The organism is Xanthomarina sp., from assembly GCF_035306605.1.
Lineage (GTDB): Bacteria > Bacteroidota > Bacteroidia > Flavobacteriales > Flavobacteriaceae > Xanthomarina.
Genome location: NZ_DATGNR010000035.1, coordinates 115,344 through 167,345, shown reverse-complemented (window position 1 = coordinate 167,345; position 52,002 = coordinate 115,344). Strand labels below are relative to the sequence as shown.

42 protein-coding genes and 1 tRNA gene (1 of these 43 cut by a window edge) are annotated in these 52,002 nt (G+C 32.8%); 11 read left to right on the top strand and 32 right to left on the bottom strand.

Annotated features, from left to right (window positions below):
• The 19 genes from VKY41_RS05860 to VKY41_RS05770 form a co-directional block, all read right to left on the bottom strand.
• On the bottom strand, positions 1 to 1,107 hold a 1,107-nt coding region (locus VKY41_RS05860), incomplete at its 3' end, for a hypothetical protein (protein WP_500813503.1).
• A gap of 336 nt (positions 1,108 to 1,443) precedes the next feature.
• Entirely contained in the window at positions 1,444 to 2,673 is a 1,230-nt protein-coding gene (locus tag VKY41_RS05855) for a murein hydrolase activator EnvC family protein (RefSeq protein ID WP_500813502.1), read from the bottom strand.
• Positions 2,673 to 3,452, bottom strand: coding sequence for a lipoprotein insertase outer membrane protein LolB1 (gene lolB1 / locus VKY41_RS05850; RefSeq protein ID WP_500813501.1), 780 nt, complete (start codon positions 3,450 to 3,452; stop codon positions 2,673 to 2,675). Before lolB1 ends, VKY41_RS05855 begins: the two co-directional genes overlap by 1 nt.
• On the bottom strand, positions 3,452 to 4,813 hold the full coding sequence (locus VKY41_RS05845) for a tetratricopeptide repeat protein (RefSeq protein WP_500813500.1): 1,362 nt from the start codon (positions 4,811 to 4,813) through the stop codon (positions 3,452 to 3,454). Before VKY41_RS05845 ends, lolB1 begins: the two co-directional genes overlap by 1 nt.
• A gap of 95 nt (positions 4,814 to 4,908) precedes the next feature.
• A complete protein-coding gene (locus VKY41_RS05840; protein ID WP_500813499.1) occupies positions 4,909 to 5,928 on the bottom strand; it encodes a sugar nucleotidyltransferase in 1,020 nt (339 codons plus the stop codon).
• Positions 5,929 to 6,019: 91 nt separating this feature from the next.
• Entirely contained in the window at positions 6,020 to 6,454 is a 435-nt protein-coding gene (gene dut, locus VKY41_RS05835; protein ID WP_500813498.1) for a dUTP diphosphatase, read from the bottom strand.
• A gap of 56 nt (positions 6,455 to 6,510) precedes the next feature.
• Positions 6,511 to 7,974 carry an oligosaccharide flippase family protein gene (locus tag VKY41_RS05830; protein WP_500813497.1) on the bottom strand — a complete coding sequence of 488 codons (1,464 nt, stop codon included), beginning with the start codon at positions 7,972 to 7,974 and terminating at the stop codon, positions 6,511 to 6,513.
• Positions 7,975 to 8,176: 202 nt separating this feature from the next.
• Positions 8,177 to 9,037, bottom strand: a complete 861-nt coding sequence (gene atpG / locus VKY41_RS05825; protein WP_500813496.1) for an ATP synthase F1 subunit gamma — start codon at positions 9,035 to 9,037, stop codon at positions 8,177 to 8,179.
• 109 nt (positions 9,038 to 9,146) lie between these two features.
• Positions 9,147 to 10,727 carry a F0F1 ATP synthase subunit alpha gene (atpA, locus tag VKY41_RS05820; RefSeq protein WP_500813495.1) on the bottom strand — a complete coding sequence of 527 codons (1,581 nt, stop codon included), beginning with the start codon at positions 10,725 to 10,727 and terminating at the stop codon, positions 9,147 to 9,149.
• 26 nt (positions 10,728 to 10,753) lie between these two features.
• Complete coding sequence (gene atpH, locus VKY41_RS05815; protein ID WP_500813494.1) at positions 10,754 to 11,290, bottom strand: ATP synthase F1 subunit delta; 537 nt, start codon at positions 11,288 to 11,290, stop codon at positions 10,754 to 10,756.
• 66 nt (positions 11,291 to 11,356) lie between these two features.
• A complete protein-coding gene (locus VKY41_RS05810; RefSeq protein ID WP_500813493.1) occupies positions 11,357 to 11,851 on the bottom strand; it encodes a F0F1 ATP synthase subunit B in 495 nt (164 codons plus the stop codon).
• A 168-nt stretch (positions 11,852 to 12,019) separates the two neighbouring features.
• Positions 12,020 to 12,226, bottom strand: a complete 207-nt coding sequence (gene atpE, locus VKY41_RS05805) for an ATP synthase F0 subunit C (RefSeq protein WP_027126213.1) — start codon at positions 12,224 to 12,226, stop codon at positions 12,020 to 12,022.
• A 19-nt stretch (positions 12,227 to 12,245) separates the two neighbouring features.
• Positions 12,246 to 13,331, bottom strand: coding sequence for a F0F1 ATP synthase subunit A (gene atpB / locus VKY41_RS05800; protein ID WP_500813492.1), 1,086 nt, complete (start codon positions 13,329 to 13,331; stop codon positions 12,246 to 12,248).
• Between the two features lie 112 nt (positions 13,332 to 13,443).
• Complete coding sequence (locus tag VKY41_RS05795) at positions 13,444 to 13,842, bottom strand: hypothetical protein (RefSeq protein ID WP_500813491.1); 399 nt, start codon at positions 13,840 to 13,842, stop codon at positions 13,444 to 13,446.
• Positions 13,843 to 14,088 (bottom strand): AtpZ/AtpI family protein, encoded by a 246-nt coding sequence (locus VKY41_RS05790; RefSeq protein ID WP_500813490.1) that lies wholly within the window; start codon positions 14,086 to 14,088, stop codon positions 13,843 to 13,845.
• Positions 14,042 to 14,470 (bottom strand): bactofilin family protein, encoded by a 429-nt coding sequence (locus VKY41_RS05785; RefSeq protein WP_500813489.1) that lies wholly within the window; start codon positions 14,468 to 14,470, stop codon positions 14,042 to 14,044. Before VKY41_RS05785 ends, VKY41_RS05790 begins: the two co-directional genes overlap by 47 nt.
• Positions 14,471 to 14,488: 18 nt before the next feature.
• A complete protein-coding gene (porW, locus tag VKY41_RS05780) occupies positions 14,489 to 17,056 on the bottom strand; it encodes a type IX secretion system periplasmic lipoprotein PorW/SprE (protein ID WP_500813488.1) in 2,568 nt (855 codons plus the stop codon).
• A 167-nt stretch (positions 17,057 to 17,223) separates the two neighbouring features.
• Positions 17,224 to 17,946 (bottom strand): ABC transporter ATP-binding protein, encoded by a 723-nt coding sequence (locus tag VKY41_RS05775; RefSeq protein WP_500813487.1) that lies wholly within the window; start codon positions 17,944 to 17,946, stop codon positions 17,224 to 17,226.
• An 11-nt stretch (positions 17,947 to 17,957) separates the two neighbouring features.
• A complete protein-coding gene (locus VKY41_RS05770; RefSeq protein ID WP_500813486.1) occupies positions 17,958 to 19,439 on the bottom strand; it encodes a DUF5687 family protein in 1,482 nt (493 codons plus the stop codon).
• A gap of 198 nt (positions 19,440 to 19,637) precedes the next feature.
• Here VKY41_RS05770 and VKY41_RS05765 point away from each other — a divergent pair, with 198 nt between their 5' ends.
• Positions 19,638 to 20,690 (top strand): 2Fe-2S iron-sulfur cluster-binding protein, encoded by a 1,053-nt coding sequence (locus VKY41_RS05765; protein ID WP_500813485.1) that lies wholly within the window; start codon positions 19,638 to 19,640, stop codon positions 20,688 to 20,690.
• A 134-nt stretch (positions 20,691 to 20,824) separates the two neighbouring features.
• Here VKY41_RS05765 and tamL read toward each other — a convergent pair whose 3' ends face one another.
• Both tamL and VKY41_RS05755 read right to left on the bottom strand, forming a co-directional pair.
• Complete coding sequence (tamL, locus tag VKY41_RS05760; protein WP_500813484.1) at positions 20,825 to 23,104, bottom strand: translocation and assembly module lipoprotein TamL; 2,280 nt, start codon at positions 23,102 to 23,104, stop codon at positions 20,825 to 20,827.
• Positions 23,105 to 23,122: 18 nt separating this feature from the next.
• Positions 23,123 to 28,237 carry a translocation/assembly module TamB domain-containing protein gene (locus VKY41_RS05755; protein WP_500813483.1) on the bottom strand — a complete coding sequence of 1,705 codons (5,115 nt, stop codon included), beginning with the start codon at positions 28,235 to 28,237 and terminating at the stop codon, positions 23,123 to 23,125.
• A gap of 193 nt (positions 28,238 to 28,430) precedes the next feature.
• Between VKY41_RS05755 and VKY41_RS05750 the strand changes: the two genes are divergently transcribed.
• Positions 28,431 to 28,580 (top strand): hypothetical protein, encoded by a 150-nt coding sequence (locus VKY41_RS05750; RefSeq protein ID WP_500813482.1) that lies wholly within the window; start codon positions 28,431 to 28,433, stop codon positions 28,578 to 28,580.
• Positions 28,581 to 28,600: 20 nt separating this feature from the next.
• On the opposite strand, the gene VKY41_RS05745 is transcribed toward VKY41_RS05750, so the two are convergent.
• The 6 genes from VKY41_RS05745 to mce all read right to left on the bottom strand — a co-directional run bounded on the left by VKY41_RS05745 (position 28,601) and on the right by mce (position 34,647).
• Positions 28,601 to 28,936: a 7(1) septoil knot domain-containing protein gene (locus tag VKY41_RS05745; RefSeq protein WP_500813481.1), complete on the bottom strand. Its 336-nt coding sequence runs from the start codon at positions 28,934 to 28,936 to the stop codon at positions 28,601 to 28,603.
• 379 nt (positions 28,937 to 29,315) lie between these two features.
• The gene (locus VKY41_RS05740) at positions 29,316 to 31,103 is read right to left on the bottom strand and encodes a ribonucleoside-diphosphate reductase subunit alpha (RefSeq protein ID WP_500813480.1); all 1,788 of its coding nucleotides are present in this window, start codon (positions 31,101 to 31,103) and stop codon (positions 29,316 to 29,318) included.
• 1 nt (position 31,104) lies between these two features.
• Entirely contained in the window at positions 31,105 to 32,379 is a 1,275-nt protein-coding gene (locus VKY41_RS05735; protein WP_500813479.1) for a ribonucleotide-diphosphate reductase subunit beta, read from the bottom strand.
• Positions 32,380 to 32,716: 337 nt separating this feature from the next.
• Positions 32,717 to 33,949, bottom strand: a complete 1,233-nt coding sequence (locus VKY41_RS05730; protein ID WP_500813478.1) for a DUF3127 domain-containing protein — start codon at positions 33,947 to 33,949, stop codon at positions 32,717 to 32,719.
• A 132-nt stretch (positions 33,950 to 34,081) separates the two neighbouring features.
• Positions 34,082 to 34,155: transfer RNA gene (locus VKY41_RS05725), tRNA-Ile, on the bottom strand.
• Between the two features lie 87 nt (positions 34,156 to 34,242).
• Positions 34,243 to 34,647 (bottom strand): methylmalonyl-CoA epimerase, encoded by a 405-nt coding sequence (mce, locus tag VKY41_RS05720; RefSeq protein ID WP_500813477.1) that lies wholly within the window; start codon positions 34,645 to 34,647, stop codon positions 34,243 to 34,245.
• A 189-nt stretch (positions 34,648 to 34,836) separates the two neighbouring features.
• Between mce and rbfA the strand changes: the two genes are divergently transcribed.
• Both rbfA and VKY41_RS05710 read left to right on the top strand, forming a co-directional pair.
• Complete coding sequence (gene rbfA, locus VKY41_RS05715; RefSeq protein ID WP_500813476.1) at positions 34,837 to 35,232, top strand: 30S ribosome-binding factor RbfA; 396 nt, start codon at positions 34,837 to 34,839, stop codon at positions 35,230 to 35,232.
• Entirely contained in the window at positions 35,233 to 36,438 is a 1,206-nt protein-coding gene (locus VKY41_RS05710) for an ABC transporter permease (RefSeq protein WP_500813475.1), read from the top strand.
• On the opposite strand, the gene dusB is transcribed toward VKY41_RS05710, so the two are convergent.
• Positions 36,435 to 37,427: a tRNA dihydrouridine synthase DusB gene (dusB, locus tag VKY41_RS05705; protein WP_500813474.1), complete on the bottom strand. Its 993-nt coding sequence runs from the start codon at positions 37,425 to 37,427 to the stop codon at positions 36,435 to 36,437. The two genes, VKY41_RS05710 and dusB, sit on opposite strands and share 4 nt — an antisense overlap.
• Positions 37,428 to 37,473: 46 nt before the next feature.
• Complete coding sequence (locus VKY41_RS05700; RefSeq protein WP_500813473.1) at positions 37,474 to 38,697, bottom strand: M28 family peptidase; 1,224 nt, start codon at positions 38,695 to 38,697, stop codon at positions 37,474 to 37,476.
• Between the two features lie 61 nt (positions 38,698 to 38,758).
• Between VKY41_RS05700 and VKY41_RS05695 the strand changes: the two genes are divergently transcribed.
• On the top strand, positions 38,759 to 39,868 hold the full coding sequence (locus tag VKY41_RS05695) for a hypothetical protein (RefSeq protein ID WP_500813472.1): 1,110 nt from the start codon (positions 38,759 to 38,761) through the stop codon (positions 39,866 to 39,868).
• 52 nt (positions 39,869 to 39,920) lie between these two features.
• Here the strand turns inward: VKY41_RS05695 and VKY41_RS05690 are convergent, their stop codons facing one another.
• Positions 39,921 to 42,344, bottom strand: a complete 2,424-nt coding sequence (locus VKY41_RS05690; RefSeq protein WP_500813471.1) for a TonB-dependent receptor domain-containing protein — start codon at positions 42,342 to 42,344, stop codon at positions 39,921 to 39,923.
• A gap of 153 nt (positions 42,345 to 42,497) precedes the next feature.
• Here VKY41_RS05690 and lepA point away from each other — a divergent pair, with 153 nt between their 5' ends.
• Complete coding sequence (gene lepA / locus VKY41_RS05685; protein ID WP_500813470.1) at positions 42,498 to 44,294, top strand: translation elongation factor 4; 1,797 nt, start codon at positions 42,498 to 42,500, stop codon at positions 44,292 to 44,294.
• Between the two features lie 157 nt (positions 44,295 to 44,451).
• On the opposite strand, the gene VKY41_RS05680 is transcribed toward lepA, so the two are convergent.
• On the bottom strand, positions 44,452 to 46,329 hold the full coding sequence (locus VKY41_RS05680; protein WP_500813469.1) for a cation:proton antiporter: 1,878 nt from the start codon (positions 46,327 to 46,329) through the stop codon (positions 44,452 to 44,454).
• 222 nt (positions 46,330 to 46,551) lie between these two features.
• Positions 46,552 to 46,863, bottom strand: coding sequence for a DUF202 domain-containing protein (locus tag VKY41_RS05675; RefSeq protein ID WP_500813468.1), 312 nt, complete (start codon positions 46,861 to 46,863; stop codon positions 46,552 to 46,554).
• Between the two features lie 183 nt (positions 46,864 to 47,046).
• Between VKY41_RS05675 and VKY41_RS05670 the strand changes: the two genes are divergently transcribed.
• The 5 genes from VKY41_RS05670 to VKY41_RS05650 form a co-directional block, all read left to right on the top strand.
• Complete coding sequence (locus tag VKY41_RS05670; RefSeq protein WP_500813467.1) at positions 47,047 to 47,907, top strand: MBL fold metallo-hydrolase; 861 nt, start codon at positions 47,047 to 47,049, stop codon at positions 47,905 to 47,907.
• 14 nt (positions 47,908 to 47,921) lie between these two features.
• Entirely contained in the window at positions 47,922 to 49,532 is a 1,611-nt protein-coding gene (locus VKY41_RS05665) for a S8 family peptidase (protein WP_500813466.1), read from the top strand.
• A gap of 60 nt (positions 49,533 to 49,592) precedes the next feature.
• Entirely contained in the window at positions 49,593 to 51,419 is a 1,827-nt protein-coding gene (locus VKY41_RS05660) for a M1 family metallopeptidase (protein ID WP_500813465.1), read from the top strand.
• A gap of 132 nt (positions 51,420 to 51,551) precedes the next feature.
• On the top strand, positions 51,552 to 51,929 hold the full coding sequence (rnpA, locus tag VKY41_RS05655) for a ribonuclease P protein component (protein ID WP_500813464.1): 378 nt from the start codon (positions 51,552 to 51,554) through the stop codon (positions 51,927 to 51,929).
• 7 nt (positions 51,930 to 51,936) lie between these two features.
• Positions 51,937 to 52,002, top strand: partial view of a S41 family peptidase gene (locus tag VKY41_RS05650; protein WP_500813463.1) — the 5' end (the start) only. It continues 1,572 nt past the right edge of the window; 66 of the gene's 1,638 nt are visible here — the first part of the coding sequence; its start codon is at positions 51,937 to 51,939; the stop codon falls past the right edge of the window.

The following is a 52,002-nucleotide window of genomic DNA, read 5'->3' as shown; positions in this document are numbered from 1 at the left end:
AAATGTTAAATTAAAATTTGGATCATTAACAAAAGCTCCTACTGTATTTTTAAATAATGTATTGTTATCAGCAGTAAGTTTATCATATACACATTTTAACTGTACATTATTCACAAACGTAGAATCTAATATAACTCTATTTGGAAAATCTGCTTCTCCGCCTTCCAATATCGCTTCAATAGCCTCCATGGCAAAACTTTGGGCTTCTGTGCTGCAATTGTTACTATCCACATAACTACTAACATCCCTCATTCGAAAAAAATTATCTGGATTATTTATCCAATTACTTACAACCAAATTAGCATTTTCTACAGAGTTCAAGCCCAAACATTCTATTAAGTTTTGCTCATATGGAATATTATATGTTGGTGAAGTAGCATCGTTAGTATTGTTGTTTGTATCATTTGGCACGCCACCTCCTGGATTATTCTCACCACCTGGGACATCACTATTGTCTAGGTTATCTGGATCTGTGTTACTCCCTCCAGAACAAACACTTGCGAACATTATTTCGTATCCTGGACAAGGCGATCCATTATCGTACCCTTCTAGATGGTTATTGTGTGAACAATAAGTTATAATTAATGATGTGCAGTTTCCTTGATCCATACTTGCTAGAGTTTCGTCTATGAAAGCCTGGCTATCTATGGTTTCTATACTTGCTTTATTTGTTAAGTCTACAAATTGTCCATTTAACAAAGCCTCTTTTTTACTTTCTGATAGGTTATAGGACACCAAGGACATTTTGTAGGTGCCATCGGCTTGTAAAGAAAACAAGATGTTTTCCAAGGCTACGGTTGGGTTGTCCCTTATTACCGGAAAGGTATAAGAGTGGTAACTACCATTGGCGTTTTCCATATAGGTGGCAACATCTGTATCTATATAAAAATCATAAGCACTGGAATGTACCAATCTGTTTTGTGAGCTTGAGCCTTTTGTACCTGTTTGTTCCTTAATTTTAGTTATGGAATTTACCAAACGGTTGTTTTGTTGCACTGCCTGATAATCTATTTTGGTAATACTATACTTGGTTTTTGAAGTTTTCGGGGTGCGTTCCTGTTTTATAAAGGAATCGTCTTCTTTCTGACAACTATGTACACCAAACAATAAAACTAAGATTAAAATTTTAGATAAAAAGTGCCTTAGCTTTTGGAATTTGGAATTGGGGTCATAATAAATAATTTTTAAGTTAATATTCCATAAACCTAAAAGTTTTATTTAAAATATCTTGTACGTGGTACTACGTATTTTTCCTACTTTTCGATGAAATACACAGTTCGTGTTACGGTTTTTCCGTAAATCTTTGGGTTTCTATGGAATTTATAGATAATAAATAATAAGATTCTTCACTTCGTTTGGAAATCGAAGTTTCGACGAAGTCAATAACATAACACATTTCCTTATAAGATTCTGACACAAGTTCGGGATGACAAGCGTTGCTTGTTACATCTTGTAAATCCAATCAGCTGGATTTTGAGTGGTGCTTTCTTTAAAAATACTAAAGTTTAAAATGGTTTCTTTGTTGGAGGGGTTTGTAAATACTTGTCCAATTTCTTGTTTGGTAGTGACATTATCGCCCTTTTTAACATACACTTTCGATAGGTTTTTATAAACTGTTACATAGTTACCATGTTGTATTAATACCGATAGGTTTCCATGTTTTATGGCTTGCACAGCTAGTACTTTTCCGTTAAAAACTGTACGTATTGGAGCGCCTTCTTCTGTGGCTATTCTTACCCCATTACTTTGTATCATAACCGTTTTTACAACTGGATGTGGTTGTTTTCCATATCGAAGTTGGACCACACCTTTTTCTACTGGCCAAGGAAGTTTTCCTTTGCTGGAAACAAAATTTCCAGCCAATATTTTGTCTTCTGGGGTTAGAGCAAAACCACTAGATGCTGTAGTTGTTTTTCCAGCACTTTTATTAGAACTGGCTATTGCTTCTCGAATAATTTTTTCAATTTCTCGATCAATTTTATTTGCCTCATTCTGCTTTTGCCTTATTTGAGCTGTATAATTATTTAGGTTTTTATTAATGGACGCCATTAGGCTTTCCTGTTGTTTCAATTCGCTTTCAAGCTCTCTTTTTGCTATCCTGTTTTCGTCAATAAGCTTTTGTTTATCGGCTTTTTGTTTTAATAAGGCTTTATTTGTTTCTTGTAATTCGGCGGTTTTAACCTTAATAGATTCCCCCTGTTCTTTTTGGTATTCTGCATATTGGTTGATGTACTGCACACGTTTATATGCTTGCTGAAAGTTGCTTGAAGATAACAGGAACATAATTCTGCTTTGTTCACTTTTACTTTTATAAGAAGTAACAATCATTTTTGCATAATTGTCCTTCAATATTTTTAACTCGTTCCTTAAATCAGTAATTTTATTCTGATTGGTGTTTATTTCTCTTGTAAGTAAATTAGCTTGTTGGTTGGTAACCTTTATCAAATTTCGACGCACACTTACCTTGTAGCTTAAATCTTCAATAAGGGAGGTTTGAGATTTCTTTTCAGATTTATTTTTGAATAACAAATCGTTAATTTGCTTGATTTCTCTTGCAAGTTCTTGACGACGCTGTTCTAACTCTTGTTGTTTTTTACTTTGAGAAAACCCGAGCGTACTGGTTAAAATAAAAACCAGTATAAAGATGTATTTAAAAGTGTTATTCTGTCTCATTATTTTAAGACTATTTCTTCGAATCCTGAAGGAATACTAAAAGGATATCGTAAATCTTGGTTCAAAGATACAGATTTGAATTCCATTTCTATAACAGTTTCTTTATCGGTTTCCAATACAATTATTTTGATGTTTTCTGGTATAATTTCTTTATCTACTTCTTGATATTTTAGATAATCAATTTGAAGGAAACGCTTCTCTAAAGACTGTGCTAGTTGTTGAGAATCCAGTTTAAAATGAATTGGGCTAATTAAATAAAATAACTCAAAAAGGGCCATTTGTTCCTTAGGCTGAAATAGGTACTTTTCATTACTAACAGACATGCTATAGTCTGTTCTATTTAGTTCGTATAACGGGTTTCCAAGAAACAAATTTTGAACCTTTTCAAAGTCTAAGTCGGTTCCAAGAATATCACTTAAAAACTGAAAATCTCCATCAAAATACGTGTTATCTAGTTTGTTATAATAACTTACTTTTTCTGGGGTTATTTTTACTCTAACTATGTTAAACGAAGAGCTTAACCATATAATTTGATCCTTCAACATTCTAAAAGAAACTGTATGCGATTGGGAATCGTTTCCTTGAGAATATCCAATTTTAACCTTAGCCTGTAGCGTTTTAAAATCGGGATTGGTTTTAGAGTTTTCTTTGACAACTTCTTTTGTGGATAGACTTAAATTTGCCGTTCCATCCGAAATTACTTTGGTTGACTTACACGCTGTAAAAAGCATAATTGCAAATCCTAAAACAAGAGGCTTTATATTATTCACTGGATTCATTAATTTGTAGATTCTAATTGTTTTGCTTTTTCACTAAACAATTTGGCTTTGCTTGTATTGTTTAATGCGTTATGGGAAAGACTAAGTTGTTTGTAAAAATCTCCTTCCATTTTGGTATCGTCAATAACATAATCAAGACCTGTTTCCAATGCTTCTATTGCTTGTTTATACTTGCCTAATTTATTTTTAGCCACACCATTTAGAAGGTATAATAAGGGCTGAGATGGGTATTTTAATAATGCGTTTTCACTTTTAGTTACTGCTGCTTCAAAATGCTCCAAATCAATTTCCAACAATAAGACGTTTTTTAATACCGAATAATTTTCTGAATCTATTTTTAAAGCTTCATTGTAATATTCCAAAGCTTTTGTTTTATCTCCTTTTGTTAAATAGTATTGTGCTAATTCTATATAACTTTTATCGTTGGTATCGTCTAACGCAAAGCTAGTTGCTTCTACTAAATCTTGTTCGTATTCTGGGTTTTCTCCAACAAATTTCACAAAATCTGATAAAACCATCATTTTAGCATCTGGATTTATTTGCGGACTTTTAATTACAATTTTCATAGATACTAAGGCTTGTTCTGTATTGTTTTCTTCCAAATAAAACTTATAAAGTGCTAGATGAACTAATTGAGAATTAGGTTTATTTTCTAAAAGCTTTTTTGCCGTTTCAAATGCCTTTTCCTTATTGTTATTTTCGCTGTACCTGTAGATTAAGGATAGATAATTTGATTCTTCGTCTGGATTATTATCTACACGGGTTTCTAGATTTTCAATTTGGTCTTTTTTTCTACCGGTAGCTGAATAAATCTGATTTCGCATCAAGTCTCTTGTTGGCGTAATTCCTTGCTCATTATCCAATTCGTCCAACACTTTAAGCGCATCGTTGTATTTTTTGGATTTAAAGTACAACATGGCCAAATCTTCTTTATAATCGGGATGATATTGAACAAGCTGTTTAACTGTTTTTATGGCTTTAGTTAAATCGTTTTGCTCCTTGTAAATACTATAAAGTTCATCTAAATACCACTCGTTATCAGGTTGTAATTTTACGGCTTTATTTAAGGCCTCTTCTGCAGCACCAAAGTTTTTTAACTTGAAGTAGTTTTTACCTAATTCGTAATAAAAAACGGATTCGTTTTTATCAATATCAATACATTTCAAAAGTGCAATAACTGCCCGATCGTAATTTTCAATCCCCTTTTGCTTTAAGGCCTCAAAAAACAACTCTTGTTTTTTATCTTCAACATCACCTAAATCGTCGTCTGGCGTTTTATTAAAATCTACCTGGGCATAAGTCATCCTTGGAATGAAAATCATTCCGAAGAAAACAATTAAGATGTAGATTTTATGAATCATATAATTAAATGTATTGTTTTACATAGCACTAAACCTATGAAAACTTTAGTAAATGAATATCCTCGTTACGGGTCTTTAGGCTAACAACTTCAAGTTTACTCTAACACAGAATAATCTCCAATGCTAACTTTTGTGAAATTACCATCATAATTTACGTGGTTTCCAATCATTGCTTCGTCTAAATTAGCGTTTTTAATAGTCGTATGGTTTTGTATTAAACTATTTTTAACGGTTGAAGCCTCTATTGTACAATTATTTCCTATTGAAACATGCGGACCAACTATGGCATTGTTTAACACTACATTTTTACCAATAAAACACGGTTCAATAATCGTAGAATTATTGTTTGTTACACATGAAGCAATAAGTTGCTCGTCACCATCAGACTGTAAGAAACCTAGCATTCTAGTGTTAGTTTCTATGGTTACAGGTTTGTTTCCACAATCCATCCACTCGTCAACTTGTCCAGTTTTAAAAACCTTCCCTTTTGCCATCATTCCTTTAATTCCGTCGTTAATTTGATATTCGCCACCATTTATGATGTTATTATCTAAAACGTGTTGCAATTCTTCCTTTAAAACAGCTACATCCTTGAAATAATATATTCCAATAACAGCCAAATCACTTACAAAAGTTTCTGGTTTTTCAACTAGCTCTACTATTTCGTTGTTGCTATTTAATTTAACTACTCCAAAAGCTTCAGGTTTTTCCACTTGTTTCACCCAAATAACCGCATCTGCCTCGGAATCTAAGTTAAAGTCTGCTCGAATTAAAGTATCGGCATAAGCAATTACAGCTGGGCCAGAAAGAGAATCCTTTGCGCACATAATAGCATGACCTGTGCCTAAAGGCTGATCTTGGCGATAAATAGTGGCTTTTGCATTTAAACTTTTAGCTAAGTCTTCTAAACTTGAAACTACTTCCTGTCCAAACCATGCTGGATCGCCAAGAACGAAGGCTATTTCTTCTATTGGTTGATTTAATACTTTTACGATATCCTTTACCAACCTATGTACAATAGGTTGTCCAGCTACTGGAATTAAAGGTTTTGGAACTGTTAAACTATGTGGTCTTAAACGTGATCCACGTCCAGCCATTGGTACAATTATTTTCATCGATAAATTTATTTTGGTTTCCACCTAAGTGGAAATATGATTGATTATTATTTTATATTGGTTTACACGATCCTCTGCCTAACATTTTTAATTATTTCACTCCAGTAGATCCAAATCCACCTTCACCTCTTGAGGTTTCAGATAGTTCTTCAACTTCTATCCATTCTGCACGCTCGTGTTTTGCAATAACCAATTGCGCTACGCGCTCACCATTTTCTATGGTGAAGTTTTCATTTGAAAGATTAACAAGAATCACACCAATCTCTCCTCTATAATCGGCATCAATGGTTCCCGGTGAATTTAAAACTGTAACACCTTTTTTAGCAGCTAAACCACTTCTTGGTCGTACTTGCGCTTCAAAACCTATTGGTAATTCAATAAATAAGCCTGTTTTAACAATAGTTCTTTCCAAAGGCTTAAGTGTTATCGATTCAGATAAATTTGCTCTTAAATCCATGCCTGCTGACGCTATCGTTTCATAGTTTGGTAATGCATGACCAGATTTATTGATTATTTTAATTTTCATTGAAATTTATGTTTTTAAAACCTCTCAAGCTTGTGTAACTTGGGCTGTCTTTTAATCTAAGATTTTTTTAAAAGTTTTTTCAAATCGTTTTTTTCAAATTGAAACACCAAAGCTAAAAATACAATTAAAGCTGAAATTCCAACCATATAATTTCCTCTAAATCCGTAGAAAGTTATTCCTGAAAGTCCGATTGATAGCATTAAATACAACGATATCTTTTTAAGATTATAAGGAATTGGATAATATTTCCTACCGTAATAATAAGACACCAACATCATACATGCATAAGCAGATAAGGTAGCAATGGCTGATCCTACATAGCTTATAATGGGAATAAGCCAAAAGTTAAGCGCTAAAGTTAGTAGTGCTCCAAACACGGAAATATAAGCACCGAACTTAGTTCTATCGGTTACCTTGTACCAAACCGATAAATTGTGATAAATACCCAAACATAAATTTGCCAATAAAATAATTGGAACAATTACCATAGCTTGCCAATAGGCTTCATCACCAATAAGTATCAGTTTTAAAATATCTGCAAAAACTACAACTCCTAAAAGGATAACACATCCAAAAATAACGAAGTATTCAAGAATTCTAGCATAGTTCTTTTTGGGGTTTTCCGTATTGGCATGACTGAAAAAGAAAGGCTCTACCCCTAGCTTAAAAGCTGTAACGAAAAGCGTCATAAACATTCCTAATTTATAACAAGCAGAATACATTCCTATCTCGGTTTTTGCGATGTTTTCAGGCAAAAGTTTATCAAGTAGAATTCTATCGAAAGTTTCGTTAACGGAAAATGCAACTCCAGCAATTAATACAGGAAAAGCATAGCGCATCATCTGTTTCCAAAGGTTCGCATTAAAGGTGTATTTAATTTTGAAGTAGAAAGGAGACATTAATAATAAAGTGACTCCACTAGCTACTAAATTAGCTATGAAAATATAGTTAATTTCAAAATTGGGCTTATAAACTGAAGCCAACATTGAAGATTCTGTTGATAAATCCTTTAACCATAACAGTAAAAACAAATTTAAACTCAAGTTAATGGCCACATTAAGAATTTTAATGATGGCATATTTTACAGGTTGAGCATTAGCTCTTAACCAGGCAAAAGGAATAATTACCAAGGCATCCAACAATAAAATCCAAATAACTAAATTGATATATTCGGCTTTGATATCAATGAAACTAGCAATCTGATTTTGGAAAACCAAAGCGAAAACAAAAAACAGAATTGAAGTGGCAATTAAAGAAATTGAAGAGGTCCCGATTACGGTAGATTTATCATCTTCTTTATGGAAAAACCTAAAAAAAGCTGTTTCCATACCGTAGGCCAAAATTACGTTGAACAAAACAAAATAAGAGTAGATTAAAGACACATCGCCATAATCTGCAACCGATTTTAGGACGCTTTCATCCGTATGCAAACGCACTAATAAAAAACTTAACATTCGTGGTAGCACAGTGGCTAAACCATAAATAAAAGTTTGTTTAAAGAGAGATTTTAAGGTGCTCAAAAGTTAGGTTTTGGTCTGCTAAATATACAGTTTTATACAACGTTACACAACGAATTACATAGGAGCCATTTTAATATATACTCGGATAAAGTAATTAAATAAAAAAGCGTACAAAAAAACCTCACTTTATAGGTGAGGTTTTTGTTATTTTTAAACCCTTCGGATTAGCTTAAGGTTTGAATTTATTTGGTTAAAGCTTCAACTAATTGTTAAGCGCTTCTGCACCACCAACTATCTCTAAAATTTCATTGGTAATAGCCGCTTGACGAGCTTTGTTGTAAGTTAATTTTAACTGATCTCTTAACTCTGTAGCGTTATCTGTTGCTTTATGCATAGCTGTCATACGTGCGCCGTGTTCTGAAGCAAATGAATCTCTAATTCCTTTGTACAATTGAGTTTTTAAAGACTTAGGAATTAATTGTTCAACGATTTCAACTTTTGAAGGTTCAAAAATGTAATCTAAGCTTACTTCCTCATCCTTTTCAATAGGAACAATTGGTAAAAATTGTTCAGTCATAACTTCTTGAGTAGCCGCATTTTTAAACTTGTTGTATACAATAACAATCTTATCGTATTCTTTAGCAACAAATTTATCCATAAGGGATTGCGCTATTTCAGCAACATTTTCGAAAGTTAAATTATCAAAAACATCACTTTCATTAGCAATTACTCTATTAGTCTTTTTAAAAGCATCGTAAGCTTTTTTACCAACAGCTAAATAAGAAACTTCTTGATTAGCATAAGTTTCTTTAGTTAGTTTGCTTACTTCTTTAATAATGTTAGAGTTAAACGCTCCACAAAGACCTCTATTAGAAGTAATAGCTACAATAAGTACGTTTTTTACTTCTCTTTGCTCTGAAAATTTGCTTCCAGTTTCTGCATCTAAGGTAGCACTTAAACTTTGTAAAAGCTCTGTTAACTTATCTGCATAAGGACGCATGGCAGTAATAGCATCTTGTGCCTTCTTTAATTTTGCAGCAGATACCATTTTCATGGCACTAGTAATCTGCATCGTTGAAGATACTGATGATATTCTGTTACGTATTTCTTTTAAATTAGCCATTCTTTACTTTATAAAGACTCTTTGAACTATCTCCGAGTGACATTAATTTTATATTTTGAATTTGGAGTTATAAGAGCAAAAGCTCTTATAACTCTAAACTCTGAAATTATTAAGCTTTGTATTTCCCTGATAAATCTTTAGCTACAGCTGCAAGTGTATCTGTAATCTCATCAGTTAATTTACCAGCTTTTAAACTAGCTAATACATCGCTATGTTTTGCATTTAAGAAATCGATAAAATCTCTTTCAAACTCTTTTACTTTTGTAACTGGCACATCTCTCAATAAGTTTTTAGAACCTGCGTAGATAATTGCTACTTGGTCTTCCACTTTAAATGGATCGTTTTGTGCTTGTTTTAAAATTTCAACGTTACGTTTTCCTTTTTCAATTACGTTTAAAGTAACCGCATCTAAATCTGATCCAAATTTCGCGAATGCTTCTAATTCACGGTATTGAGCTTGATCTAGTTTTAAAGTACCAGATACTTTCTTCATTGATTTAATCTGTGCGTTACCACCAACACGTGATACCGAAATACCTACGTTAATTGCTGGACGTACACCAGAGTTAAATAAATCTCCATCTAAGAAGATTTGTCCGTCTGTAATAGAAATTACGTTAGTTGGAATATATGCTGATACGTCACCTGCTTGCGTTTCAATAATTGGTAAAGCTGTTAAAGAACCACCACCTTTTACCATTGGTTTTAATGAATCTGGTAGGTCGTTCATTTCTCTAGCAATCTCATCGTTATTGATAATTTTTGCAGAACGCTCTAATAATCTAGAGTGTAAGTAGAAAACGTCTCCAGGATACGCCTCACGTCCTGGTGGACGACGTAATAATAAAGATACCTCACGGTAAGCTACTGCTTGTTTTGATAAATCATCAAATACAATTAAAGCTGGTCTACCAGTATCTCTAAAATACTCTCCAATAGATGCTCCTGTAAAAGGTGCGTATACTTGCATTGCAGCAGGATCTGATGCATTCGCAGCTACTATTGTAGTATAAGCTAAAGCTCCTCTTTCTTCTAAAGTTTTAGCAATTAATGCTACTGTTGAGGCTTTTTGTCCAACAGCTACATATATACAGTATACAGGATTTCCTGCATCGTAAAATTCTTTTTGATTTAAAATGGCATCAATACAAACAGCTGTTTTTCCTGTTTGTCTATCTCCAATTACCAACTCACGTTGCCCTCTACCAACTGGAATCATCGCATCAATAGCTTTAATACCTGTTTGTAATGGCTCAGTTACTGGCTCTCTGAAGACAACCCCAGGAGCTTTACGCTCTAAAGGCATTTCGTAAGTTTCACCAGAAATAGGTCCTTTACCATCGATAGGATTTCCTAAAGTATCAACAACACGCCCAACGATTCCTTCACCTACTTTAATAGATGCGATACGTTCAGTACGCTTTACAGTTGATCCTTCTCTTACTCCTACTGAAGTTCCTAATAATACAATACCAACATTATCTTCCTCAAGATTCAGTACAATACCTTCTAAGCCTCCTTCAAATTCTACCAACTCACCATATTGTGCATTGGCCAATCCGTAAGCACGTACAATACCATCACCTACAGTTAATACTGTTCCAACTTCGTCTAATGAAGCTCCTGCTTCAAAACCTGAAAGTTGTTGTTTTAAGATTGCTGATATTTCAGCTGGTTTTACTTCTGCCATCTTATTATATATTTAGATAAAATATCTTAGTTTAATGTAAATTCTCTTTTTAACTTATTTAATTTATTCGCAATACTTGCGTTGTATTGAATATCTCCAACACGTAAAATAAAGCCTCCTAAAATGCTTTCGTCTACATTGCTTTTAATTTCAACATCTTTTCCTGTAAGCTCTTTAACTTTAGCCAACACCTTCGCTCTTAATTCGTCAGTTAAAGGTACAGCTGTAGTAACTTGAGCTATTTGAGTTCCTGTTAATTTATCATATAAAAGGTTATACTGTACAGCAACTTGCTCTAATAGTGTTAATCTTTTATTCGTGATTAGTGTGTCAATTAAATTTCTTGTCATTTCATTAGCATCTTTAAAGACCTCTAATAAAATAGATTTTTTAACTGAAGAACTCACTACAGGATTTTGAAGCATATTGTTTAAGTCATTGCTTTCTGCAATAGTTTTAGCCATTAGCTTCATATCAGTATTTACAACCTCAGCTGTATTTCTATCAGATGCTAAACTTAAAACTGCTTTTGCGTAACGTATTGCTGCTCTTGCTCCTGCCATAGCTTATTATAAATCTTTTCGATTGCAATTTTACTCGCTTAAAAAGACTTGTTTTATAATTAATAATTAGTTCAATTTTGCTTCTACTAACATAGACTCAACTAATTCTAGTTGCTTGTCTTTGCTAGATAATTCTGCACGTACTACTTTCTCTGCTATCTCAATTGATAAATCAGCTACATGATTTCTAAGTTCAGCCATGGCTGCTTTCTTTTCATTCTCAATAGCTGCTTGAGCTTGCTCAATTATTTTATTAGCTTGACTTTCTGCTTCAGTTTTAGCATCATCAATTAATTTCGCTTTAATGTCACGTGCTTCTTTAAGTAAAGCTTCACGTTCTGCTCTTGCTTCTTTTAAAATACGCTCGTTATCTGCATGAAGATTTTCCATTTCTCTACGTGCATTTTCAGCAGATGCCAATGCTGTTTTAATTCCGTCTTCTCTTTCGCTAACAGCTCCAAGAATTGGCTTCCATGCAAACTTTTTCAAGACGATAAGCAAAAACAAAAATGTAATTACTGTCCAAAAAACTAATCCTAAACCCGGTGTAATTAAATCCATTTCTTAATTTTTTTTAGTTTTTATTCCCACAAGATGGGTATGCTTTTATGAGACTAAGCTCAATTTAAATTTTAGTTTTATGTATAACTTTTAAGGAACTTCCTTAAGGTTTACAAAATTTAAAATACAGAGGTAACCAACCGTTACCTCTGTATTTAATAATCCTAATTAAACGATTAACGATGCAACAACACCAAAAAGTGCTACTGCCTCTACGAAAGCTGCTAAAATAAGCGCTGAAGTTTGAAGTTTTCCTTGGATTTCCGGTTGACGAGCCATAGCGTTCATAGCTGACTCACCGATTTTTCCAATTCCCATTCCAGCTCCAATTACTGCGATACCAGCTCCGATTGCTGCAATTCCTGTAATAGTCATAATATAAAATTTAAATTAATTAATGATTGTCTTCTGCGGTTGCCGTTCCAATATATAGGGCTGACAACACTGTAAATATATACGCTTGAATTGCAGTAACTACAATTTCTATTATTAAAATGAATAATGAGAATCCTACTGACACTGGTGCAATAACAACACTCTCAAAAATAAAGATCAAGGACAATAATGATAATATAATAATGTGTCCTGCCGTAATGTTTGCGAATAAACGAATGGTTAACGATATTGGCTTAACAAACATCCCTACAATTTCTATAGGCATTAAGAATATTTTCATAGGAACTGGCACTCCAGGCATCCATAAAATATGCTTCCAATAATCCTTGTTTCCACTTATTGTGGTAATTATAAAAGTAAATGCAGCTAATGACACCGTAAAGGCAATATTTCCACTTACGTTAGCTCCATTTAAAAATGGTATTAAACCAAAAATATTATTTATCCATATAAAGAAGAATACCGTTAATAAATATGGCATGAACTTCTTGTATTTATCATCACCAATCATTGGTCTTGCAATATCGTCGCGTACAAAAATAACTAACGGCTCAATAAATCCTGCAATTCCAGTTGGAATTCTATCGGATGATTTTTTATAAACTCTAGCTGATGAAATAAAAATAAGCAACAAAACAATTACTGAAACCCACATCATAAACACATTTCGTGTTATAGAGAAATCTAAAGGTAAGCTAGCGTTTGTTGGATGATGCTCTTCATCGAAAGCCACAACTTCCGAACCCGCATCTAGTTGATAGATTTTCTCGTGAAACTTCACAAATCTTAACCCATCCTTTTCCACGATTTGTGTTCCAGAATCATCATGTTGAAACTCACTAGACATGAAGGTTACTAAACCTTGATCTGTCCAAAGAATTATAGGTAATGCAATAGTAACGGGTTTCCCATTCCAATCAAATAAATGATGCTCATGCGCATCTTTTACGTGATGCATGATCATTTCTTTGGCATTGAACTTTTCACTGTTCTCTTCCTCTGTAGTTTCTTGCCCGTATCCAACAAATGAAATTGCTAAAAATAAGGCAGAAAAAAATACGCTTTTAAAGGTGTTTAATGTCATTTTATCTTGATTGAAAATACCTTGCTTTAAATTCCGTGCAAATGTACGTACATTATATTAATTGACAAACACTTTTTTTATGATTATTTAAAGTATTGATAATTAATGGCTTTTAAGGTTTTTTTTGAAGAAAACTAGTTACAGAATACACTTCAAAAAACAAGTATAAAAAATAAGGGATGAAAAAGTTGAATACATCAGGTTGCTTTTTCTCCATTTCTGATAGGATTACAGGTAATAAAAAAACAATAGCCAAGATCATTTTTAAGAGTGTAAACCCCATAAATAAGGTGAAAATTTCCGTTTTTCCTCTAGAGTATTGATAATTTATTACAGAATAAACCAACGTAGTTACAGCAAAGTGAAACACATAAACTTGCCATATAGGAATCATATAGGTCATAGTACCAAAATGTGATAGTAGGTAGCTATGCAAACCTAGTAGGACAAGTGTAATTGCTACATTTTGGGCTAAAAACGAAAGTTGTCTAGAAATAAAAACTGGATTCATTTAATTATCTTCTTTTGAGATTGCAATAATACGTCTTATTACAAAAAAAATGGAAAAAATTACAAACACCAACGAAAAAATAATAGTGTAAAGGCTGTGTTTATTTGGAAAAAACTCATCTAACTTAACACCAATAAAAGCTCCAATTCCAATTATAACAAACATTTGAAATGCAATGCTTGAATAACGAGCATAGGTGTTAAGAGATTTTCTCCTGTCCTTGTTTTGTTCCTCTTTGTTGCCCACTATTTGAATGGTTTTCGTTAATAGTGCCTTTCATGACACAGGTTACATTAAATGTTGCTCCTGGCTCCACTTCTAATTTTCCTAAAATCACTTCGCCTTCTACATGAGCAGAAGATTTTAAAGTTAGAGTTCCTGACAAAGATAACTTTCCTGAAAACTTCCCCTCAAAATGTGCATCGGTTCCATCTAGCGTTCCAATAACTGCTCCAGATTTACCAACAACAACTTTTCCCGGTGTTTTTATACTTCCTTCGATTGTACCATCAATCCTTAAATCGCCTTCGCTAATTAAATCGCCAGTAATTTTAGTGCCACTAGAAATAATATTCTGACTTGATACTAGTTCAGGGTTTTGTCTATTTCTTTTATTGTCGGAAAACATAATTTGTATTATTTGGGGTTATTGTAATTTTATGTATTCATCGAAATTCTTATGAATTTGAATGATTCTGTAATTAGATGAAGATACTGCGAAAAAATCCTGTTTAATTTTATCTTTTTTTCTTTCTTCCAAGGAAAGCGCATATCCAGTAGCACCTTCTTTACTTTTTAATCCATGAACAACAACAAAGCTTGTTGTTGCATCATATTTATCAACAGAAAGAGATAGAGTATACACATTCACCTTTTCTATTTCATCTTGTAACTTCTTTTTAAAAGTTGCCAATTCCTCTTTTGAAGGATTATTAAAATAATAAACAACTTTAAAGTTGATATCTGTGTCGTTTTCTTTAAATTCTTTACTAGCTAATTTTGGCAAGACACTATCTATCATGTTTTGCGCTTTTACTCCTTCTGGTGAATTTGCATAATTTAAAGCTACAAAATTTAAAGCTTCACTATACGCTTCAAAACCTTGAAACCTACCAATAGCTGTAGCTTTTAACAACTCGAACTTTGGAACCATTGGATCGCCTTCAAATAGTGTAATATATTCTTCCGCTTCTGTAATTACCTCACTATAGTTTTGGTTTTCTAACTTGCTATATAAGGTTTTATAAATGTTTTCTGGACTGTTCTCATCTGTTAAGGCTGCTGTTTCTGGATTTTTCAGAATAGCAGCATATCTGGAATCTGGATAATTGGCTATAATATCACTTTTAGCAATATTTGCTTCGTCATTTTCACCCATAAGTTCAAATAACTTATAGAGATTGTATTTTGAAGGTAAAACCAACTTTTCCTCTGGCTCCATTTTTAATAAATCCTGAAAGGTGGTTTTAGAAAGCTTGTATTCCTTAAATTTTTCTTTATAAATAACCCCTAATTGATAGTATGCAAAATCTCTTTGTTTGGCTATACTGTCAATTTCCTTATGGTCGGTAGGGATTTTAGAAATGTAAAATTCTGGATCGAATAATTCCGTATCTCGAGCAATTACTTCATTTGCGTCTTTTGCTCTAATATCTAGATTAGATTTACTTCTTGAAGACCACCTCCAGTTATCTTCCAAAGCTCTATCTCCCCATCGTTTTTGAAAATCGTTTTTACCATAAGCAACGGTAGTAGGATTATAAAAATAAAAACTAGAACCTGGAGGTGTATTTGGCCCTCCCTTTAAAGTCGCCATGCTTGACTCTTTACCTTTAAGTTCAGCAGATGCAAAATCTTGGTTTCTACTTTCGGCCTCTCGTCTTAATTCTTCTTTCTCGGCTTCTTCTTCAGCTTTAATTTTAAGTTTTTCTGTATAATCTGTAAAATACGCTAACTTTTCATCGGAAGTTAATTGCGTAAGTTTTATAATACTATCGTTAACATAGGCAATTTCTCCGTAGTAGATAACATCAACTAAATTATCACGTTTTCTTTTAATGATTCTGTATGGTTTAGAATTGTTTACCATATTAGTCATAGTACTATCGTAATAGGCGCCAGCAGTTTTATACTCGGAATAATCAAAATAGTAATCGCCTAAAATTTCGTAGTTCGTGGCCTTTAATTTTTGATCTCTAGAGTTGGTTCTTAAGGACTTATTATAATATGCAATAGCTAAGGAATCTTGTTCTTCGTTGGCATAGAAATCAGCTATTTGATGATATATTTTATCTAAAAAAGGTCTGTTTTCTCGGTTTTCTTCAATTTTTGTTAATTTTTCTAAAACCAAGGTTTTGTCTCCTTCTACATGATCGAAATTATTTACTTTTTCTAATTCCGCAGCAATTAGATAAATACGCGGGGTTTTTCGGTTTAACTTAATCACTTGATCAAAAGCAATATTTGCGCTGTCTTTATAACCTAATCTATTATACAACTGTCCTTGTATATAACGGTATCGTCCTCGTTCGTCGTTATTTTTAGTATTAAAACTAGCGGTATTTAGTTGTGTAACGGCACTATCCAGTACTTCAATATTAATATAGGCTTGAGCTAAAGTAGAAGTAGCATCGGCTAGGTCTTGCCCTTCTATACTTTCTTGATCTAATAAACGCTTAAGATTTTCTATAGCAATCTCATTATTTTCTAGTCTGAGATTGGTTTTTTCTCTCCAAATCTTTGCTTGATTAATTTTATCGCTAGCTGGATATTTATATAAGATATAGTTAAATGCTTCTAAGGCAGGCACAAATCGCTGGTCGAAGTATCTGGCTTTACCCAAAAGCAAATAGGCTTCATCTATTTGAGGGTTTTTCTCTTTGCCATTAATATTCATTCCATGCATTTGAATGGCTTTTACAGCTTTTTCTTCTGCTCTTATAAAACGATCGTTTGAACTTTGTCCAGGAAGGGTCACTTCTTCTGAAACCTGCATGCGCTCAATTGGTAAAATGTCCCAATAATCATCGTCGTAAGATTCGTTAAGAGCTTGTTTTCCTTCTTCTAAAGCCAAATAACCATTATATAAAATGTTGTCTTTTGCTGCTAGCGCATGGAAATTCCTACTTAAAAACGTGTCCTTTTTTCGAGAACAACTCGTTATAAAAAGTATGGCACAAAATAGGAATGATATGATTCTAAAAGATGTTCGCAACGTTTGTTTTATTAGGTTAAACTATTAACTTAAATTAGCTGTAAATATTATGTATAGCCGTAAAAATAAGGCATCTTTTTGAATTATTTGTAAAGAAATATCCCAAATATAACTTCTGCAGAATGGCAAAGTCCGCAAGTTGTTTGTGATTTGGGCTTTCTTAGTCTTTAAATGGACTCGTCCATCAGGGTTTCGTTACCAGCAAAATGGCTCTCTAATTCTTTTAAAGTAGCAGCACTTGTAGCTAAATCCTTAATAACTTCTCCTTTTTCCAAAACAACAATTCGTTCGCAAACATCTGTTACATGCAATAAATCGTGACTGGATATTAAAATGGTTACCCCTTGGGTTTCTGCTAGATTTTTAAGAATATTTTTTAGTCTGATTTGAGTAGTTGGATCTAAATTAGCAAAAGGCTCGTCTAAAATAATTATTTCAGGATTACCAATTAAAGCAGCTACAATTCCAACTTTTTTCTGGTTTCCTTTACTTAAATCTCTTAAATATTTTTTCTGATTTAAAATTTCGCCATGGAAAAAATCATGAAATTTAGATACTACTGCATCTACATCGGCTTTGTTTTGTCCTCGAAGTTCGCCAATAAAATAAAAATATTCTTCAGGTGTTAAATAGCCTATTAAGAAACTTTCATCTATAAAAGCTGCGGTGTAAGATTTCCAATCTTCACTAGAATTAACTAAAATATCCTTGCTTTTTATAAATCCAGAACTAGGCCTAATAAGGTCTAATAACAGACTAAAAAAGGTTGTTTTTCCTGCGCCATTATTTCCTACTAAACCAAAACTTTGACCTTTAGGAATGTTAAGGTTTTCAATATTTAAAACGGATTTACTTCCGTATTTTTTTGTAAGGTTTGATACGTTAATCATGTAAATGTTTATTAATTATCCTGATTAAATGCTTGAATCATTTTATATTTTGAAGCCAGATATTTTTCGGTAATATAAGCCATGAGCTTTTTATGAAATACAATACCTATCAACCCGAATGCACTTAAAATTAAACAAGCAATTTCGAAATTAAGATAGTAGTACGACGCTCCAAAAATAATTACCGGCAGAATCATTAATGGAATACCAATTAGCCATTGAACTGCTCCTGTACCTTGATAGTTAAAAGCAGCTCGTTGATTTAAATCAATTTTCTTTCGATTATATGAGCCTCCAAGTAATATAACATAGGTATTAACACCAATATTATATATGGCTGCGGCTGTATGTGCCAATAAAATTTTCCAACCGAAATACACATAAGGAATACTTAAAATAAACATTATACCAACGCTTAAGATCATTAAAGTATGTTTGGACTGCAAGTACTGTTTGTATTTAATATTTTGGCTCATTAGCATTTTGTAATAACCACTATCCCAGGCAGGAATAAATTGTCCAAAATTGATTAGAAAAATACCCGTAACAAAAATGCCTATAAAAGCAAAAAACCACGGCTTGTCTTGATAACTTGGATTTGGATAAAACAACAAGCCATACAACAAACCTATAACCAATATAAAAACAGAAGATCTTGGACGTTTATTTCTCCAAATAAGTTTTAAATCTAATTGCATAAACGTTGCCACATCACCAAATTTCCTAGTCCATTCTAAATTGGAAGCTTTAACTTCTTGAGTTTTGGTTTTTAAGGAACTATCTAAATATAATTTATTAATTAAAATCTTAAAGTTCACAAAGTATAAAGCCATTAGAACTACGAAGAAAGCAACTACAAATACAGGGTTTTCGTAAACAGAATTAACTGCAATTGACACCAAATTTGTAAAAGAAATTAAATTGAAATAATTAATAGCTAATAAGCCCCCGGCAAAAGCCAAAATTGGTAAAAATGAAAGGTCTTTCTCGGAAGCAAAACTTTCAATAATAAAGTTGAAAAAGTTAATAATTAAGGTAATTAAGAAGATAGCAAGGGCCCAAAATACTACTGAAACCAATGCATATCCATTAATAACTAGCATCACTCCAAAAGGAACAACAGCAAATAGCGGGAGAAAATTAAAAAACGATAAAACAGATTTTCCTAAAACATAGTGTACTACTTTGCTTCTCTTTACGGGTAAAATCAGTAACGGTTTAACGCTCATAACCGGTAGTTTTTGAAAGAAAAAGCGCATAACCAAATCCGTCAAAAACCAATAAAACAAATAGCTATTTACAATTACTAAAGGATCCTTATCTGGAAACTGTTCTTTTAAAATTGGATATAGAGCAATTCCTAAAATTAAAAAGGAAACCACAAAATACAAAGCCACAAAAACCAATAAAATATTTATTGCTATGCTTTTTTGCCAATAAGCCGATCTAAAGTACTGCTTCCATTCTAGATTTATAAAATGTTTTATTTTCATGGATCTAATTTCATTGGATTGAATCTCACAGGAAACAAACTAATAATTAAGTGTTTATACAAAAAACCCTGATTCTTTATAAAATTGGATTTTCAATTAAATAATAACCTTTATTTTAATTAGTAATAATAATCTACATTTTGTTACAATCAAACTAAAATCATAACTGTATTTCTTATTTTTGTGAAAAATTTAAATATGTCACATTTTCATAAACTTTCAATAAAGGATATTCATAGAGTTACCGATAAATCTGTTGTTTTAAGTTTCGATGTTCCTGAACATTTAAAAGACAGCTATGCTTTTAAAGCAGGACAATATATTACCCTAAAAACAACTATTAATAATCACGAAATCCGAAGAGATTACTCTATATGTTCTTCACCAAAAAGTGGACAATTAAAAGTTGCTGTGAAAGAAGTTTCAGATGGCACTTTTTCATCATTTGCAAATAACACATTAAAAGTTGGAGACACTTTAGAAGTAGCTCCTCCAAACGGTCGTTTTATATTTACACCTAACGATTCAAAAACAAAAAACATTGCTGCCTTCGCTGCTGGAAGCGGAATCACCCCTGTTTTAAGCATTATTAAATGTGCTTTAGAAGAGGAGGTTAATAGCAAAATTATTCTTGTTTATGGGAATAAAAACCTAGAAGAAACCATGTTCTTACAAGAACTTTTAGACCTAAAACATGAATATAAAGAGCGTTTTTCTATTCAATTTGTTTTTAGTCAAGCAGATGAAGAAGATGCTATTTTTGGCCGAATTGAAAAGAGCACTGTTAATTTTGTAATGAAAAACACTCATAAAAATGTGGTAGTAGATGCCTTTTACTTATGCGGTCCGGAAGCCATGATTCATACAGTAAAAGACGTGTTAACTGAACACAACATTCCAAAAGAAAATGTGTTTTATGAACTTTTTAAAGCGGCTAAACCGGCAGACGTAAACGACGGAGTAGCCAGCGGAAACACAAAAATTACCGTGGTTTTAGACGATGAAGAAACTACTTTTGAAATGTCTCAAAAACAGTCTGTTTTGGAAGCTGTATTAGATGAAGATTTGGACGCTCCTTACTCTTGTCAAGGTGGTATTTGCAGTAGTTGTTTAGCCCGAGTTACCGAAGGTGAAGTTATGATGAGACAAAACAATATTTTAACCGATGGTGAAGTAGCTGATGGCTTAATTTTAACCTGTCAAGCACACCCAACAACTCCAACGCTTAAAGTAGATTACGACGATATTTAATTAAGCTGTGGGTTTAGTTGCCCTGTTAAAAATTTTCAAAAACTAAATTCCAATTAACTAATACACGAATTAAGAATATCCTTTTAGAATTATTCTAGTTGCAGTATTTAGGTTGGAATTTAGTTTTATGGAATTTAAAATGGATATCCTATTGCAAAATTCAAGACAGTAGCATCCACGTCAAAATTATATCGATCTGCTTTTGGTAAGGATGGATTATGAAACGGTGCTGCCAAATCAAAACGAATTACAAAACTTTGAATATCTACTCTTAATCCTACTCCAGCGCCCATTCCTAACTCGTTTATAAAATTGCTTGTAAACTTATCTTTTCCATTATAAGTTGGGTTTTCTACCGAATTCCAAATGTTTCCTACATCGGCAAAAATAGCTCCTTTTAAAAAGGACACGATTGGAAATCTATATTCTATGTTGGCCTCCAACCTAATGTTTCCTGTTTTATCGAAATAATCACTGCTATTTGTTCCATCAATTTCTGCATTATAGGTACCTGGACCTAAAGAGCGAATATTAAAAGCACGTACACTGTATGGGCCACCAGAATAATACTGTTTTACAAAAGGAATTACACTAGAATTTCCGTGAGCTAAACCATATCCTGCAAAAAGTCTAGCTGCTAAAACTTTTTCTTTCGGAAAATTTAAATGATAATGCAAATCGACATCAGCTTTGGCGTATTGCGCATACTCCAATCCTAATACTGTTTTTGGTTTATCGGGACCTTGATCTTTAGCAAAAAGACTTATAGTATTCCCCGCCATATCAAAAGTGAAATTAAAATAAATCTGATGTTTCTTTCGTGAGTCTACCATTTCATTATAAGTAAATGAATAATTAAGACCTGAAATAAATTGTTGCTCAAAACTTCTCCTTAAAAATGGGTCTTCATCAAGAATTTTATCAAATTTTTCGGTTGTGTTAATCAACTCTGTATAATTAATTGAAAGCGGATTAATCTCGTGAGTTACAAACCGGTTAGCATCCCATGAATAACCAAACAAGGCTGTTCCTGAAAGTAACGCGTATAAATCGGTTCTGTTTAAATAATCTAACCCCAAGGAGATTTTTGTTTTAGGTATAGAATATTTAAAGAAATTATTATCAATTTTAATAGGGAATAAAACTCTTGGGAAAATAAGTTCGTTAGCCAAGCCTAATTCCAAACTACTATTACCCGTATTATTATCGCCACCTAATTGTTTTTCGTAACCTATTTTTGGACTAATATTTAAAATTTCGCCACCTCCAAACAGGTTCCTGTTGCTCATGGTTAGCTCTAAAGCAGGTCCAGCAAAATTATTAGATTTAGTTACTAATTGAAGTTCGGCTCGAAGCGAACGCTTGTTAAGTGGTGAAAGGAAAATATCAGCTTCTAAATACCCCAAACTATCGGATGTCATAGTATCTATTTCCTTGTATTGAATATTTACATACTTATAAGACCCAATAGTGGAAAGACGTCTAGCGGTGTTTCTTGAGTCTTCAGGATTATAGTATTGCCCTTCTTTTATAACTATAAACGGATCTAAATATTTAGGTTTGAAAAACTCTTCTTTCTGAATATAATTCCTCTCTTTGTAACGAGTTGAATTTATATGTGAAGAATCAGAAACTTCATAATTAGGGTAAATATTGATTTTTGAAATCTCATAAGGAATCAAGCTTTTTTTAGGGACTTCGTTTTTTAATTTCAGAAATAAATCGAATTTTCTATTAGTGTATCTGTTGGTATCTGCTTCAAAAATTAAAAAATTGTTATTGAAATTATAATACCCTCTTTTTTTTAACTCTCTATCTATCCGGATTCGTTCTAATTTCATATTACTTAAATCGAAACGCATATCCTCCTTAAATGGCGATTCAGAAACTATTTTTCTCATATTGTTTTCAATACTTGCTGGCAAAGAGTCTAATTGATAGCTAGTCATTCTATAAGGTCCTGGTACTTTTACCTTGTATTTTACTGAAGCTTTCTTTTCAGTTTCTTCAAAGGCGGAAGAAGCACTACTATAGAAAAAACCTCTATTTTCAAGTCGGTTTAATAATAAGTCTTCTACTTCATAAGCTTCTACATCGGATTGATAAATAGGTTTTTCGCCAAATTGTTTATACAGCCAACGGTTTATAAATCCTGGTTTTTCCTTTTGGTTTTTATAGTAATAATACAATCCTAAATGTGCTCCTAAAAAGGTAGAGTTTGGCTCTGGATGCATCACCGATTCTAACTCTGCTTTTAAAGCAGATTCATTTTTAATAAGAGAATCAGATTCTATAGTTAGCTTAGAACCGGTAAATAAACGTTCGTTTTCAGGAATATACTTAGCTATACTACATGAGTATAAACTCCCTATTAGGAATAAATAAATACTGATGTGTTTTAAATTGAAATTCAAATTATCCTGTTGGTTTTATTACTGTTTCTTTTCTTCAATGCTTTTTTGAGTGCTCTCTTCTTTCTCTTTTAATTTTTCCTTTGCCAACTTTTTTGCAGCCTCTTTTTCAGCTTTTAATTTTTTCTCTTCTTCGGTTTGCGCTTTAAACAAAGCGTTCCAAAGTTCGCTATATTTATTAAATTCCTGAGTGAAAATTAAGGCAATACCACTTACAACGGTTTGGCCATCGATTACGTTTTCAAATTCATTTCTACTAAAACCTTTTAATCTATATCGTCCACTTTCTGTTAATAAATATTCCACGCTTACATTTCCAATTATTGGAGTTTCTTCACCGGAGGAGCTGCTTCCTTCAATATCAACTTCGCTTCCTACTCGAACAATAACACGATCGTTGAATAGTTTTTTCTGAGCCGCTATATCCAATTGGGTTCGTTGTTGCGGGGTGTTTCCTTGGTAATCGGTGAAACTATTTAGGCCAAAATCAAGTTCAAAACCAGATGTTCCTAATAACTTATCGCTAAACATATTAAGTTGATCGGAAACAGCATCATTCAAGTTGTCTCTCGCTATTGACGCAACACCTCCTTCACTTCCATCACTTCCTGAATCTGGATAAAACCTGTTTAAAACCAAGAGTGAGAACACCTGTCTATTTAATTCATCTTCTTGATTATTTAATTGTTGAATCCTCCCATAAACTTGTCCTCCAATTGCGCCTTGGTCATCCTCTGGCATATCTAAACTAAAAGCTATTTTAGGCTCTAAAAGTTCTCCATCGATATTTAAAAAGACATAAAATGGTAACACTTGACGGAATTTCCCTTTTACGGCTGGATCGCTTCCTGAATACATTGGCGCCATTAAAGACGAGGTGGAAGCATCCACTTGATAGACTGCTTTTACATCCAATTTAGCATCGAAAGGGTCGCCAGACCAAGTAACCTTGCTTCCAGGAATTAAATTAAATTTACGGTTAACAATCTTGTAAAGATTTAATTCGTAATGACCTGAAGATACTTCGTATACACCAGAAAGTCTTAAAACTCCATTAGGATTCATGGTTACGTTAAAGTCACCTTCACCAGACACTTTAAAATTATCACCAGTTTCTTCATCTATAATAATGGTTACTGTGGCTTCCTTCCCAATTTTTAAAAGAGCTTTAAAATCAATTCCTGTTAAGGTGGCGGTGCGTTCTTTTGTTCTGGTTAAAATTGCATCTGGGTTATCTCTATTTACAAAAATGACAACGCCCTCACGTTCTTCCATATTTACTGTGGCCGATGGTAAAACATAGGTAATGTTGGTATCTGAATTAACCCTCATATCCATATCAACTTTCGGAATTTGCATGTCGCCAGTAATTTTTGCTTTCCCATTAAAACTCGCTTTTCCGTAAAGAAAATCGTTATCATCTTTGGTGGCGTTTAACACTTGAAAATTATTAGCAACAAGCTGTAAATCGAAGGTTGGATTGATAAAAGATTCTGTTCCAATTTTTCCCGACATCACAAAAGTATTTTTGTTCTCGTCGCGAACGGTAAAATCTTTCATAGAAACCCCAGAATTGTCAATATTTAAGATTTCATTGTTTAAAGTAAAGGCTGAATTAAATTTGGCTATTTTAAAATTGGCATCGTTGAACTGCAATTTCCCATTATATTCAGGTTTTTTTGTTGTTCCCGTTAATTTGAAGTTCCCAGAAAAACTCCCTGATGTTTCCGTTATTTCACCTTCAGAAAACCCAGCTAAAGCCTGCATATTAAATTTGTTGATATTCAAATCAAGATCGAGATTAGCTCCTGTTAGACTTGCAACATAATCGCCTTTTAAATCTAAATCTACTTCTCCACCTTTCAACATGGCATTAAAGTCGTAACTTTCTCCTCCTAAAGATTTAGCGTTAACATCTAAGGTTCCTAAATCGACATCCATAACGTGGAATTGAGAAATATCTAAATTGGCTAAAATTCCCGTTTCGGCAAAAGGTTCTTCTAAAATGAAATCGCCATTAAGATTCCCAGAAGCCAAGGTTTTATCTGGGTTTAAGTAGCTTAAAAACTCATTGAGTTTAAAATTTTTAAAATCTATAGCAATGTGATTTTTTGACACGTCTGGTAACTTATCAGTAATTTCAATAGACTGATTGCCTTTGCTAAAACGAAAATCGTTAAACACCAATTCCTTATCATAAATAAGTACTTCGTTGGTTTTTGGAACACTCCATGAGGTTTTATTTAGAATCAAGTTTTCTGGTAACACGTGAAATCGAAGTTCTTCACTGGTTCCACTTACCTGACTTAAAATTTGAATTATTTTATCATTTTTATGATAGGCTACAAGACTTAATGCTAATTCATTATCGATTTGATTGCCCTCTATTATGGTTTTTTGAATATGAAAAGGAGCTGCCTTAATTTGATTAAAACCTAAATTAAAATTAAATTTTTCCTGATCAGTATCCATTGAAAATGCCAAACTATCCACAGTTATATCGCTATAGTTTATATGAGGTGCATTTACTCTAGCGGTTAGTTTTCGTTCTCTTTCGTTAAAATCTACAGCAATATTTACTGTGTCAAGATCTTTAAGATTTACTAGGAAAACATCTTTTAAAATAGCTCCTTCGCTTATGTTTCCTCGTAATTTCAAATTCACTCCTTTCATGGTGCTATCCATTACTTTTTCATCGCGATAAAAATAACCTAACACATGTTGTTTTAATGAGGTAGACCAAGTTTGCGGATTGGTATTGGATTGCAAAACCAAATCGATCATTTTATTGTTTACCGAAACTGAAGTTGTATCAGGTTTTATATAAGCCATAGCTTTTACTGTTCCCAGTAAATAGGACTTGTTGTCGGACACAAAAATGCCGTCGTCTACCTGAGCAGTGGCTTCAAAATTGGTGGAATTTCCTTTAAAATGGGCAGCCACTTTCATGCGTGTTTTTATATCACGTTGATTAAGGCCTAGAGCTTTTAAATCGGCGCCAATAATATTTAAATTGATGTTAGCTTCTGATGAAATTGAATCCAAGATAACTTGGGAGTCTAACGTCATATTTAAATTATTGTCCTTATAGTTAGAACTTATTGTTCCCGACCCATTTTTTATGTCTCCAACTAGTTTTAAATCGCTTATATCATAATTATTGTATTTAAAACTAGAAACAGTAGCATCAAGTGTTGCGTCTAAATTATTGATATTATCTCCTTTTCCGTGAGCTTTTAATTTGATATTTAAATTGCCTAATTGTTCGTTTTTCAGAAGTTCGCTCAATTTATACTCTTCAATTTCAAGATCTGCATCGAACTCTATCGTTTTGCCGTTCTTAAATTGCCCTTCAACCTTTGCTAGACCTTGAGACGTAGTTAAAGTGGCCGTAGCTATAATATCGTTAAGACTCACTTTTGCTGTTCCTTTTAATTCTAAATCGTTAGGTAGGTTTATTCCAAGATTTTCTTCTTCTACAAATTGAATAATATCTGAACGTTTTGTAACAGCTGAAAAAGCAGGAATATTAAAAGCTAAAGCGTCTGTTTGTGTGATATTTTGAATGCTTCCGTTGGCTGAAAATTTCGTATTATTCCACGTAACGGTCATTTTTGATAAATTAATATCCGATAAATAACCCTTAGCATTTATGTTACCATAAATTAACTTTTTACTTAGGGTATTTAAGTAGTCATTTTCTTTTAAGCTTGGCTGAAATAAAAATAAATCTTTAAGCGACACCTTAAATGAAGGCATGTGAATAGCTACTTCCGATTGGTTAGGCGCTTTAATTAATCTAGCTAAACTAGGATAGTCTAGTTGTAAATTCCCTTGAAGGAAATTGTTATTCAACGCTGTTTTTAAGTTTGAAAGTTTAAGTTGCTTGTCCGTGGCATTTATTTGGAATTGTAAACTTTTTAAGTTGATTCCTGAAATTTCTTTAAAAGAAGCTTCGATTAACTCTAGTTCAGCTATTTTATCTTTTAGCGCGATATTTTCCGCATTAAAATTAATGTTTGTTAATTGGATAGCGTTAGCATTAAAAACTCCGTTTTTACCTTTTTCATTATTCACAAAATAGCTGAAATTATTATTTATTAGATCTATTTCTCCAATAAGGAATTGAATACTTGGCCATTCAAAAGCTTCAATATCGTGTTCTATATCATCGGAAACTTCCTCGACTTTTTCAGTAACTGCATTCTTTTCGGTTTCGGTTCTTAGCACAATATTCGAATTTTTAAGACTGAATTCATTCACCTCAAAAACCTGGTTAGCTAGGTCGATATTCGGGATTTCGGAAAAAAACTCTTGAATATCTAAAGTGGCTGCTATCCTATCTGCTTCGCTATTATAATCGGCATAAACATTGGCAAGCGTTAATTCTTTAACGGTTAATTTAGGTAAGGTTGTACCTTCAGAGCCTGGAGTATCAGGAACTAGAGTTTGTGAAAATACAATTCGACTGTCAGTTAATTTTAATTCCGAAGCTATGAAAGTCATGGTTTCTAAATCGGTTTTTTCAAAGTCTGCTTGAAGTTTTCCGATTTTAAACCGACTATCAATACCTGTTACCACATCATTATAAACTATATCAAAATCTTGAAAACGCAAATTACCCAGAAGGATATTTAATGGTGCCGCTGTAGCGTCCACCTCAACTTCTGATTTGTCTTGCGAATCAAAGGCATCAATAATAAACTGAAAATTAAAGCCTTGAATGGTATCTTTTCTAGTAATATTGGCACGAACACCTTGCCAATTCAAAGCATCAACCCCAACCCCATTTCCTTGAATCATGGACCAAAGTGGTACATTTGCTTGCAGTTTTCGTGAATAAATAAGTGTATCTCCTTTCTGGTCTTCTAGATACAATCTATTTAATTGGATGTCGCCATCAAAGGTGATAAACAGTTTATCTAATTCAACTTTGGTCTTGGTTTTATTGGAGAGAAAAGAAACGGCTTTTGTAACAATAATATCCTGTCCCCAAGGGCTTCTAATAAAAAGAATAAGCAAAAATAAGAGTAAGAGAAAGCCTAAAATAATCCTTCCGACTATTTTTAAGAATCTAAACCGCTTCTTTTTATTAAGAATCGGTTGTTGTGCGCTACTATTTTCAATCTCTTTCAAACGATACTTTTGAAGTGCAAATTTATTCTTTTTACAAATGTTAATCTGCTTAAATATGTATATTTAAAGCTCATAATAAGAGTTGATAGCCTGAAATTTAACTAAATTTGAGCTTTCTAGCGTTATATTTAATACTTAGATGAAAAATTTAAGCTTATTAACCAAAATTCGTGACGTATTAAAATAAAACTATATGCCAAAACCTAAGGGTCAGAAAAACACTAAAAACAAGGCCAAACATACCAAACTTCTTAATAGAAAAATTAATAAGAAAAAAGCTGAAGAAGAACTTAGAAAAGAGCGACTAAAAGCTATTATTAAAAAGGCTAAGGAGGAGAAATAATTTCTATTTAAAATAATAAATCAATACATTAAGTGCTGTTTCGATTTATCACGCCATCCCGCTTGATTTTGGTAGTCAACAAAAAATATTTTTAAATCGGCTTGGTTCTGATAATCTACGTAAAAAACTTTTTTATCGGCTTGATTAGCATATTTTGTAAAAAACCATTTACCATTATTTTTACCGGCTTGATTAGCATAATTTACTTTATAAACCTTTAAATCTGCCTGATTTTCATAATCCACAACAAACACCTTTACATCGGCTTGATTAGCATATTGCACTGAAAATACTTTTTGTGCAGAACAGCTTAATCCAAAGCAAAAAACTAAAAATAGGCTTAAAAGAAGTTTCATAAAGGAGGTATTAAAATTCAATTTTTAAATATACATAATTTGATTTTGGTTTATTTCAATTTTCTAAAAGTAAAACAAGATAAACGTCTTTGAATCATTTCTATTTCAATTAGTAATATGTTGATTCTAGTATATATCCAATTTAAAACTTACTATAAATTTTAAATTAAAGAGAGAGGAGTCCCTTACTGAAGCGGTCTTTTATTTTAATTCTATTTTTTAAATTATGGATTAATACATTATGTATAAATTAACGTATTACTACTCTAAAAACATGATTCTTTGCTTTTAAAAATCATGGGCTTATTCAAAAATTAGAGCAATAAAAAACCCGTTTATAAAAACGGGTTTTAATTATTATAAAAGCTATTTTAAGCAACTAAGCTTCACAACTTGTACATTCTTTTTTCTGTCTGAACTTTTGAGCAGCATTCATACTGTGTTGGTAATACAGCGATTTTAGACCTAATTTCCATGCCGTAACATGAATTTTATTAATCTCTTTAACTGGCATATCTGGGTGTACAATTATGTTTACCGATTGTCCTTGATCAATATGATTCTGACGATTTGCTGCTTGATAAATAATGTCCATTTGATCGATTTCAGAGTAAGTTTTAAACACGTCTTTCTCTAAATCTGTAAGGAAATCTAGATGTTGCACAGAGCCATCAAAATCTCTAATACTATACCATACTTCTTGGGTGTTTTTACCTTTTTCTTCTAATAATGCTTCTAAGTATGTGTTTTTTATTGTTGTTTTAATTTTGGCAATGTCCTTCACATAAATGTTAGACCATATCGGCTCAATTCCTTGCGACACTTGACCTAAAATGAAAGCTGAAGAAGTTGTAGGTGCAATAGCATTTAATGTAGCATTACGTCTTCCATATCCTTTAAGTACTTTTGGCTCACCAAATTTCTCAGCTAATTGGCTTGAAGCAGCATAGGATTTTTCCTTAATAAGTTTAAAAATTTCACTATTTAAATTATAAGCTTCTTGGCTATTAAATGGTAACATTTTAGATTGTAAGAAAGAATGCCAACCCAAAACACCTAAACCTAGTGCTCTATTTTCTTTTGCAAAATTATACGCACGTTCCATAAATAGGAAGGTTTGACGATCTTCCCTTTCTTCAGAATCTCTATAAACTTCTAATTTTTCAATAAACTCAGTAATTACGGCATCTAGGAAATAAACCATAGTTTCAACCGCATCGGTATCTTTCCATTTATCGTAATGCAATAGGTTTACAGAAGATAATACACAAACAAAAGACCATTCGTCATTTGATGGCAACATAATTTCTGTACATAAATTACTAGCATAAATAGTGTGATTTTCTTTACGATACACATCGGCAGCTGCATTGTTTGCATTGTCTTTAAAGAAGATATACGGATACCCCATTTCACCTCTTCGTTGTAATACTTTTGCCCAAATAGTTCTCTTTTCAACGTCACCATCAACCATTTCTTGCATCCATTGATTAGTAACGGTTACTCCATGAGTTAATTCTTGAATTGGATTTCCTTCGGTTCCAATTTCTAAGAATTCCATAATATCTGGATGTTCTACTGGTAAATATGGTGAAAAGCGTCCTCGTCTAACAGAACCCTGACTCACAACATCTACCATAGATTCAAAAAGTTGCATGATATGCACGGCTCCAGAAGCTTGACCATTGTTTTTTACCTCAGCACCACGATGACGAATTTTACCAAAGTATCCAGATGTTCCTCCACCTAGTTTTGACATCATTCCAACCTCGGATTGCGTGTATAATATATTCCCCATATCATCAGCCACATGGGATCCAAAACAACTAATAGGAAGACCTCTTTCCTTTCCAAAGTTAGACCATACTGGTGATGCTAATGAATAAAAGCCTTCGGACATATAACCATAAAATTTATCCGAAAATCCTGGTATTTTAAGGATTTTTTCTGCGTGATCTGCAATTTCACGAATGCGTTGCTCGGCTGACATTCCTTCCGCCAAATAACCAAGTGCTAAAAAGTTTCGGCTATGTTCTGTTAGCCATTCAAAACCTTTGCTTGCTTGTTCTTTATTGTTTTTAAGCGCTTCTTTTCTTGATTTTAAAAGTAGGTCGTTGTCGTTTGAGGTTTTGGCTTCTGAATCTAAGGTAAGTTTACTGTTATTCATTTTAAAAAAGGTCATCACTGGTTATACTTTGTGTTCTTTTACTATAATTGATTGAGCGTTTTACGAAAAAATCTCCGTGTTTGGTGCCTATAATTTCATCATCAAACCATTCGGTTTCTGCTAGAAGGCTTTCATCTATATCAAATACTTTATCAATTCCAATGCTTTCCAATGAATTGTTAAAGCGCGATTTTATGAACTCATTTATTAGGTTTTTAGGTAAAAATTCTAGTTCGCCATCTTCAAAAATCCAGTCTATAATTTTGCTTTCGGCCTCAAAGGCATCACGACACATGTCTTGGATCATAACTTGATATTCAGCATCAAACCAATCTGGATTTTCCGATTTAATAATTTTAATTAGGTCAATTCCAAAATCGCCATGAATTTGCTCTTCTTTAGAAGTTGCCTCTACAACATTGGATATTCCTTTAAGCATGTTTTTATGCTTATTGAAGGCCATAATAATAAGGAACTGAGAAAATAGAGACACGTGTTCTATAAATAGTGAAAAAAGTAAAACCGATTCGGCATATTCCTTATTATCTTCACTTTTTGCATTTTTTAAAGCAGTTTCTAAATACTGCACGCGTTTCATGATTACTGGCTTCTTTTTTAGGTTTTTAAACTCTTCATTTAACCCTAAAATTTCTAACAAATGCGAGTAGGCATCATGATGACGCACTTCACTCTCGGCAAAAGTTGCTCCAACCGAACCTATTTCTGGTTTAGGCATTCTATGATAAATATCGCCCCAGAAGTTTTTTACAGCCACTTCAATTTGAGAAATAGCTAACATGGTATTTTTTATAGCATTACGCTCAGAATCTGAAAGTAAGGTTTTAAAATCTTGAACATCGCTAGTAAAGTTAAATTCGGTATGAATCCAGTACGAATGTCTAATTGCCGGAACGTATTCGTATAAATCTGGATACTCGTAAGGCTTTAAATTAATTCGTTTTTCAAAAATATTGCTTTTACGTTTTTTTGATTGTTCATTTCTATATAAAATATAAGCTTTAGCAACATCAAAAAAACCACTTTCCATAAGTTTGGTCTCTACAAAATCTTGTACTTCTTCTACTGTGGGCACGTAGTCAGCATCTAGTTTTTTTCGCTCCAATAATGAGGTAAAAACTTTATTCGAAATGCTCTCAGCATCTGCTAATTGTCCGTGTTGAACGGCGGTCATTGCTTTTAAAATAGCATTGGTAATCTTGTTTAAATCAAAGGATTCCGTTACGAAATCTCTTTTTAAAACAGAAATAATTTTCATGTTGCTTTATTGATTGAGGGATTAGAAAATTTGCGAACATAAAGGTCTGCTTTTATTCTCACTATTTACACAAAAACTCATTTAGGTTTTCCACATGGTTATCAACATTTATATTTTTTGAAATAAAAATCATAACAAATTGACGGTTATATATGAAGCAAAAAAGTTGAAGCATTTCGTTTATGAAAACACTTTTTTATAAAAGTAAGATGGAATGAAAATCGGCTAGGAACCGTTTTCCTTAGTTATTTAAAATTTTGTTGATTGATTTGATTGATAATTAAAAGGTTAGCTAAAAATGGAAGGTATTCTTATTAATATATAAAGGTGTTTTTTATTAAAAAGGCCGCAACAACATGTATTTATAATACAAATCCACCTCCTCGGTGTTTTCTTTTGGGGCTGGTTTGGGCTGTAGTTTTTCTAAACTCCAACCAAAAAGACCGTGCACATGCTCCTTAACACCTTCTGTTTTCTCCCATTCTCCACCTGTAAGTCTTGCTCTTACCTTAACAAAGTCACCTAGATTTAAGTTTTCTAAGTGCTTTACTCTTGCTTCTGAAAAAGTAACCTTGTATTTACTACAACAAAAATCATCAATGGATAATACAATACTTTGCTTTTTAAAGGATCTACGAGTTTTTGATTTTTCAAAAACCTCTAATTCACTTATAACCTTAACTACTCCGTCAAACTCAATTGCCTGGCTATCTTCAATAATTTTCATAAAGCCAAGAGTGTATTTAAAATCTTGTGGGTTTAATTTTAAATCATTTATTTCAAAACGGTAATGGGTAAGCTCTCTGTTATCGTAAAACACAGAAGAAAACAATTTATATTCACCTTTATTTTTATGCTGATAATCGAACCAAGTTTTAAGTTTTGACACGCTATCCTTAACTTTATTATAGTCTTCTAATTGCTTCTTAAAATAAATTTCCTTTTTATAAAGTATAGATAAGATATTTAAAGTTCCGTATAAATTTTCAAACTCCTTATTCACTAATAATTCTACTGAATTCAGTTTAGGTGAGTTTATATTACCTTCAATTACTTCAACCGTGTTGTTATATAAAATTTTATATTTTTCTAACCAGGTCTCTATTTCCTTCATGTTGCAAATATCTTTAGAACTTAATTCTTTGTATTCGCGTAATGGCTCAGAAGCATCTTGATGATTTTTGTATTCAGTAGTGTCTTCTAGTTTTATAGAAAAGTAATAAAATTTGTTTAAGTCCGGTGATGTTTCATAATTAACAACATCGCAGGACTTATAAAAGTTGTAGTAATTATGTTCATCTTCATCGTAGGCCAAGGTAAAGAAGTCCTTCGTATTATTCCCTACAAAACAAAACACTTTCCTTTTGTTATTACATCCACAGGCTCCAACTCCTTTATGAACATCAAGCTGTGTATTACCACTTGCTTTTAGTTCTTTAAATATTTCATTTAGCTTCTCGATAAAACTAACATTAGCAAATTTTCTGAATGCATTTTTTACTAAAATATTTTCTAGTGACTTGGCATCTATTGCTGAAACGGAATTGATAAAAAGATGTTTGTTATTCATGTAGTATCTGTAACGTATTTTTAACCTAAAGTATAATTGAGAAAATTACTTCTAAATTGAATAAAATTTATCAATACATAAGTTAAATCCATAAAAAAAGCCTCACATTTCTGTAAGGCTTGTTTTTACTTGTGGTCCCACCTGGGCTCGAACCAGGGACTTTCTGATTATGAGTCAGATACTCTAACCAGCTGAGTTATAGGACCTATTAGCATTAAAGCTAACTCGACATTTCTCCTTTTTTACAAAGAGAGTGCAATATTACTACATATTTTTGTACTCTCAAAGTATTTTTATTCCTTTATCTCTTGACAAAGCTCAATTAATACACCATTTGTTGATTTTGGGTGTAAAAATACCACTAATTTGTTATCCGCTCCTTTTTTTGGGGTTTCGTTTAAAACAACAAATCCTTCCTTCTTTAATCTAGTAATTTCAGCTTCTATATCAGACACATCAAAAGCTATGTGATGAATGCCTTCTCCCTTCTTTTCAATAAATTTGGCTATTGGGCTATCCGGTTTAGTGGCTTCTAGTAATTCAATTTTATTTTCACCTACTTGAAAAAAAGAAGTATTAACACCTTCGCTTGCTACTTCTTCAATTTTATAATGTGATTTTCCAAACAACTTCGAAAACAATTCGTTGGATTCTTCTAAATTTTTAACGGCAATACCAATATGCTCAATCTTATTCATTTTAATAATTTTTGTAATTACCATTTAAAATACCTGGTATAAGTTACGAATTTTAGCTGCAAAAGTAATATAATCTTTAATTATGGTTATTTTTGCACCGTAGAAATCCCTAATGGGTTTTTATAATAAATGTCAAAATTCATAATTTAGAGAAATTAGAATTTAAATGACTTTTAAAAAATTAATAATATGGAAGAGAGTCAAAGACAAAAAAAGATAGGATCGGTTTTACAACGCGATTTAGTAGAAGTACTTCAAGGAGCTGCCACACAAGGTGGAATGCATGGAATTCTTATTTCCGTTTCTAAAGTAAAAGTAACGGTAGATTTATCCGTTGCAAAAGTATATTTAAGTATTTTTCCAAGCGCTAAGGGAAAGGAACTTATTGAAGGTATTAAATCTAATGCGCCTTTAATTAAGCACGAATTGGCACAACGTACCAAACACCAATTAAGACGCATGCCTGCACTTCAGTTTTATTTAGACGATTCTCTAGAGTATATAGAAAAAATAGATAAGTCATTAAAAGGCGAGGATAACCCATTAAATAATCCTGACCTTTTAGATAAACGCAAAAAATCGTAATTGAATTTTTCGTTATACATAGCCAAACGTTATTTGCTTTCTAAAAGCTCTAACAATGCTATTAATTTTATTACCATTATTGCTGCCATTGGGGTAATTCTTGGTTCAGCATCTCTGTTTATAGTACTTTCTGGCTTTGCAGGCTTAAAAGATTTTACTCTACAATTTACTTCTATTATTGATCCCGATTTAAAGGCCGAAGCTTCGGTTGGTAAATCTTTTTTAATTTCTGAAGAAGAGTTTACTAAGTTAAATGAGCTAGAAAGTGTGGCTTCTTATTCAAAAATAATAGAGGAACGAGTATTTATTTCTTTTGAAGATAAAAGCTATCCAAACGGATACATTAAAGGTGTTGACGAGAATTTTGAAGTTGTAAATGCTGTTGATTCCGTGATTGTTTTAGGAAGTTGGCTCACTCAAAGAACAAATCAGATTGTTTCTGGTTGGGGCATTGCAAACACCTTATCTTTTGGTGTTTTAAATTATGGTAAACGCATCAATCTGTATGTTCCTAAACCTGGAAAAGGACAAATTACCTCGGCAAACCAAGCATTCAACACGTTCGATGCTGTAAATGTTGGCGTGTTTGATGTGAATGAAAATTTAAACGATAAATACATTTATGCGCCTATTGAAATGGCTAGACTACTCCTTAATTATAAGGAAAATGAAGTGACGGCCATTGAGTTTAAACTAAATGAAAATGCTACTGAAGCTCATGCTAGAAAAGAAATTTCATCGGTTTTAGGCGATAAAATACTTTTGAAAAACAGCGCACAATTAAACGACGCCCTTTACAAAATGCTTAATACCGAAAATTTAGCTGTGTATTTAATCTTCACACTTGTTTTGATTATTGCACTTTTTAATGTGATTGGCTCCATTATTATGATGATATTGGACAAAAAAAGCACTTTAAAAACGTTATTCAGCTTAGGAGCTACTATTTCAAATATTAGGAATATCTTTTTCCTACAAGGTAGCTTAATGAGTATTGTTGGTGGTATAATTGGCCTAATATTAGGCTGCTTGGTTGTTTGGTTACAAAAAACCTTTTCATTGATTATGATTACCCAAAGTCTACCCTATCCAGTAACCTTAAAAGCTGAAAATATACTTATCGTTTTTGTAACCATTTCCATTTTAGGTGTTCTTGCCTCAAAAATAGCTTCGGTTAGAATTTCTAAAAATCTGGTGGAAAATTAAACCATCACATAATCTGAAAAGGCGTCTAAAACTTCATCAAAAGCTTCAAATACGTCTTTAGATTCATCGCTTGTAACCATTTTTGTTCGATATTCCTTAAAATTAGGAATTCCTTTAAAGTAATTTGTATAATGCCTTCTAGTTTCAAAAACTCCAAGTTTTTCTCCTTTCCAATCTATAGCCATTTGTAAATGACGTCTAGCAGCTTCTACACGTTCTTCTAAAGTAACAGGACCCAAATGTTCACCTGTATTAAAAAAGTGTTTTACTTGTTTAAAAAACCACGGATTACCAATGGTGGCACGTCCAATCATACAACCATCCAAACCATATACATCACGCATTTCCATAGCGCGTTCTGGGGTATCTACGTCGCCATTTCCAAAAACCGGAATATGCATACGTGGATTGTTTTTTACTTCAGCAATTGGCCTCCAATCGGCATTTCCTTTATACATTTGAGCACGCGTTCTTCCGTGAATGGCAATAGCTTTACAACCTACATCCTGAAGTCTTTCAGCCACCTCAACAATTCTAATAGAATCGTGATCCCAACCCAATCGGGTTTTTACGGTAATTGGAATATTTGTACGTTTTACCATTTCGGCAGTTAGCTGCTCCATTAAACAAACATCTTTTAAAATCCCTGCTCCTGCTCCTTTACTAACCACTTTTTTAACAGGACAGCCGAAATTAATATCGATGATATCTGGATTCGACTTTTCAACAATATCAATGGTTTGCAACATGCTTTCTAAATTGGCTCCAAAAATTTGAATTCCAACTGGACGTTCCTTTTCATAAATATCTAATTTCATGATACTTTTAGCAGCATCACGTATCAAGCCTTCACTAGAAATAAATTCTGTATATACCACGTCCGCACCTTGTTCCTTGCACAACGCACGAAAAGGAGGGTCGCTAACATCTTCCATTGGAGCTAAAAGTAATGGGAAATTTGGAAGTTCTATGTTGCCTATTTTTACCACTTGAGTTTGTTTTTTTTAGATTAAATTGTTTTCTAGTCTTAAGTTTTTAAAACTGAACGTCAGCTTCTATCGTTTCATTATTTCTTTTTACAACAACTTTCGTAGAATCGCCGGCTGAAAAAACGGATAAGGCTCTCATATAGCTCATCATGTCCACAACAGCACTATCTCCAAGTCTAATTAATATGTCACCTTTTTGCAATCCTGCCTTTTGTGCTGGTTTATCTTCACTTATACCATCTACTCGCATTCCTTCTCCATCGTATAAATAATCTGGAACTACGCCTAAACCAACTTTAAAACGTGGCGTTTCTTCACTTTCATTTTTAGTTTTAGTAAAAGGCAGTTTCTCACTACCATCCAAGTTGGAAATAACATCAAAAATATAATTTGAAATGGCATCCATGCCTTCATAATTAAGTTTTTCAGAGTCATCTCCTGGTTTGTGATAATCGTCATGCTGTCCAGTAAAAAAATGCAACACAGGAATATCTTGTAAGTAAAAAGACGTATGATCTGATGGTCCTACTCCAGATTCATTTTCTACAAGTTTAAACCCCGGATTTGTTGTTGATAAAGTTTGTTTCCATACTGGAGAGGTGCCAACTCCATAAACAGCCAAAGTTTTATCTTCTTTTAAGCGTCCAACCATATCCATGTTAATCATGTAATTGACTTTGCTTAAATCCATAGTAGCATTTTTAGTAAAATAATTTGAACCTAACAAGCCCATTTCTTCACCTGAAAACGCCATAAATAAATAATTATTTGAGGTGTTTGTTTGTTTTAATCTTGCAGCTAAATCTAGCATAATGGCCACTCCACTAGCATTATCGTCTGCACCATTATGGATTTCCTTTTCTCCTCTATGCAAAGAGCCATCACTTCCATATCCTAAATGGTCGTAATGCGCACCAATTATTATGGTATTTTCTGCTTGGTTATCTAAATAGCCTAAAACGTTTGTACCGGTAACAGTTGAATCTTCTGGGTTTAAGGAATAAGCAACTTCACTATGTGGATCTGTTTTAGGTTTAAAATTAAAACTTTGATAGAATCCATTTGTTCCTTTTGGTTGAAGACCTAATTCTTTAAAACGCTCAGAAATATAAGCCGCAGCCAACAGCTCTCCTTTAGATCCGGTTTCCCGTCCTTCGAGCTTATCATCAGCTATGTAAGTAACATCTTCTTTTATTTTATTTTCATATTTAAATTCTTGATTACAACCAAAAAGTGAAATAAAAAAAACTATTAGAGCTAACCGCTTCATCTTATTAATGTTATTTTTGACAAAATTATGGAATAATTGCCATTTATTTATACTTTAATCTATGTCTATGTATTTAAGATTTTTTTATAGCTTATTATTTTTAAGCCTGATTGTGTGCTGTAAAAACGACAAAAAACAAGCTACCGATGTTAAATCTGGAGCCACCAAGTGGGTTGACACCTTAATTTATTCGGATGAAGTTCATTTCAAATCCTTAAAACAAATTACGTTTGGTGGGGATAATGCTGAAGCTTATTGGAGTTTTGACGATAAGCAATTAGTGTTTCAATCTAACTACCAAAAATGGAATGTAAGTTGCGACCAAATGTTTTTGATGGATGCAGACGAAACGTTTAAAGACAAAATGCCCCCGATGGTTAGTACAGGAAAAGGAAGAACAACTTGCGCGTATTTTATGCCAGATAACAAGCATATTATTTACGCTTCCACTCATTTAGGAAGCAATGATTGTCCAGAAGTTCCTGAAAGTAAAAGCGGAAAATATATTTGGCCTATTTATAGTTCCTACGATATTTTTGTAGCCGATTTAGAAGGAAATATTGTAAAACAACTTACTGATGAGCCTGGATATGATGCTGAAGCAACGGTTTCTCCACAAGGTGATAAAATTGTTTTTACTTCAGATAGAAGTGGAGACATTGAATTATACACTATGAATATAGATGGAAGCGATGTTAAGCAAATTACCTTTGAACTAGGTTATGATGGAGGTGCTTTCTTTTCTCCTGATGGAACAAAAATCGTTTTCAGATCTTCAAGACCTAAAACAGAGGAAGAAATTAAAGAATATAAGGATTTATTAGCCGAAGGTTTGGTTCAACCAACTAAAATGGAGCTGTATATCTGTAATGCAGATGGTAGCGATTTGCGTCAATTAACAAACTTAGGAAATGCCAATTGGAGCCCATTTTTTCATCCTTCTGGAGAAAAAATATTATTCTCTTCTAATTTTGAATCTGAACGTGGTTTTCCGTTCAATTTATATATGATAGATATAGATGGTAATAACCTAAAACGAATTACACATAGTGACACTTTTGATGCCTTTCCTGTATTTTCAAACGATGGTAAAAATCTGATTTTCTCTTCAAATAGAAATAATGGTGGCGGACGCGATACGAACTTATTTATAGCTGAATGGCAAGATTAATTATTTCAGGTTAAAACACCTAAACACGAATTTATTTTGAAATATCAACCTATTAATTGCGCTCTTTAATACGCTCGCGCTCTTTTATGTTTAATTGCCGTTCGTTGGTTTCTAAAATGGTATTACCAAATTTATATCTAAATCCAAGTTTAATATATCTGTTATCTAAATTTGTGTTGTAGTTATTGCGTTGATTTAAATATTTTGTAGAAGTATTAAAATCGCCTAAATTAAATAAATCGGCCGCACTTAAACTTATAGATCCTTTTTTATTAAAAATTGATTTCGAAATAGATAATTCAGACTCCAGTCTCCACTCTATATCCATTAAAGCCTGTAAATAAGAGGACATGTAGATTAAAGTGAAGTTCGCTGTTAAACTTTGATCTTTCAATAATGAGAAATCATTGCTTAAAACACTATAGTTAGACCATTTGTCCTTTTTTATAAAACCATTGGAAGTATTGGTTTCCTCCTGCGTGTTGTAAAATGACGTTACCGCATACACAAACCAAGAATCTGTAACATTAAAATAAGTAACAGCATCAAAACCATATTCAATATTTTTATCCATATTAACTGGAGCATAAATAATTTGGTTGGTTAAGTTGTCCTGTAGGGCTAGCTCCACTATATTGTCCTTTTTATTGATGTAATAAGCCTCTAAAGTTAAAAATGAAGTCACCGACGACCCAACCACATAATGGTCTTTATAAGTCGGCATTAATTTGGGGTTCCCCACTACAACAATGTTATCGTTCAAATAAAAAGTAAACGGATTTAAATCTTGATAACTTGGTCGTTCTATACTTCTTTTGTAATTAGTATAAAAACTAAGCACATCTCCTACCTGATATTTAATGCTTGCTGCTGGAAACCAATCTAAATAATTTTGTTTATCTTTTTGATTGGTAGTTAATGAAATTCCTTCTGTATTGGTTTGCTCTAGTCGTAAACCTGCGTTAACAATCCACTTTTCCCATGATTTATCAAAATTTGCATAAGCAGCAAAAATACTTTCGTTATAATCAAAAGCACTAGAGTTGGCAGAATTTAAAACCTCTTGGTTCAAGGTGAAATCATAATCATAGCGTGTTATGTCGCTTTTAGTGGTAATATTGGAATACTTAGTACCTGTATTGAAATTAGAACTTTCATTAATAGGAAGTCTATAATCTAATTGAGCTGTGAAAATTTGAGTTTTTTGATTGGCATCCGTATTAAAAGCCGTTGGGCCTAAAAAATTATAGTTTTGATCGAAATACTTACTTGACGACTCTTGAAACCTGTTGTAATCGTAAATGGTAAAATGGGTGTTAAAATCCAAGCTACTAGTTGCAAATTGATGCACATAATCTACATCAAATCCTAGGTTATACTTATCGTCGTTTGATACATTATCAGATTCTATTTTAGACTCAAACACATTGTTTGCATCAAAAATATTCGTGTTGTTTCTAATTTTATACTTAAAATATGGCGTCCACAACATGTTTGAAGAAACCGAAATAGTATTAGTTTCATTTAAATGGAAATCAACATTGAAGTTTAAATTATGTGCTTTAGACCAAGTGTTTATATTAATTGAGGATTTCCAAACATTATCAATTTGATTGTTGGAATCGTAATAAAAAACTCCATCGTTGTTGTTTCTATTTATTTTTTCGTCGGTATAGCTGTAATTAGCAGATAAATTTACTTTATCGGTTTTAAAATAATTACTCACCCCTAAATTATACCTAGGAAAAACTCCTTGAGTATAATTACCAAAAACACTTCCTCGGTATCCCGTTACCAAGTTTTTGCCCATAATAATATTTAAAACAACTCCACTTTCAGCATCGTAATTGGCCGATGGATTAGTAATTACTTCAACAGACTTAATGGCATCAGCAGGTGAACCTTCTAAAAGCTGAAGTAATTCTTCCGTTGATAATTGAACCTTTCTATTATTAATATATACCGTTGGTGATGAACCCTTCACAGAAATCTGTCCATCTAAAACCAAAACTCCAGGCGTGCTTTTTATAACCTGCAATAAACTTCCTTCAGAAAGTGCTGTGTTTTCAACGGTGAAAACTAATTTATCGGCTTCCTTTTTAATGGTAGGTTTGTTTACTACAATATTAATTTCATCTAAATACTGGTTACTTTCAGTTAAAACAAGGGTTCCAAGATTAATATCTTCCTCAGAAACCATTAAAGGTTTTATTATTTCTTTATAACCTATAAAGCTGATTTTAAGTAGATATTGATTTTTATTGACATTTTTTAATTCAAAAAAACCATCCAAATTAGAAGAAGTTCCTTTAACCGCAGTAGAATCGTTGGCCTTTAATAACACAACATTTGCAAAATAAATGGGTGCACTAACTGTGTCCTCCACTATTCCTGAGATAGTAATATCTTGGGAAAAGCCTGGAAAAGATAAAAATACCAATAGAATTAGGTATATATAGTATTTATAAAAATTCATAAGGTTACTTAGGGTGACAATATAAAAATTGTTTTTCAATAATTTTTACGGGTTTCCCTTAAATAAATATTTTCTAATTAGTTACCCTTTAATAATTAAAGCAGAGTTAAAACAATTATATTTGCAAATTAGATATTTGAGAGAATATACTTTATGAAAAACATAAGAAACTTTTGTATTATAGCGCATATTGACCACGGTAAGAGTACTTTGGCAGATAGATTATTGGACTACACTGGTACCGTAACGGAACGCGAAAAGAAAGAACAACTGCTTGACAGTATGGATTTGGAGCGTGAACGTGGTATTACCATTAAATCGCATGCCATACAAATGGAATATATTTATAAAGGTGAAAGTTACATCCTTAACCTAATTGATACTCCTGGTCACGTAGATTTTAGTTATGAAGTATCTAGATCTATTGCTGCATGTGAAGGTGCTTTACTTATTGTAGATGCTGCGCAAAGTATTCAAGCACAAACCATATCGAATCTGTATTTAGCTTTGGAAAATGATTTGGAAATTATTCCTATTCTAAACAAAGTAGATTTACCTAGTGCCAATCCTGAAGAAGTAACCGACGATATTGTAGAGTTACTTGGTTGTAAACCTGAAGACGTTATTCACGCAAGTGGAAAAACCGGTTTAGGAATTGATAATATTTTAGAAGCTATTATTGAAAAAATTCCAGCTCCAACAGGAAATGTAGACGAACCACTTCAAGCCTTAATTTTTGACTCTGTTTACAACCCTTTTAGAGGTGTTGAAACTTATTTTAGAGTAATAAATGGAAGTATAAAAAAAGGACAAAACATTAAATTTATAGCTACAGGTAAAAATTATTTTGCTGATGAAATTGGAACACTTCGATTAAAACAGTTTCCAAGGAATGAAATTAAAGCTGGAGATGTAGGCTATGTAATTACCGGAATAAAAGAAGCTAAGGAAGTAAAGGTTGGTGACACACTTACAGATGCAAAAAACCCAACAACTAATCCTATTGAAGGTTTTGAGGATGTAAAACCAATGGTTTTTGCTGGTATTTATCCAGTAGACACAGAAGACTACGAAGAGTTAAGGAATTCCATGGAAAAACTACAACTTAACGATGCATCCTTAGTATTTACTCCTGAGAGTTCGGCTGCCTTAGGTTTCGGTTTTAGATGTGGGTTTCTTGGTATGCTCCACATGGAAATTATCCAAGAACGTTTAGAGCGTGAATTCGATATGACTGTTATTACAACAGTTCCAAACGTTAGTTACCATGCGTTTACAAGGAAACATCCTGACGTGCCTGTAATTGTTAATAACCCATCCGATTTACCAGATCCTTCTGGTTTAGACCGTGTTGAAGAACCATATATTAAAGCAACCATTATTACCAAGGCAGATTTTGTTGGAAACGTTATGTCTCTGTGTATTGAAAAAAGAGGTATGATTACACATCAAACCTATTTAACTCCAGAACGTGTAGAGCTAAATTTCGATATGCCTTTAGCAGAAATTGTATTCGATTTTTACGATAGATTAAAAACCGTTTCAAAAGGATATGCATCCTTCGATTACCATCCTATTGGAATGAAAACATCTAAATTGGTTCGTGTGGATATTTTATTAAACGCCCAACCAGTTGATGCACTTTCAGCTTTAATCCACGCAGATAACGCCCATAGTATTGGTAAGAAAATGTGTGAGAAATTAAAAGAATTAATCCCACGTCAACAATTTGATATTCCTATTCAAGCTGCAATTGGAGCAAAAATTATTGCCAGAGAAACCATTAAAGCACTTCGTAAAGACGTAACAGCAAAATGTTATGGAGGAGATATTTCTAGAAAACGTAAACTTCTTGAAAAGCAGAAAAAAGGTAAAAAACGTATGCGTCAAGTAGGAAACGTAGAGATTCCACAAGAAGCGTTTATGGCTGTATTAAAACTGAATGATTAAATCACTCTCCTTTGAAAAAAGGAATGATATATAATTAAAAAACACTTACTTTATATTTAAAAGTCCTGCTTCTGCAGGACTTTTTTTATTTAATATATAATGAAAATTACTAAGATGTATTTAAAACTATTATAAAGCTTCTATTTCAAAAACAGCTCTATTTGTTTTCACGCTTTTTTACAACTTTATTTTCATGCTTAACTTCTTCTACATCAAATGGTTTTCCAATATAAACCAGTTTCCAACCTAATTCCATGCTTTCAAGAAGTGCTTCTTTATCTGCTTTCACAACAAACAAGTCGTTTTCATGATCTTTAATAAATAGAGGAATAATATCTTTGTCATTATTCGTAATCTTAATTAAATCGTAATAGTGATTTTTGTCTTTTAATTCAATTTCTTGAATGGAAGGGTATTTATTAATAACATTGGTTAACGAGTTAAAATCATCTGTATAAGAAAATATTCCATCCACTGGAATATCAGTCGATTCTAACATTTCAGTTGATGTTAACAAGCGATAAGATCCGTTTTCACCAAATTTTTCACCAAATTGATTAATTGCGTATTTATTAATATCTGTATTGCCCGTTAAGGCCATTAAGAAGCCCATATCGTTAAGCTCGATATTATCTAATAATTTATCTGAGTAAATATTGGTATTCATGGCTTCTAGACCAAGTTCTGTAGCTCTTTCTATATTATTCTGATTGCTGTCGATTAATACAACATGTCTACCATTTTTCTCTAAATAATGTGCTAATAATCTAGGAAGTTTAGAGGCACCTATAATTAAAATACCTTCAGATTTTGTTAAAAACACGCCTACTACTTTAGCAAACATTCTAGCTGTAGTGGCATTTAAAATTACAGTTCCTAAAACAATCATAAATACTAGAGGAGTAATATACTCGGCGTCCGTAACACCATCTTCAGCCAATTTTAATCCGAATAAGGAAGCAATACCAGCAGCAACAATTCCTCGCGGACCTACCCAACTTATAAAAAGCTTTTCTTTAAGTTCTAAATTAGAGCCATAAGTACTTAAAAACACAGCAATAGGCCTAATAACAAATGCTACCACCGCAAAAAGAATAACAGTATTCCAATTATAAATTAGGAGTAAATCCTCAAAATTAATATCTGCTGCAAGAAGTATAAACAAAATGGAAATCAATAAAACACTTAAAGATTCCTTGAAATACAATAATTCCTTCAAATATGGCGATTTGGAGTTTCCTAAAACCATTCCCATAACCACTACTGCAAGTAAGCCAGATTCATGAGCAAATACATCGGCCAAGATAAAAACACCTAATACAGCTGCTAAGGAAAACACATTAATTAAATAATGTGGCACCCATTTTTTATTTAAAATTAAATTAAGTGCGTACGCAAAAGTAAAACCAAATGTGGATCCAAATAACACAATTTTACCAAACTCCATAAAGGCTGTTTTGGTAAACTCTCCGCCCGCATCTATACTAATAAATTCAAATACAAGTACAGCAACTAGGGCACCAATTGGGTCTATTAAAATCCCTTCCCATTTTAATACAGCTGAGACATCTTTTTTTAATGGAATATTTCTTAAAATTGGAGTAATTACCGTTGGACCAGTAACAATAATCAATGCTGAAAATAAAAAGGAAATTTCCCAACTTAAATAAAATATATAATGAGCAGCAACCGCAGCTCCAAAAAACGTAACAATGGATCCAACTGTAATTAACTTGGTAATTACTGGACCTACATTTTTAATTTCACCTTTTTTTAGTGTTAAGCCACCTTCAAATAAAATAATACTAATAGCTAAAGAGACAAAGTAAAACAAACTACCACCAGGAAAAAGTCCTTCCTCTCCGTTCCACCTAGGTTCAATCCATTTAGTACCATCTTCACTTAAAAATTCGGCAGCAATTGGTCCTACCAACAAACCTATTAGAAGTAAGGGTAAAATTGCCGGAATTTTAAGTTTCCATGCTACCCATTGTGCTAAAATACCAAGTATAATAATTCCTCCTAATTCGATCATATATGTTGTAAGATTTCAAGCCTTTTTCCAGATAATTGAAACACATCTAGGAACTAACTTTAATTTTCTAAAAATACATTGAAAAACAACCTTCATTGTAATAAAAAACGGTGGCAAAATAATGTTTTTTTATTTTACAACTGTGGGTTTACCGCTATTTATACTTTTAAAAAACTTCAATTATTAAATTTAATGAGAAGAAAAACAGGCGTTTTTATCGATTTATTCTTCCTTTTTAGATTCGGATAAATAATACAAGCGCTTCAAACTTTTTTTAAGTAAAACAAACCTATACACGCCAATAATTAAAAAAAGAGCTGAAAAAACGAGGGAAATTAAACCTAAAAATTTAAAATTAGGATAATCATGTAATTGGAAAAAAGCAATTCCCCCCAACATTAAATATAATGAAGACCGAATATAGGAAAGCAAAGTACGCTCGTTAGCCAATCGTGTACGTTCTATGGCCAGATAATCTCTTAAAATAACTTCTTCGTCCGGTTTAAAGTCTCGACCAAACCGAAGTAATTTCATTTTTTTTATTTTAAGGGGGCTCGGCGTTAAATTTTTCATTATTTATTTTTTATAAAATTATAATTTATTTCCATAGCTACAAATTAATTAAAGACGAGTACATTAACTTCAAATGTTAAAAAACATCTAATATCATCACATTATTTTCGCTTATATTAAGTCTTTTAGTAATTTGCAGTCCTTATGAATTTATATCCAATAGAGTCCGGAAATTTTAAATTAGATGGTGGAGCCATGTTTGGAGTTGTTCCAAAATCCATATGGCAAAGAACAAATCCAGCTGATAACAACAATATGATTGATATTGCTGCCCGTTGTATGCTTATTGAAGACGGGGACAAACTAGTATTGATTGATACAGGTATGGGCAATAAACAAAACGATAAGTTTTTTGGTTATTATTACTTGTGGGGAGATGATAGTTTAGATAAATCCCTGAAAAAGTATGGTTTCCATAGAGATGATGTAACTGATGTGTTTATGACGCATCTTCATTTTGACCATTGTGGTGGATCAATTCAATGGAACAAAGAAAAAACTGGGTATGAGCCTGCCTTTAAAAATGCTAACTTTTGGAGCAATCAAGACCATTGGAAGTGGGCAACTCAACCTAACAATAGAGAAAAGGCTTCATTTCTTAAGGAAAACATTCTTCCAATGGAAGAAAGCGGTCAATTAAAATTTACTTCAATTCCAGATACAGATATCTTAAAAAATAGTCCTCTAGATTTTGATATTTTCTTTGCAAACGGTCATACAGACAAACAAATGCTTCCAATGATTAATTACAAAGGAAAAACCATTTGTTTTGTTGCCGATTTATTACCTACGGCTGGACATTTACCTTTACCGTTTGTAATGGGTTATGACACAAGACCTTTGCTAACTTTGGACGAAAAAGAAAAATTCTTGAATTTAGCCGCAGATAATAATTATTACTTATTTTTGGAGCACGATGCACATAACGAAATTATTACGGTAAAACATACAGATAAAGGCGTGCGACTAAATAATGTTTATACTTGTAATGAAATTTTTAACTAATACTTTATATTATAATGAAATTAATGAAACCTTTTTTATTTTCAGGACTACTTGCTGTCACCTTATCTAGTTGTGGTGGTGGAGCTACAATTGTATCAACTCCTGTTGAAAACATCGATTCAGTTCCTTTAAAGGTATCGGAATTAACCGAAATTGAAAAACAAACTTGGGGACATTTAGACCTAGTTAAAGACACCATTCCTGGGATGAGTGTTGAAAAGGCCTATGCTGAACTTATAAAAAACAAAAAAGGAGAAACTGTAATTGTAGCAGTTATAGACTCTGGAATTGATATAGAACACGAAGATTTAAACGGGGTTTTATGGATTAATAAAAAAGAAATTCCTGGAAATGGAATAGACGACGATAATAACGGCTATGTAGACGATGTTTATGGTTGGAACTTTTTAGGTGATGCCTACAACGAACAATTAGAGTTTGTACGTATTCTTGCAAGTGGCGATAAATCTAGTCCTGATTGGGATAGAGCTCAAGCTGAATACGACAAAGAATACCAAGAAACAACTGAAAGAAAAGCTCAGTACGACCAAATTTACGAACAAGTAAAAAATGCTAACGATTTAGTGTCTAAACACCTTGGTAAAGAAGATTACACTGCAAAAGACGTAGAGGCTATTAAAACAGAAGACGAAGCACTTACTAAAGCAGTAGGTATTTTAAACTTTATGTATGGTAATGGTTTCGATAATACGCAAGCGGCCCTTGAATCTATTAAAGAAGGTGTTGACTATTTTAATGATAAATTAAACTACAACTTAAACATTGAATTCAACGGAAGAACAACTGGTGATAATCCAAACGATTTAACAGATGTAGGATACGGAGATGGAAATGTACTTCCTTCAGATAAAACTGAAAGCCATGGTACACACGTAGCTGGAATTATTGCTGCAGAACGTGGAAATGGAAAAGGTGCTGACGGTGTTGCTAACAACGTTCAAATTATGAGTTTAAGAGCAGTTCCAAATGGCGATGAGTACGATAAAGATATTGCACTTGCTATTAGATATGCAGTTGATAACGGCGCAAAAATTATAAACGGAAGTTTTGGTAAATACTTTTCACCACATAGCGATTGGGTAAGAGATGCTATTGCTTATGCAGGACAACACGATGTAATTTTTGTTAATGCTGCAGGAAACGATGGTGCTGATTTAGATCAAGTAGCTGTTTATCCAAACGATCAAGTAAATAATGGTCCTGAAGTATCAAATACTTTTATTACGGTAGGAGCATTAGAACCTAAATACGGATCGAATATGGTTGCAGGTTTTTCTAACTACGGAAAAATAAATGTAGATGTTTTTGCCCCTGGAGCTAAAATATACTCTACCACACCAGAAAATGAATACAAAACAATGGGAGGTACCTCAATGGCCGCTCCTGCTGTAGCTGGTGTTGCTGCGTTAATTCGTTCTTACTATCCAAAATTATCTGCAGCTCAAGTAAAACAAATACTTATGGATTCTGGTCTAGCTTTAACAACTAAAGTAGTTGTAGGTGGCGATACAGATAACATTAAGCCTATTGGAGACCTCTCCAAATCTGGCAAAATAATGAATGCGTATAACGCACTAATTATGGCAGAGCAGCTTTCTAAATAATAATATTTAAAAACCTAAAGCCTCACCCTTAAAAGTTGAGGCTTTTTTAATTTAATAAAAATGAAGAAAAACTTTGTACTACTTTTTTGTTTAAGTATCCTTTTTACAACGGCAATTTCGCAAAACAAAGGGCTTGAAATTAACTCGATTAAACCTGGTTATTGGCAACAACATGTTGACTATAAAATGGAGGTTACTATGGATGTTAATTCATTTCAATACACTGGAACACAACAATTGGTTTACACCAATAACTCGCCAGATGTATTAAATAATGTATACTATCACTTATATTTTAATGCCTTCCAACCAGGAAGCGAAATGGATGTAAGATCTCGAACTATTGCAGATCCAGATAGTAGAGTTGGTGATAGAATCGCAAATTTAAAACCAGACGAAATTGGCTATTTAAACGTAAGTTCTTTAAAACAAGATGGTATTATTTTAAACTACGATGTGATTGGAACTATTTTAAAAGTACAGTTACACAAACCTATTCAACCAGGTGAAAAAGTAACGTTCGATATGATTTTTAATGGCCAAGTTCCATTACAAGTTCGTCGTTCTGGAAGAGACAGTTCAGAAGGTGTAGCCTTATCTATGACACAATGGTATCCAAAATTAGTTGAATACGACTATGAAGGTTGGCACGCATATCCTTATATAGGAAGAGAGTTTCACGGAGTTTGGGGAGATTTTGATGTAACTATCAACATCGATAAAAATTATGTAATTGGTGGAACTGGATATTTACAAAATCCAAATGAAATTGGTCACGGATATGAAACTGAAGAGATAGAACTTCCTAAAGGCAACATGCTTTCATGGCATTTTAAAGCTCCTAAAGTTCATGATTTTGCATGGGCTGCAGATCCTGACTATATCCACGATACCTTGCAAATGCCAAATGGACCATTACTTCGTTTCTTTTACAAAAGCACATTGGCAGACAACTATTTAGAAAACTGGAAAAAATTACAGCCAAAAACAGCTGAACTAATGGAATATTTTACCGAGCATATTGGTGAATATCCTTACGACCAATATTCTGTTATTCAAGGTGGAGATGGAGGAATGGAATACGCCATGAGTACATTAATTACTGGAGAACGTAAATTAGGAAGTTTAGTAGGCGTTACAGCTCACGAATTAGCCCATAAATGGTTTCAATTCATATTAGCTACAAACGAGCTTAAATACTATTGGATGGACGAAGGATTTACAAGCTATATTAGCGATTACGCTATGGATGCCGTTATGGGAAATAATGAAGGAAACCCAATTGCAAGCTCCTATAGAAATTACATTTATTTAGCTACTTCCGGTAAAGAACAACCTTTAACCACTCAAGCTGATAGATTTGAATACAATCAAGCCTACGGAATATCAGCTTATAGTAAAGGTGCTGTATTTTTAGAGCAATTAGGTTATATTATTGGTGAAGACAATTTAAAAGAAACACTAAAAAAATATTACAACGATTTTAAATTTACACATCCAACATCAACAGATTTTATCCGTACTGCCGAAAAAGTATCAAACCTTGAATTAGGTTGGTACTTAAACGATTTTACTGAAACTACTAACACTATCGATTATGGAGTAAAAGCAGTAAGTGGAGATGCAGTAACTCTAGAACGTATTGGTATTATGCCAATGCCATTAGATATAACCATTACCTATACAGATGGAACCACAGAAGATTTTTATATTCCTCTTAGAATGATGTATGGTAGAAAACCAACGTCGGCTACACCATTATCAGATTGGGCTTGGGCATATCCTACATATACCTTTAAAGCATCAAAAACCATAAAATCGGTACAAATAGATCCAAATGAAAAAATGGCCGATGTTAATAAAGAAAATAATAAATTTGAGTTCTAATTCACTTATAACTTCAAAATAGTAAAGAACCTGCAAGAATTAAAATCTTGCAGGTTTTTTTTATGACTCAAACTAAATAAAACAACTTGAAGCTTATTCGTATTTATTACATTTGTTAACTTGTTAAGACTTATGAACGCATCATACCCAAAAAAAGAAAAGCTTAAAAGCGAAAAGTTGATTTCAAAATTATTTCTAGAAGGAAAATCAGTTTCGACTTATCCCTTAAGAATGGTATACCTTAAAACCACCTTTGATGAGGAGGTTAAAATAAAAACCGGGGTCTCGGTTTCTAAACGTAATTTTAAAAAAGCAGTAGATAGAAACCACATAAAACGTTTGTTGCGTGAAGCTTATAGATTAAATAATAAAGCCTATTTTAACAACTTACCAACACAATATGCGTTTATGATTTTGTACATTGGGAAAGAAAAACCAACTTTTCACGAAATCGAAACGAAGATGAAGCAATTGTTAACAAAATTTGTGGATAAAAGCATTAAAGAATAAATTTCTAATGAAGAACAAACTAAAGAGACTCGTGCTCATTCCTGTCGTGGCAGTTACCATTTTCTTTACAGGA

What these genes read in the sequence shown, in the direction of transcription:
- VKY41_RS05855 (WP_500813502.1), bottom strand. Translation starts at nt 2,673, where the DNA reads ATGAGACAGAATAACACTTTTAAATACATCTTTATACTGGTTTTTATT.
- lolB1 (WP_500813501.1), bottom strand. Translation starts at nt 3,452, where the DNA reads ATGAATCCAGTGAATAATATAAAGCCTCTTGTTTTAGGATTTGCAATT.
- VKY41_RS05845 (WP_500813500.1), bottom strand. Translation starts at nt 4,813, where the DNA reads ATGATTCATAAAATCTACATCTTAATTGTTTTCTTCGGAATGATTTTC.
- VKY41_RS05840 (WP_500813499.1), bottom strand. Translation starts at nt 5,928, where the DNA reads ATGAAAATAATTGTACCAATGGCTGGACGTGGATCACGTTTAAGACCA.
- dut (WP_500813498.1), bottom strand. Translation starts at nt 6,454, where the DNA reads ATGAAAATTAAAATAATCAATAAATCTGGTCATGCATTACCAAACTAT.
- atpG (WP_500813496.1), bottom strand. Translation starts at nt 9,037, where the DNA reads ATGGCTAATTTAAAAGAAATACGTAACAGAATATCATCAGTATCTTCA.
- atpA (WP_500813495.1), bottom strand. Translation starts at nt 10,727, where the DNA reads ATGGCAGAAGTAAAACCAGCTGAAATATCAGCAATCTTAAAACAACAA.
- atpH (WP_500813494.1), bottom strand. Translation starts at nt 11,290, where the DNA reads ATGGCAGGAGCAAGAGCAGCAATACGTTACGCAAAAGCAGTTTTAAGT.
- VKY41_RS05810 (WP_500813493.1), bottom strand. Translation starts at nt 11,851, where the DNA reads ATGGATTTAATTACACCGGGTTTAGGATTAGTTTTTTGGACAGTAATT.
- atpE (WP_027126213.1), bottom strand. Translation starts at nt 12,226, where the DNA reads ATGACTATTACAGGAATTGCAGCAATCGGAGCTGGTATCGCAGTAATT.
- atpB (WP_500813492.1), bottom strand. Translation starts at nt 13,331, where the DNA reads ATGACATTAAACACCTTTAAAAGCGTATTTTTTTCTGCCTTATTTTTA.
- VKY41_RS05795 (WP_500813491.1), bottom strand. Translation starts at nt 13,842, where the DNA reads ATGAATCCAGTTTTTATTTCTAGACAACTTTCGTTTTTAGCCCAAAAT.
- VKY41_RS05785 (WP_500813489.1), bottom strand. Translation starts at nt 14,470, where the DNA reads ATGTTTTCCGACAATAAAAGAAATAGACAAAACCCTGAACTAGTATCA.
- VKY41_RS05775 (WP_500813487.1), bottom strand. Translation starts at nt 17,946, where the DNA reads ATGATTAACGTATCAAACCTTACAAAAAAATACGGAAGTAAATCCGTT.
- VKY41_RS05770 (WP_500813486.1), bottom strand. Translation starts at nt 19,439, where the DNA reads ATGAAAATAAAACATTTTATAAATCTAGAATGGAAGCAGTACTTTAGA.
- VKY41_RS05765 (WP_500813485.1), top strand. Translation starts at nt 19,638, where the DNA reads ATGTCACATTTTCATAAACTTTCAATAAAGGATATTCATAGAGTTACC.
- VKY41_RS05750 (WP_500813482.1), top strand. Translation starts at nt 28,431, where the DNA reads ATGCCAAAACCTAAGGGTCAGAAAAACACTAAAAACAAGGCCAAACAT.
- VKY41_RS05745 (WP_500813481.1), bottom strand. Translation starts at nt 28,936, where the DNA reads ATGAAACTTCTTTTAAGCCTATTTTTAGTTTTTTGCTTTGGATTAAGC.
- VKY41_RS05740 (WP_500813480.1), bottom strand. Translation starts at nt 31,103, where the DNA reads ATGAATAACAGTAAACTTACCTTAGATTCAGAAGCCAAAACCTCAAAC.
- VKY41_RS05735 (WP_500813479.1), bottom strand. Translation starts at nt 32,379, where the DNA reads ATGAAAATTATTTCTGTTTTAAAAAGAGATTTCGTAACGGAATCCTTT.
- VKY41_RS05730 (WP_500813478.1), bottom strand. Translation starts at nt 33,949, where the DNA reads ATGAATAACAAACATCTTTTTATCAATTCCGTTTCAGCAATAGATGCC.
- mce (WP_500813477.1), bottom strand. Translation starts at nt 34,647, where the DNA reads ATGAATAAGATTGAGCATATTGGTATTGCCGTTAAAAATTTAGAAGAA.
- rbfA (WP_500813476.1), top strand. Translation starts at nt 34,837, where the DNA reads ATGGAAGAGAGTCAAAGACAAAAAAAGATAGGATCGGTTTTACAACGC.
- VKY41_RS05700 (WP_500813473.1), bottom strand. Translation starts at nt 38,697, where the DNA reads ATGAAGCGGTTAGCTCTAATAGTTTTTTTTATTTCACTTTTTGGTTGT.
- VKY41_RS05695 (WP_500813472.1), top strand. Translation starts at nt 38,759, where the DNA reads ATGTCTATGTATTTAAGATTTTTTTATAGCTTATTATTTTTAAGCCTG.
- VKY41_RS05690 (WP_500813471.1), bottom strand. Translation starts at nt 42,344, where the DNA reads ATGAATTTTTATAAATACTATATATACCTAATTCTATTGGTATTTTTA.
- lepA (WP_500813470.1), top strand. Translation starts at nt 42,498, where the DNA reads ATGAAAAACATAAGAAACTTTTGTATTATAGCGCATATTGACCACGGT.
- VKY41_RS05680 (WP_500813469.1), bottom strand. Translation starts at nt 46,329, where the DNA reads ATGATCGAATTAGGAGGAATTATTATACTTGGTATTTTAGCACAATGG.
- VKY41_RS05675 (WP_500813468.1), bottom strand. Translation starts at nt 46,863, where the DNA reads ATGAAATTACTTCGGTTTGGTCGAGACTTTAAACCGGACGAAGAAGTT.
- VKY41_RS05670 (WP_500813467.1), top strand. Translation starts at nt 47,047, where the DNA reads ATGAATTTATATCCAATAGAGTCCGGAAATTTTAAATTAGATGGTGGA.
- VKY41_RS05665 (WP_500813466.1), top strand. Translation starts at nt 47,922, where the DNA reads ATGAAATTAATGAAACCTTTTTTATTTTCAGGACTACTTGCTGTCACC.
- VKY41_RS05660 (WP_500813465.1), top strand. Translation starts at nt 49,593, where the DNA reads ATGAAGAAAAACTTTGTACTACTTTTTTGTTTAAGTATCCTTTTTACA.
- rnpA (WP_500813464.1), top strand. Translation starts at nt 51,552, where the DNA reads ATGAACGCATCATACCCAAAAAAAGAAAAGCTTAAAAGCGAAAAGTTG.